Source organism: Cryobacterium cheniae, assembly GCF_004403395.1.
GTDB classification, from domain to species: domain Bacteria; phylum Actinomycetota; class Actinomycetes; order Actinomycetales; family Microbacteriaceae; genus Cryobacterium; species Cryobacterium cheniae.
In genome coordinates this window covers 56,298-113,968 of record NZ_SOGN01000048.1, presented here as the reverse complement: position 1 = coordinate 113,968, position 57,671 = coordinate 56,298, and the positions used below count along the sequence as shown (strand labels likewise).

The following is a 57,671-nucleotide window of genomic DNA, read 5'->3' as shown; positions in this document are numbered from 1 at the left end:
CGGTGGGGAGCCCCGCACTTTCATGTGCGTGTTTGTCGGCACCGGGCAGATTGCCACACGCAATCAGGCATGCCCCGAGGCAGCCACAATAGCGAGCTGAGCGAACTCGCTGAACTTGGCCGGGTCATTGAACCGCCTCGACATCAGCACGTCATGCCGCAGCTTGGCCAATGTGACGCGGCCGAACTAATGTGCGGTCCAGCATGCCAGGATGGCAGTAGCTACCTGGTACGAAAACGCAGTCCGGGTGACGCCATGCGGCCCGACCTTATCCGTCAACTTTCTGGCGTCAACTTGTAATGTCATGTTGTCCTTGAGGAAGACGACCACGCCGTCTGTGGTTTCGTAAGCAGACAATCCGAGATTCGCGAGTCCCTCAATAGGTTGGACGGGGGCAACGCTTCCTTGCACCGTGTCGAAGAAGCTGCGGGCAGACGCTGCGTCCGAGGATTCCTGGACCGAGATCACGAATTCTCCATCAGTCAGATGGTATTTGCAGGTGTATCGGCGATCGATCCAGCTGTCGACGGAGTGTGGCGGGGCGGCGAGAGCCAGCGCACGTGTGATGTTGTCGCGTGTTTCGGTGCCACAAATCATCTGTGATGCTGCGGACGGTCCTGCCTCCGCGCTACCTGCCGAGCTCGACTGCGGAATCGGGGAGGCCGACGTGCCTGGCATGGACATTCCGGGGGCCATTGTGTTCACGGCGCCGGAGGAGGTGGTCGCGCACCCCGCAAGTAAAACTGTGGAAGCCACCGCGATCGGAAGCAGCCAGACGCGCCTGTTGGTGCGCCTCTCAGTCCTACTACGCCGCATGGCTGGACACCAAGCTGGCGTAGACGACAACGTTGTCTGGGTACGTACGAGTGGTTTCGTTGAACTCTCCTCCGCAGGTGATCAGCCGTAGTCCCGCATGATCGGTGTTGCCGTAGACGGCGAACTGCGGAAAGTCATCTTTCGGGTATTCCTCCACTCCGTCGACCACGAATACCGCCACGGTCGCATCGGCTCGGGTAACCAAAATCTCGTCGCCGGGACGCATCTCGCCAAGTCGGTAAAACACCGCGCGCCCCTCCACCCTGGAGTCGACGTGACCCAAGATGACGGAAGGTCCGATCGCGCCGGGGGTGGGCGAACCGGTGTACCAGCCGGCCGGAGAGGCCTCGTCCAACGACGGCGTCTGCACCGTACCGTCAGGATTCTGTCCCAATTGCATCAGGACAGAGTCCACTTCAATCGCGGGGACGTTGATCTGGGTGGGCTCGGAGGCGGTCAAGGTCGGGCCGACAACCTGGTCAACCGGCGGAGTCGGCGGAACTGAGATGGGCTCCGGTGAGGGGGTGGCGGAGACGGACTCCGGTGAGGGGGTAGCGGAGACGGACTCCTGCGATGGGGCTGACACGGCAGCCGAGGCTGGCGGTCGTGGAGGAGGAGGGTTGCCCCACAGGGCGAAACCGGTCGCCGTACAGCCGACGGTGAAGAGCAGAACCGCCGCCGCGGTAGCCAGACGGCTACCGCGGCGACGCTTTTCAGCCGGGATAATCACCGGAGATCAATCCGATCTCAGCCTCGTGCGGTGAGACGTCGACGAATCATCACCGCGCCGCCTGCCGCGGCCAGGGCCCCGGCACCGAGGGCGAGAAGGCCCATGTCAGCACCGCTTGACGTGCTGCCACCGCCGGTTTCCACGCCACCGTCAGGCATGTTCGCCTGCGACGCGCTCAGGGCGCCGCACAGAGCCGGCGACGTTGCTGCCAGGGGCAGACTCGGAACCAAGTCACTCTTTGCGTCCTGTGCTGCTTTCGTCAAAGTGGCCGGGTCCAGCCCGTGGACCACCACAACCGCCGTGCCTGCCTCTAGCGAGGCCGCGGTGGCGGCATCCAGAGTGAAGGTTCGGCTGTAGTCGTAGTTTGCACCCATCCCGGCAAGGGTCAGATCAGTTCCGGCCGCCGGACTCGTGTCGCCACTCGTGGACAACGTTGTGCCAATCGCTCCGTAGGACGGCTGACCTTCGGTCGTGCTGATCACACCATCTCCATTGGTGTCAGCTGCCGTGGTGGGACATTCTCCCTTCGCACCGATGTGGATGTGCTGGACGTGCGGGTACGGCTTACCGTCGAAGGTCTCGGCCAAACCCGTGACGGTCTGGGTGACGGTGGCCTGATCACCGGAAACCTCAATGGAGAAGGTGCCACTGCCGTTGCTGCCGTTGATCGAATCAAGCGTTCCCTGGTAGGTCGCGTCACCAGTGGCTGCAAGGGCAGGGCCACCCGTCAAGACGGCGACACCCAAAGCAAAGGCGGGCACACACAGAAGTACTGTTTTCTTTTTCATCAGAATTCCTTACTAGGAGGTTGTTTTCATAACATGATCGGAAAAAAAACACGCATAAGTACAAGGAATCGATGACGTTTGCTCAACGCAACCCGCGCAATTAGGGGCCAGCAAACAGATACGACGTCTTACCACCAGAGCCTCTGCGTGAACGGCCTTTTTGTCAAGAGCCAATCGGAGGTGACGTGATCTCATCACCTCTAGCGAACCCCGGAATCTTGAGGTGCGGCGATTCGTACAGCAACGTCTCGTAATGCGGTTGTCGATCGTCGATGCTCACTGCCAGTTTCGAGACATCCTTTGCGGGAAACGGAAAGCACTGGAGCTTGGAATGGCCGGAGGGGCTTCTACTTCTTGGCCCAAAGCGTCGACCTCGTGCTCCTGGTAGACGAGTAGGGAATCGAGCTTGGCATTGATGTCGTGAACGATGTTCGGTTCAGATGCCGCCGACAGCTTTGCAAACGGCGGGGGCAAACGGCGGTCGGCCGCCGGGGTTCGACAAGGAGGCATACAAACGTCGCAACGTGATCGAGCGATGCTTCCAGGTCTTCAAACAATGTCGCGGCAGCGCAACCCGGTACGTCAAGCTCGCCGTCAACTACCGGTGCGAAGTCACCCTCCAAGCCATCACTATTTGGCTCAAGACGTTAGGAGAAACGCCCTAGCCGGGCCCGGCTAGGCCGGCTTCAGGACCATCAGGACGACCACGGCCACCAGGAGCAGCGAGGCGATGCCCGAGCCCATGGCAACGCGTGAGTAGCCGGCGACCTTGGCGCCGGCGACCCGGCTGCCGCTGGCGGATTGCTCCGCGAGGAGCTCCGAGGTCGACTTCATGGCCGGAATCACCAGGAACAGGCTGACCGCGAGGGCCGCCGCGTACAGCACGATCGACAGCCAGACCCAAGTGGAGGCGAAGGGAGCGTTGTCCCTGAAGTCCAGTGCGCCGAAGCCGAAAAGCACGACCAGCAGCGACAGAAGCGTGAAGATGTTCGTCGACTTCGCCAGGGCGGCAACCTGGCCGGCTTCCCCCGCGCGGATGGAGCGCATGGCTGACATGGGCAGGATGGCCATGGGCCCGACTATGAAGACGCCGGAGACAACGTGCAGGGTGCTGAGCAGGGGTTCCATTTCTTCAGCGTAGGCCCGGGCAGCGCCCTCGGGTGAACCGACACGTTTGAGGGGTTGGCGGTGGACCGCACCCCTCAAAGCTGTCGTTTCGACGCCCGAACCTCGGGGTGGTCGTCGGGCAGGGCGTTCCGGGAGCCGGTGCGCAGCAGCACGAGGTTCTTCCGCTCCCAGTCGAGCAGGGCCTGTCGCTGCGGATCGATCGCCCGGCTCTCCGCGCAGGCCGCCGCGGTGCGCCCGCAGATGCAGGCCAGCGGCGTGCCCTCCACAGCGTGGTGCAGCTGCCCGATCCGCCAGAGTACCGCCATCGCCCAGTCGAGCTGGCGGTGCGCAAGCTCGGTCTTCCGCTCCGCGCGCCGCACCAGATCGCTCTCGAGGAGCGCGCGCACCCCGGCGCTCTTCGCGGGGTCGGACTCGCCGGCCACGACGCCGCGCAGCTCCGCCACCTGCGCGGCGAGCCCGTCGATCACCGCCCGCTGTTCGGCATCCGCCACCGCCGACTTCTCGGCGAACTGGCGGTGATTCTCCTGCTGGTCGGCGTACTGGCCGACCCACAGCTTGATGTGTTCCGCGTCCCGGCGGGTGGCCTTCTCCGCCCCCAGGTGGTGCAGGCAGGAGGCGCAGACCACCTGGTCGGTCGCCGAGGTGAACGTGAACGGCTGCAGCGACTGGCAGCAGAAACACTGCGCCCGGATGGCCACATACAACGGATACGGGTGGGTCACGGTTGGTCCTTCGCTAGCCTTGGTCAGCCTTACCGCCGAGCGTACCAATCGGCGGGATGCCCCGGGCCGGCCCTTTCTCGCAACATCCCGCCGGGCACGTATCCGGCCACGGGCCGAGCGCGGTGAGCGCGCAGCGTTCCGGTGCCGTGGCCGGCGTGAGCCGCTCGAGCAGCAGGTCGACGAGCCCCGCAACGAACGTCGGGTGCAGGCCAGGGGTCGACACCCGGGCAAACCCCAGGTCGTGCGCCGCGGCCGTGGCCGCCGCCTCGGTGTCGAGGTCCCAGGTAACCTCCATATGGTCGGAGATGAACCCGATCGGCACCACCACGACGGCCCGGATGCCGGCCGCGCCGAGCAGCGCGATGGCATCGTTGACGTCCGGTTCGAGCCAGGGCATGGCGGGCGGACCCGACCTCGACTGGTAGGCCAGGGACCAGGCCGGTGTGACGCCGGCCGCGGCGCCATCGGCCGCCGCAGCGGCAACCGCGGCCATCACCACCTCGGCGACCGCCCGGTGCTGAGCCTCATAGGCGCCGCCGGTGCCGAAGGATCGCTCGCGCGGGCCGCTGCGCACGGCATCCGCCGCCGGAATGGAGTGGGTCGTGAAGAGCACGTGCACGTCGGACGGGGCCAGGCCCTGCCGGGCGAAGTCGGCGAGGGCAGAGCGCACGCCCAGCACAAACGGAGTGACGAAGCCGGGATGGTCGAAATAGGGGCGCACCGCGTCGATCCGCACATCGTCGCCGAGGCCGGTGGCGCCGCGCGCCTCGGCGAGGTCGTCCCGGTATTGCCGGCAGCTCGAGTAGGAGCTGTACGCGCTCGTCGTGAGCGCGAGCAGCCGAGTATGTCCGGCTTCGACGGCCTCGGCCACGGCGTCCCCCAGGTACGGAGCCCAGTTGCGGTTCCCCCAGTACACCGGCACGGCCGTGCCGCGAGCGGCCAGTTCGGCCTGGAGCGCGTCGCGGAGGGCGCGGTTCTGGGCATTCACCGGGCTCACACCGCCGGAGGCGCGGTAGTGGGTGGCCACGGTTTCCAGGCGGGCTTCCGGGATGCCGCGACCACGGGTGACGTTCCGGAGGAACGGAAGGACATCGTCCTGGCCCTCGGGTCCACCGAAGCCGAGGAGGATGACCGCGTCATACCCGGCCGGCTCCGCGCCGGCCGGGGGCACGTCGGGGCTACTCCCGGGCATCGACGAGGGCAGCAGCGGCCGCGCCGGGCTGGAACGGGCAGGCCGGGTCCTCGCCCAGCGGATCACCGCTCGATGCGAACGCGCGGGCTCGGGAGCCACCGCACAGGTCCGCGTACTCGCAGCTGCCGCAGCGACCGGTGAACTCCGTCGCCCTGATCTGTTTGAGCAGCGGGTTGTCCCGGTAGATCTCGGCCAGCGGGGTCGTGCACACATTACCGAGACCGAGCGGCAGGAACCCGGCCGGGTAGACCTCGCCGTCATAGGCCACGAAGACGATGCCCTTGCCATCGCGGGTCGACGCGGTCTGCGCCCTCGGCAGGCCAGCGGGCGGCCCCATCAGGGTTTCCAGCCGCGCGGACAGGGAGGTGTACCCTGCGCTCGTCGGCGCAGGGTCGCCGGCCCGGCGGCGGGCCACGACGCGCCGGAAGAAGGGTGCTTCAACCGTGCGCACGATGAAGCCGTGCTGGGAGGCGTCGAAGAGGAAGTGGCAGATGTCCTCGTGCTCGGCCGGGGTGACGGCCTCGGTCGAGATCCCGCGGCCGACCTGAACCAGGAAGAACACCTCCCAGATCGCGGCGCCGGCGTTCTTGATCAGGGCCGCGACATCCGCGAGTTCTTCGACGTTGGCGCGCATGACGGTCGTGTTGACCTGCACGGTCAGCCCGGCCGCAGCGAGGGCTCGGATCGCCGCCACTGTGTCGTTGAAGTGGCCCGGGATGCCGCGCACGCCCTCATGGGTTGCGGCGACGGCGCCATCGAGGCTGATCGATACCGCCTTGACCCCGCTCGCCACGATCCGTTCGATCATCTGCGGTGTGAGGGTCGGCGTCACCGAGGGGGACAGCGCCGTCGGCAGCCCAAGTCCGGTGGCGTAGTCGACGAGTTCGAACAGGTCCGGGCGCATCAGGCAATCTCCGCCGGTCAGCACCAGAATCGGGTACGGCCGGCCGAATCCGGCTACCTGGTCGATCAGGTCCTTGCCCTGAGTCGTCGTGAGCTCGCCCGGCAGGGCCTGCATCGTGGCGCTGGCCCGGCAGTGCTTGCAGGCGAGTGCGCAGGCCCGGGTGGTCTCCCAGAACACGAGCATCGGGCGCTGCGCGTAGTCCGGGCCCTTGCCCCGTCGAACGGCCGGCAGGGTCGGCAGCACCGCGGTCTCCCCGAGGGGGATGCCGAGGCCGCTCATGCGGACACCTCGCTCGCGGGACGCGCATTGTTCAGGAGGTGCACGAGCTTGTCGGCCGTCCGCTCGGCATCGGCCACACAGCTGGCCAGCCCGACCCCGCGGTAGGCGGAACCGGTCAGGTAGAGCCCCGGCAGCCGCCCCAGTGCTTCCTCCGCGGCCTCCAGCCGGCCCCGATGACCCACGATGTATTGGGGCATCCCCTGCATCCAGCGCTCGATGTGATGCTCGGTCGGGCGCCCGGTCAGGCCCATGGCCTCCACGAGCTCGGCGTGGACCTGGCTGACCAGGGTGTCCTCGTCGAGGTCGACCCAGCGCTGGTCCCGGCGCCGGCCCACCATGCAGCGGATGAGCACGGTGTTGGTGTCGGCGAGGTGCGGCCACTTTGCGCTGGACCAGGTGCAGCCGACGATGAGTTTGCCTTCCTCCGGCGGCACCAGGAACCCCGTTCCGTCCAGGTCGTGGCCGACGGCGGCGCGCGGGTAGGCCAGGCAGATCGTGGCGACATCGACGTACGGGATGCCGGCCAGCGCGGCGGCCAGGTCGGGGGCCTCCGCGCGCACCATGGCCGCCGCACCGAACGCGGGGATGGCGAGCACCACCGCGTCCGCCTCGAGGACCGTGCCATCGCTCAGGGTCACCTCGTAGCCGCCAGTTCCGCGCGCGACGGCGACGACCGCCGAGCCGAGGCGCACATCGTCGCCCTCGACGCGGGTGGCCAGCGCGTCGATCAACCGGGCCAGCCCCCCACGGAGCGTGACGAGGGCCGCACCGCCGGCACCGCCGGGCTTCGCCGCGGCGTTCTTACGCCGACCGCGCAGCCCGAGGTAGAGGCTGCGATTGCCGCGGGCGAGCGCCTCGATGTCGGGGGCCGTGCTGCGGGCGCTGAGCTCGTCCGCCCGACCGGCGTGTACACCTCCGAGCAGCGGGTCGACGAGCCGGTCGAACACCTGCGCACCCATTCGCGGTCGCACGAGTTCCGCGATCGTGGGGTCGTCGGGCAGCCCGACCGGGGCCGGTTTGACCAGGTCCAAAGCAGCGCGGGCCAGGCCGAGCGGCGACAGGAGGCGGGATTTCATCAGGGGAAGCAGGCGATCGGGGATGCCGAAGAGGGTGCCGGCGGGGAGGCGGCGAAGACTGCCGCGCGACCAGATCCGGGCACCGGACCCGGCCGGGGAAACGACGAGGGCGCTGAGGCCGAGGTCTTCGATGAGGGTTGCCGTCACGGGTGCGCGCACCATCAGCGCGTCAGGCCCCACGTCGACGAGGTGACCGCCGATCTGCTCGGTGGAAATCTTGCCTCCGAGCCGCGCCCCGCCCTCGACCAGAGTGAGGTGCACTCGGTCGCCGAGCCGGCGATGCAGGTAGTGTGCTGTCGCCAATCCGCTGATTCCGCCGCCGACGATGACGACCCGTGGTTGTGCGAGCACTGTATATTCCTCCAGTTGCCGGTGAATCCGGCGCAACCGGCAACCTGTGGCAATCCTTGTTGCTTTGATCCTACGACCGTCGGCTCCGGCAGGTTTTCACGGAACATCGGCGGCGGCCGCCGATCAACGACCGAATCGCCGCCCGGACCGGGCCCCGATCATGATGTAAATCTGACCGAATTCGGGTTATATTCTCTAATCTGCATATTCCGTCGGGTGGTCGCGCGAGACGGTGGCGCAGGCGCGTTCGACGGCGGCCACGGAAGCGATGACGTCCGCCGCATCCGTCGACCAGTTGCTCACAGACACCCGCAGCACGTCCCGGTTCCGCCACCGCGAGCCCGACATCCAGGCAGTCCCCCCGGCGAGCAGCGCCTCGGTCACCCGCCGGGTGCGTTCGTCGTCGCCGAAGCTGACGCAGACCTGGGTGAAGACCACCTCGTTCAGCACTTCGGCGCCCGGGATACGTGCGAGCCCGTCGGCGATGGCCCGGGCCTGATCGGCCAGGCGTTCCACCAGCGCCACCGTGCCGGACCGACCCAGGGAGCGCAGCGCCGCCCAGACCGGTACACCGCGCGCCCGGCGTGACAGCTCGGGAACCTTCTCATACGGGTCTCCGGGCCCGGTCTCGTCGGCGACGAGGTAGCTGGTGTGCACCCCGAAGGTGGAGCGCACCTCGGCGGGCCGGGCAACGATGGCGATGCCGCAGTCGTAGGGGACGTTGAGGGTCTTGTGCGCGTCGGTGGCCCAGGAATCGGCCAAATCGAGGCCCGCCAGCCGCTCACGGTAGCGCGGACTGGCGGCCGCCCAGAGGCCGAAGGCGCCGTCGACGTGAACCCACGCGCCGTGCCGGTGGGCGAGTTCGGTGAGTTCGCCCACCGGGTCGAAGGCGCCGGAGTGCAGGTTGCCGGCTTGCAGGCAGACGATCGTGGGACCCTCGCACCCGGCGAGCACCGCCGCACAGTCGTCAGGGAGCATCCGGCCCTGGTCGTCGGCCGCCACGACGATGGGGGCACCGAGACCCAGGTAGCGGAGGGCGAGGTCGATCACCGCGTGTCGTTCCTCGCCCACCAGCACGGAAACGCGCGGCGACCCGGACAGCCCCTTTTCGGCGACATCCCAGCCCACCTGACCGAGAACGTGATCCCGGCCGGCGGCCAGCCCCACGAAGTTGGCCATGGTGGCCCCGGTGGTGAAGCCCACGTCGGCGCCCGCCGGCAAGCCCAGGAGGTCGAGGATCCAGCCGCCGGCAGCCTCCTCGGCGGCCGCGGTCGCCGGCGTGGCGAAGCGCATGCCGGCGTTCTGGTCCCAGGCGCTGACCAGCCAGTCGGCGGCCAGGGCCGCCGGCAGCGTGCCACCGATCACCCAGCCGAAGAAACGACCGGACGGCATGGCCATCAGGCCCGGCTCGGCCAGCCGGGCGAGTTCGTCGATCACGGTTGCCGGGTCCGTCGGCTGCAGAGGCAGGGGCGCTGCGAAGCCCGTGGCGAGTGTGTCGGCGTTGGCCCGCGGCCCCACCGGGCGGGTGGGCAGGGAGGAGAGCCAGTCCAGGGCATGGACCCTGGCTCGCTCCAGCGCCGGGCGATAGTCCTCAGGGTCAGCAGACATGCTGAGATTTTATGCCCGCCCGGAGACCACCGAAAGAGCGCTGCTTTCCGGGCGCAGGTCGAGCCGCCGCAGCAGCTGCGCGTTCAGCGCGACGACCACCGTCGACGCCGACATGAGCAGCGCCCCGACCTCCATCGGCAGCACGAAGCCGATCGGGGCCAGCACGCCCGCAGCGAGCGGCACGGCCAGGAGGTTGTAGCCCGCGGCCCACCACAGGTTCTGGGTCATTTTGCGATAGCTCGCTCGGGACAGCTCGATCACCGAGAGCACTGAGCGCGGGTCGTCGCTGGCGAGGATGACCCCCGCGGAGGCGATCGCGACATCCGTGCCGGCCCCGATGGCGATGCCGACGTCGGCCTGGGCCAGCGCGGGCGCGTCATTGACGCCGTCGCCGACCATGGCGACCTTCCGGCCCTCGGCCTGCAGCTCGGCCACCTTCGCGGCCTTGTGCTCCGGGCGCACGCCGGCGAACACGCGGTCGATGCCGAGTTCACCGGCGACCGACCGGGCCACCGGCTCGGCGTCGCCGGTGATCATGACCACCTGGATACCCCGTGCGTGCAACGCGTCGACGGCCTGCCGGGATTCCGGTCGCACGGCGTCGGCCAGGCCGATCGCGCCGATCACCGTGTCTCCGCTCAGCACGTGCAGCACAATGGCGCCCTCGGCGGCCCACGACTCGGTCACCGGCAGTGGCCGCGCACCGTGTTCCCGGAGCAGTCCGGGGCCGCCGACGCTCACCCGCCGCCCGTCGACCGCGCCCGTGACGCCCACGGCCGCGGACGCCTGGAACCCCGTCGCCCGCGGCACGCTCACCCGGCGTTCGCGCGCCGCCGCCACGATGGCCCTGGCCAGCGGATGCTCGCTGTCGGCTTCCACGGCCGCCGACAGGGCCAGCAGCTCGCCTTCCGCCTCCGCCGCATCCGCGACCGGCTCGCCCGCCGCATCCGTCGCCGCGAGGTGCGTGACGGTGGGCGCGCCCATGGTCAGGGTGCCGGTCTTGTCGAACAGCACCGCGTCGACCGTGCGCATGCTCTCCAGAGCCAGCCGGTCCTTCACCAGCACACCCCCCTTCGCGGCCCGCTCGGTGGCGATCGAGACCACCAGCGGGATCGCGAGTCCGAGCGCGTGCGGGCAGGCGATCACGAGCACGGTCATGGTGCGCACGACGGCGATCTCCGGCACGCCGAGCAGCACCGACCAGACGACCGCGGTGAGCACCGCGGTGCCGAGCGCGAACCAGAACAGCCAGCCGGCGGCCCGGTCGGCGAGGCGCTGCGCGTGGGAGGACGACGCCTGTGCCTCCGCCACGAGCCGCTGGATGCCGGCCAGGGCCGTGTCGTCACCGACCGCGGTGACCCGCACCCGCAGCGCCGTGTCCGTGGCCACGGTGCCCGCCACGACCTGGTCGCCCGGCCCCCGGCGCACCGACCGCGACTCGCCCGTGATCATCGACTCGTCGACCTCGGCGGTGCCCTCGGCGACCTGCCCGTCGGCCGGCACCCGGCCGCCGGGGCGCACGATGACGAGGTCGCCCACCCGCAGCTCGGTCGGGGCCACCACCCGCACCTCGCCGCCCTCGACCCGCTCCGCCTCATCGGGCAGCAGCGCGGCCAGCGACTCGAGCGCCGTCGAGGTCTGGGCGAGCGACCGCATCTCGATCCAGTGGCCCAGCAGCATGATCGTGATCAGCAGCGCCAGCTCCCACCAGAAGTCGAGTTCGGGGGCCAGGATGCCCAGGCTCGCCCCCCACGAGGACACGAACGCGACCGTGATCGCGAGCCCGATCAGGAGCATCATGCCCGGCTTCCGCACCCGGAGCTCCCTGGCCGCCCCGCTGAGGAAGGGCTGCCCACCCCAGACGTACATGACCGTGCCCAGCACGGGTGAGATCCACTGGATTCCGGGCAGATCAGGCAGGTCATAGCCGAGGAGCATGGCGAACAGGGGGCTGAAAGCGACGACCGGCACCGTGAGGGCCAGCATCACCCAGAACAGTCGCCGGAACCGGGCCACGTGGTCGCCGTGGCCCGCGTGACCGGATTGATCCATCGCGCCGTGTGCGTGGTCCATGCGGACACGGTATACCCCCCAGGGGTATGCTAGCAAGGGTCAGAGCAGCACCGCACGACCGCGCAGCACCAAAACGTTAGGAATCCCCATGACGACCCCGACCCCGTCCAGCCTCACCGAGGAGTTCCTCGTCACCGGCATGACCTGCCAGCACTGTGTCGGCAGCGTCGTCACCGCACTCGGCGGACTCGACTCGGTGGAGGCCGTCACGGTAGATCTGACCAGCGGCGGTGCCTCCACCGTGCGAGTCACCAGCGCCGCCGCCCTGGACCGGGCCACCGTCGGATCGGCCGTCACCGCGGCCGGCTACCAGCTGGTCTGAGCCGCCGCTGGGCTTCACCGACGGCGGGACGGGCCGTGGGGCTTCTTCTTCCGGCCGGCCTTCGTCGTCGACAACGCGTTGGTCCTGATCGGCGCCTGACCGCGAGTCAGAGGGCGGCGTTCGCCTCCGGGCGCAACCGGATGAGCCGATGGGGGCCATCCTCCTGTAGTTCGGCGACGTCGCCGCGGGAGGAGAGAAAATCGGTGAAGGAACGGAAGCCGAGCGGCTTCTCATTGAACGAGGGGTCCATCCGGCGCATCTGGTTCTTCACCGATCCGGTGTTCAGCCACTCGTCGTCGTCGCCCTTGGCGTGAGCGATCTTCAGGGCGCGCACGAGGAGTTCCGTCGCGATTGTCTGCGGGTCGATGTCCTCGACCGGTTCCGGTTCATCGAATGACGACTCCACGGTGTGCGAGAACATCGGAACCATCGTCAAATTGCGGGCCGTGATGGGGGGCGTCTCGAGCTCCGCAACCGCGACCGCGACAGCGGATCCGGTGGCCTTCCTGCTCGACTTGGCCTTCTCCGCAGTCTCCGCGGCCGCAGGAGTGCTGGGGGTGACCTTGGCAATTCCGGGGAGGGAGTCGTAGTCCTCGAATTCGTCGCAGGCGGCCGCGAGGGAGGTGCTGGTCGACCCGGCGACTCCGATCCCGACGACGAAGCGACCGAGCCGTTTCGACTTCTGGGCCAGGGCGATGTAGTCGGAGTCGCCGGCGATGATGATGACGTGGGTGAGGTCGGGCAGCCGGAAGAGGTCTTCGACCACGTCGACGGCGAGACGGATGTCCGCTCCGTTCTTCGTGCCTCTCGTGGTCGTGGTGAACAGCTGGGTGAGGTCGACGGCGCGAGACATGAGCTGGCGCTGGTAGCTCGCATTGACGGGCACCGACCAGTCGGCGTAGGCACGGTTGACGACCAACGTGCCGAATGACGCGGCGAAATCGATGATGGCGTTGAAATCGACGGTGGCGGCGTTCAGCCTCGCCGCGACGACGGGGTCGGCGTCCGCGCTGGCCCGGTCGAAGTTGCGGATGCCATCGCGCTGGAAGGCATTGCGACCGTGCAGTTGCTGATAGCGCGAGATGACGATGTTGTCGAAGTCGATGTAGAGGCCGACGCGTGCGTCGTTCGGTTCAGTCATGGTGGGTTCCTTCGCTACCGGGCAGACGAATCGGTCGCAACCCTGAACTCAAGTCTGCTGCGCGCGATGCGACGACGGCAACTCGCCGACCGGGAGGTGCACAATGAATCATGGCCAACGACGAACCATGCCCGGTTTTCTTTCTCTCGGATAGCACCGGTATCACGGCGGAAACGCTCGGGAGCACCCTGTTGTCCCAGTTCCCCACCCTGGAGTTCGACCGCACGACGATTCCGTTCATCCTGAACGTGGACCAGGCCCAATCCGTGGTCGATCAGATCGACGGCCTGGTGGAACGCGGGCAGAAACCGATCGTGTTCTCCACGGCCGTGACCAGCGACATCCGTCACACCCTGGGCACCTGCAAAGCCACCCTGATCGACCTGCTCGGAACCTACCTCGGCGAGCTCGAGGAGACCCTGGGAACCCAGGCCAGCAACGAACCCGGGCGCGCTCACGGCCTCGGCAACGCCGCCCGGTACCAGTCCCGCATGACGGCGGTCGAGTACGCGATGGAGCACGATGACGGTCAGAGCCTGCGCGCGCTCGAGAAGGCACAACTGATCCTGGTGGCCCCGTCCCGCTGCGGCAAGACGCCGACCACGATGTACCTGGCACTGCAGCACGGCATCTTCGCCGCGAACTTCCCGCTGGTCGACGAGGACTTCGAGCGGGAGGGCCTCCCCAAGCCGCTGCGGCCGTTCGTGGACAAGTGTTTCGGGCTCACCACCAATCCCCTGCGGCTGAGCCAGGTGCGCACCCAGCGCCGGGAGGGTTCGCCCTACGCCTCCCTGCGGCAGTGCGGATTCGAGCTGCGCAGCGCGGAACGGCTCTACGCCTCCCACGGAATCCCGTTCCTCAACTCGGCCAGCATGTCCGTGGAGGAGATGTCGGCCATGATTCTGCAGCAGATGCATCTCAAACGCTGAACCGGATAGACCTGACACTATGGAACCGGGCGCTCATCCACGAGACGAGCCGCTCCACCGCCGCGGCCGAACCTCGGGTCGCACACTGCAAGGGAGCAGAACACATGACGACAGACATCCTCTGGTTTTCGGAAATCGGACTCACGGACCTGGACCGGGTCGGCGGCAAGAACGCCTCCCTGGGCGAGATGGTGCAGAACCTGACGTCGGCCGGCGTCAAAGTGCCCGACGGCTTCGCCACGACCGCTGACTCCTACCGCCGCTTCCTCTCCGATTCCGGGTTGGACCAGCGGATCATCGAGCGACTGCGCGGCCTCGACATCGACGACGTCACCGAGCTGGCAGCGGCCGGCAAGGAAATCCGCGGCCTGATGCGCGGCACGCCCTTCCTGCCCGAGTTCGAGTCCCAGATCCGCGCGGCCTACGCGGCCCTGGTCGAGAAACACGGCGGCTCCGACGACATCTCCTGGGCGGTGCGATCCAGCGCCACGGCCGAGGACCTTCCGGATGCGTCCTTCGCCGGCCAGCAGGAGACGTTCCTGAATGTGCGCGGGATCGAGAACATCCTGCCGGCCATCAAGGATGTCTTCGCCTCGCTCTACAACGACCGGGCGATCGCCTACCGGGTGCACCACAACTTCGAGCACGCCGAGGTGGCGCTGTCGGCCGGAATCCAGCGAATGGTGCGCTCGGACATCGGCTCCTCCGGGGTCATGTTCACGATGGACACCGAATCCGGTTTCCGCGACGCGGTCTTCATCACCTCGTCCTACGGCCTGGGCGAGGCCGTAGTTCAGGGCGCCGTCAACCCCGACGAGTTCTACGTCTACAAGCCGGCGCTCGAGGCCGGCCGTCCCGCCATCCTGAAGCGCACCCTCGGCGAGAAGGCGTTGCAGATGACCTTCACGCAGAACCGCGAGATCGGCCGCACGATCGACTTCGTGCCCGTGGACGTCGACCTCCGCAACCTGTTCAGCATCACCGACGACGACGTGGAGGAGCTGGCTCGCCACGCCCTCTCGATCGAGGCGCACTACGGGCGCCCGATGGACATCGAGTGGGGCAAAGACGGCGTCGACGGTGGCATCTACATCCTGCAGGCCCGCCCGGAGACCGTGCAGTCGCGGACGACCGCGGTCTCCCAGAGCCGATTCAGGATGAACGAGACCGGCAAGGTCCTGGTCGAGGGTCGCGCCATCGGCCAGCGGATCGGCGCCGGACGTGTGCGCATCCTCTCCTCCATCGACCAGATGGCGAGCTTCGCCACCGGCGACGTGCTCGTCGCGGACATGACCGACCCCGACTGGGAACCGATCATGAAGCGCGCCAGCGCCATCGTGACCAACCGCGGCGGCCGCACCTGCCACGCCGCGATCATCGCCCGCGAACTCGGCATTCCCGCGGTCGTCGGGACCGGGACCGCCACCGACATCCTCTCCGACGGCCTCGAGGTCACGGTGTCCTGCGCCGAGGGTGAGGCGGGCCTGATCTACGAGGGCCTCCTCGACTTCGGAGTCGAAGAGACCGCGCTCACCACCCTGCCGCCGGCGCCGGTGAAGGTCATGATGAATGTCGGGACCCCGGAGCAGGCGTTCACGTTCGCCCAACTGCCCAACCACGGCGTCGGCCTCGCCCGGCTCGAATTCATCATCAACCGGCAGATCGGCATCCACCCCAAGGCCCTGCTGAATCTGGCCGACCAGCCGGCCGACGTGGCCCGGGAGATCAACACCCGCATCGCCGCCTACGGCTCCCCGCGGGAGTACTACATCAAGCGCCTGGCCGAGGGCGTGTCGACGATCGCGGCCGCGTTCGCGCCGGAGACCGTGATCGTGCGGATGAGCGACTTCAAGTCCAACGAGTACGCCAACCTGATCGGCGGACCGGCCTACGAGCCGCACGAGGAGAACCCGATGCTCGGGTTCCGCGGGGCGTCCCGCTACCTCGAGCCCTCATTCCGGGACTGCTTCGACCTCGAATGCGAGGCGCTGTCGTTCGTACGCAACGAGATGGGGCTGACCAACGTCAAGCTGATGATCCCCTTCGTGCGCACCCTGGACGAAGCCGCGGGCGTCATCGAACTTCTCGCCGAGAACGGGCTGCGCCGCGGGGAGAACGGCCTCGAGATCGTGATGATGTGCGAGCTGCCGGCCAACGCGCTGCTTGCCGACGAATTCCTGGACTACTTCGACGGCTTCTCCATCGGTTCCAACGATATGACACAGCTGACGCTCGGCCTCGACCGTGACTCGGCGATCGTGGCCGGCGGCTTCGACGAGCGCAACCCGGCCGTGAAGAAGCTGCTCAGCATGGCGATCGCGGCCTGCAAGGCCCGCGGCAAGTACGTGGGCATCTGCGGCCAGGGCCCCAGCGACCACCCGGACTTCGCCGAGTGGCTCGTCGCCGAGGGCATCGACTCCGTGTCGCTGAACCCCGACACCGTGGTCGACACCTGGCTACGCCTCGCAGGCGTCACCGCAGGCAGCAATCACTTCGGCACGGATGACACCGGCACCGATCCCGAGGAGGCCTCGGCCGCCTGATCGGTCGGTCGGCGGGCCCGTGGTCGAGCCCGTCCGGTGCCCCGGCGCACGTGGTGGAACCGGGCGCATCCGCCTTCTAACCGCACCAATGCGGAAGGAAACCGGACACGCTGCGATTGCTGGTGCCGCGGTCGAGATCGATCAGGGTGGTCGTCATGCCCGAGAACGCGGGCAGGGTCGGGTAGCCGTCACCGAGGGCGGCTGCCGGGATCGTCTCCACCGCCAGGTATTGGCCGTTCGGGGAGACGCAGAAATCCCGCACCCGCGACGACTCCGACGCGGGTGTGAACGCGACGCCCGAGTCGTCGGCGTCGGTGACGGCGATCAGGGAGGCCGGCTGGTCGATGTCGACGGTGCCCTGCAGGAACAGGCGGGCATAGCGCCCCTGTTCGGAGAGGAGCACGAGCTTGCCGGGATCGGCGCTCCCGTCGAGCAGGCTGGGCGCGAGGTCGAGGGTGGTCCCGGCCCCGTCGACGAGGTCGATCGTCGAGAGCTGGTCGGGGTCGGCGACGACGAGCGCGCGAGTGCCGGGCACGAATCCGCGCATCGCTGCATGCTCGCCCAGCGGGGTCAGCTCGGCGTCCCCGCGCGGATCGACCAGAAACAGTGACTGCCCGTCGTTCTGCACGACCAGGGTGGCGCTGTCCGGCACGAACGCCAGGTCCATCACCGTCATCGGCAGGCCACCCACCCCGGTGACCTCGGCCGGGAGGCCCGAATGCTCCGTCAGGTCGTAGACGAAGGGCGTGCGGTCGTAACGTCGACCCTCCGCCCCCGGAGCACTGGTGAAGGCGTAAGCGATCAGGTATTTCGACGGGGAGGACACCAGGTTCTCGATGGCGCCCGCGCCCGGCACGGGCACCTGCACGTTCGCTCCGCCCGCGAACGAGACCACCTCGAGGCCGGCCGTGTCGTCATCGGCGAGCGTGACGGCGGCGAGGTGGTTCTCCAGGACGGCATACTGCTGGATTCGCGGGGCGCCGAACACAATGTCGCCGTCACCCCGGCCCTGCAGGGTCGTGCGGCGCACGGTGTCGGGCCGCTTCGCGCCGGCATCGTCCACCCGGCTATCTCGCTGCAGCGCATAGATGTCACTGTCCGGGGTCGTGAACTCGTGCTCCAGGGTCGAGGTGGCGTCCCGGGTGGTGCTCGCGACATCCGTCACCGTCACCGTATACCGGGTGTTGTAGCGCAGGATGCCGACGAACCGAACCGTGAGCTCACGGTCGGTGACGGTCGTGGAGACCTCTATTGCCGGGGACACAGTGACCTGGGAGGCCGCGACCTCGGCCAGGGCCTGGTTCGCAGTGAGCAGCAGACGGGGGTTTCCGCGGAGGACGGAGGCGCCGAGGTTGATCTCGGCGGAGGCCAGGCGGGGACCCTGGCTGAAGTTCGCCGCAGCGAGGCCCGCCACCAGCAGAACGAGCACCGCGATCGCGACCAGGAAGCGGCGGCCGGGCCACCGAGCGGGGCGCGCGGCCGCCTCCGGCGCGGGGGCAACCGGGTACGCGCTCGGTTCGCGGTTCATCCGGTCAATCGTACCGGGCGGGATCCGGGCAACAGGAGTCCGGGGCTCCCCGGTGGCGCAACCGGGGGAATCGGCGCACCGGCCTCGGGGGCATAGGATCGTTTGTGTACTCAGGCGCATGCAGTCCTTGACCTGTCCGCATCGTCGTCAATCGCGTTCTCGCCGCGTTGGCGCACCTCACGTCGATCCACCCTGATCGAGATCGTGACCCCATGACCGATTTGATCAGACCCCTGTCTGAGGACCTACCGAGCAAGGCACCAGTTATGACTTCTACGCGATCCCCCCTGTCGCGCGCAGAAACGCGCGACCGGCTCCTGACCCTGCGCGGCGTGCTCTTCGACCTCGACGGGGTGCTCACGCCCACCGCCGATGTCCACATGGCCGCCTGGTCGCGCCTGTTCACCCCGTTCCTCGAGGAACAGGGAGCGAGCCCCGCCTACAGCGACGCCGACTACTTCCAGTACATCGACGGCAAGCCCCGCTATGACGGCGTGCGGTCGCTGCTCGCTTCCCGCGGCCTCCAGCTGCCCGATGGCGACCCGACGGATGCCCCCGAGCTGAACACCGTCTGCGGCCTCGGCAACCGCAAGAATGAGGCCTTCAGCGAGACCCTCGCCGAAGACGGCGTGACCCCGTACCCGGGTTCCATCGAGTTCCTCGACTATGTCGTGTCCGCCGGCCTGGCCGTGGCCGTCGTCACCAGCTCACGCAACGGGGAGAAGACCCTCGCGGCCGCCGGCATCCGTGGCCGCTTTGAAATCGTCGTCGACGGCCTGCTCTCCGCCGAGCGCGGCCTGGCCGGCAAGCCGGCCCCCGACACCTATGAGCTCGGCGCCCAGCTGCTCGGACTCACGGCCGCCCAGTGCGTCGTCGTCGAAGACGCGCACTCGGGCATCCAGGCCGGGCGCGCCGGCAACTTCGGCCTCGTGCTCGGAGTGGACCGCGGCGTGGGTGCGCAGACCCTCCTCGGAGCCGGCGCCGACGTCGTCGTCCCCGACCTCCACGACCTGCTCCCCCACGCCGAAACGGAGGCCGGCGTATGAACCGGAACACCGACACAACCGACCCCCTCGACCGCAACCGGTTCCCGATCGACGAGTGGGCCCTGGTCGAGAAGGATTTCTCCGGCGACGACATGGGTCGCACCGAGACGCTGTTCGCCGTCGGCAATGGCTACCTCGGCCTGCGCGGCAACGTGGACGAGGGCCGGGACGGCCACGCCCACGGCACCTTCATCAATGGGTTCCACGAGACCTGGCCGATCCGGCACGCGGAAGAGGCCTTCGGCTTCGCGCGCGTCGGGCAGACGATCGTCAACGCGCCGGACGCCAAGATCATCCGCATCTACGTGGACGACGAGCCGCTCGTCCTGACCCTCGCGGACCTGCTCAGCTACGAGCGCCGCCTCGACTTCGCCGGCGGCATCCTCTCCCGGTCCCTCGAATGGCGCACGCCCTCGGGCAAGCGCGTGTTGATCCAGTCGCGCCGCCTGGTGTCGTTCACCGAACGCCACCTCGCGATCATCGAGTACGAGGTGACCATGCTCGACGCCGACGCGTCGGTCGTCATCTCCAGCCAGATCCTCAACCGCCAGGACGGCATCGGCGAGTACGACGCCCCCAAGCCCACCAACGGCAAGGATTTCGACCCGCGCAAAGCGGAGTCGTTCACCGACCGGGTGCTACGCCCCCGCTTCAAGCGGGCAGCCGACGGCCGCTACATCCTCGGCTTCCGCTGCACGAACTCGGGTATGACCATCGCCTGCGCGGCCGACCACCAGCTCGAGACGATCAACGAGTACGACGAGGCCTCGCACATCGGCGACGACATCGCCAAGCACGTCTACCGCATCAAGGCCAAGCAGGGCCAGTCCATCCGGCTGACCAAGACCCTGAGCTACCACACCTCCACCGGCGTGCCCACGCACGAGCTCGCCGACCGGTGCGACCGCACGCTCGACCGCGCCGTCGAGGCCGGGACCGAGCACTACGTCGCCGAGCAGCGCGACTGGCTCACCGCCTTCTGGGCGCGTACGGATGTCGAAATCGTCGGCCAGCCCGCCCTCCAGCAGGCCACCCGGTGGAACTTCTTCCAGCTCGCGCAGGCCTCCATGCGGGCCGACGGTCAGGGTGTGTCCGCGAAGGGCGTGTCCGGTTCCGGCTACGGCGGCCACTACTTCTGGGACACGGAAGTCTACGTGCTCCCGTTCCTGACCTACACGTCGCCGAACGCGGCACGCAACGCGCTGCGGTTCCGGCATGCAATGCTCGATCACGCCCGGGCCCGGGCCACCGAGCTGAACCAGCTCGGTGCACTGTTCCCGTGGCGCACAATCAACGGCCTGGAGTCGTCGGCGTACTACGCCGCCGGCACCGCGCAGTACCACATCGACGCTGACATCTCTTATGCGCTCAGCCAGTACGTGTCGGCCACCGGCGACGAGGACTTCCTCTCCCGCGAGGCCATCGACATCCTGGTGGAGACGGCTCGCATGTGGGCGGACCTCGGCTTCTGGCGCGGCAACGGCAACGACGTCTTCCACATCCACGGCGTCACCGGGCCCGACGAGTACACGACGGTCGTCAACGACAACCTGTACACGAACATCATGGCCCGCTCGAACCTGCGGGCCGCGGTCAAGGGAGTGCGGCGGCTGCGCGAGGTCGACATCGCGTCCTACGACTTCATGGTCGCCCGCCTCGGACTCGACGAGGCCGAGATCATCGAGTGGTCGTTCGCCGCGGAAGCGATGCACATCCCCTTCGACGAGACCCTGGGCATCCACCCGCAGGACGCGCAGTTCCTCGAAAAGGAACGCTGGGACCTCTCGCAGACCCCGCCGGCCAACCGCCCGCTGCTGTTGCACTACCACCCCCTCGTGATCTACCGCTTCCAGGTGCTCAAGCAGGCGGATGTCGTGCTCGCCCTCCTGCTGCAGGGCGACGAGTTCACGGCGGAGCAGAAACGCGCCGACTTCGACTACTACGACCCGATCACCACGGGTGACTCGACGCTGTCCGACGTCGTGCAGTCGATCATCGCGGCCGAGGTGGGCTACCACGAGCTCGCGCTCAAGTACTTCACGTCGGGTCTGTTCGTCGACCTCGCCGATCTGCACCACAACGCAGCGGACGGCGTGCACGTGGCATCCGCCGGCGGTGTCTGGAGCGCGCTCGTCTACGGCTTCGGCGGTATGCGCGACCACGGCGGAAAAATCACCCTCGACCCGCGCCTGCCCGAGACCTGGGAGGCGCTGACCTTCCGCATCACGCTTCGGGGAACCCGGCTGCGCGTGGACGTGCGCCAGACCGAGGTCAACCTCACGGTCGAAGAGGGCGTCGACGTCATGCTGGCCGTGCGCGGCGTCTCCGTCATCGTGCGGATGGGCCTGCCCGTCACGGTTCCGCTGGCCCACCAGGGCCCGCGCGACTCCGGCTCACCCTCGCGGACGCTGGTCGAGGGCGGGCGACGGGCCGACGGCACCGTCATCACGTCGTCGATCCCGACGATCGCCCACAGCGCCGAGTTCCTGGAGCCGAACGACTAGTCCCAGGAACCTCGGCGGGGTGAGCGGTTGCGCGGGTTGCTGAGGAGCTAGAGCGCGGCCTGGATGGCCGTCGCGTAAGCCTCGTAGCCGGCGGGGGTGGGGTGGAAGGCATCCGGCACGGGGGGCATGTAGATCCAGGGGTCCAGGCTGCCGATCCCGTGGCCGGAGAAGGCCCCGGAAACGTCGACGTACTCGATGCTCGCGCCCGCGAGCTGAGCCTGGACCACGGCGCCCTGAATAGCCTGGTTCAGCAGTGTTGTCGCCATGTTGAGCTGTGTGATCCGCGGGTCTATCGCCGACGGTTCAAACAGGTACGGGTAGCCGGTGACGATCGTGTGGGCCCGAGGAGCCGCCGCGTCGATCTTCGTGTAGGTGTCGACCAGTGAAGCGCTCAGCTGGCCTGAGAACACGAAGAAGGTGGCATCACTGATGGCCTGCTGACAGGCGGCCAGGTCGGGTGAAAGGCAGACGGCCGCGATCCCGGCAACGTTCAGGTCGTTGCCGCCCACGGTCAGTGTCACCAGGGTTGTTCCACGGTTCAGGGCGGACAGTTGTGTGTCGGTGACGTCATCGGTCGTGGCCAGACTGCAACTGGCGTTCCGAAGCAGGTTCGTGCCCTTCACGGCATCGAGGAGGGCTGGGTAGCCGCTCGGGCTCTGCAGGCAGTCGTTCAGGTAGTCTCCGCCGCCCTGGCCGGCGGCGTAGGAATCGCCCAGGGCGACGTACTTGTTCGTCGGGGAGGCGGGCAGGGCGCCGGCGGGCAGGGCGCCGACGGCAACCCCCGAGGCGGAAAGGACTACGGCGACGACGCAGGACATGAAGCGGATGCGTGGTTTCATGGCCCGACCCTACTCCCGCCCGATGGTGCTTGAGAAGAGCGGGGCGGAGCGGATTTGCCCCGGTCAACGCCGCGCCTCGTCCAGGGCGCGAACGGGCGACCGGGTCCGCGTGTACCCCGTTTTAGGGCCTCATGTGCCCACATCTGGGGTAAGCGGCATCGGGCGATCCGTGGTTTCCGTGTCCGCATAATGGGGGACAGGCATTAATCGAATACCCCTCCTCGGCTCTGCGAGGAGTTCGATTCGATGCCTACACGAAACGGTCATGCGAACCCACACGCGGACCGTTCACCAGCCCCGGTGACTTACCCCACCGGCGTGTACAGCCCGAAATGTTAGACGACTGGAGAAAAAAAATTGAATAAGGTACTCATAGGCCTGCTCGCCGCGGGCGCGCTGACCCTGACCGGGGTGACTCCCGCTTTTGCGACCCAGGGGCATACGCCCGTCACCATCTGCCACGCCACCGGCAGCGCAACAAACCCGTTCGTCACGATCATTGTGGACGCTGACTCGGTGAAGTACGCCGGGCACCTGGGCCACGAAGACGACCTGATCCCCGCGCCCGCCGGCGGCTGCCCGGACGCGACCGTGGTTACGCCGCCGGTCGAACCGCCCGTCGTCGTCGAGCCCCCCGTCGTCGTTCCCCCCGTCGTCGTTCCCCCCGTTGAACCGCCCGTCGTGGTCGTCCCGGTCGAACCGCCCGTCATCGTTCCCCCAGTCAAACCGCCCGTCGTGGTCGTCCCGGTCGAACCGCCCGTCATCGTTCCCCCAGTCAAACCGCCCGTCATCGTTCCCCCAGTCGAACCGCCCGTCATCGTTCCCCCAGTCGAACCGCCCGTCATCGTTCCCCCAGTCGAACCGCCCGTCATCGTTCCCCCAGTCGAACCGGTCGTCGTACCGCCTGTCGCAGTTCCCGTCGCAGCAGTTCCCGTCGCAGCGGTGCCGGCGGCAGCCGCACCCGTCGCAACGGCACCCGTCGCAACGGCACCCGTCGCAACGGAACAGGTCAAAGCGGCACCCGTCGCCAAGAGCCAGGTGCTTGCCCGCACCGGAGTGGCCTCGTGGACCACTCTCGCATCGGTCATGGCCGCGGCCATGATGCTCGCAGGCGCGGCCCTGACCATCCGTCGCCGACGCGCCTGACCCAGTGAGCAAAACGGCCCGGACTTCACAGTCCGGGCCGTTTCTCGTTGCCTCAGGCCTCCGTGACCGGCGGGACGTAGCGGTAGTACTCGATGCCCTGGTCGTAGAACTCCGGCCCGTTCGACGTTCCGAGATGGTCGACGACGAACTGGTCGTCGGCCGGGGCCGGCACGAGGTCGCCCGGGCGTCCCTCGTGCAGCGCGATGTACTGCGCCTCGGTCAGGTCGACGGGTTCCTGTAGCGCGGTCTCGAAGTTGATCAGGGCGGCGGCGGTCTGCCAGCCCGCGGTGACCCGCATCGGAAGGGCCTCGGCGGCGTCGCCGCTGCCGTAACCGAGCGCCAGCCATTCCTGCCCGGCGAGCTCGAGGCCCGCCGCCAGCGCGTGCTTCAGACCGGATGCGAGCCACGCCGGCAGGGCCGCCGTGTAGAGGTTGCCCAGGTCGCGCATGGCGTCGGAGCCGAGGCCGAGCTTCTCGCTGACCAGGGTGTTCCACAGCTCGGTGCTGCGCAGGTGCTGGCGAAGGCGGCGGGACAACGGGAAGACGTCGCCGGTGATCTCGCCGATGTCGGCCCCGTTGCCGTGGAACGGCGATGGTGCGATCAGCTCGGCGAGCAGGAGGTCGGCGTCGATTCCGGCATCCGCGCAGTGAGCACGCAGCTGGTCCCGTCCCGATTCCTCGTCGGCCGCGAGGGTGAACAGGTAGGCCATCACCCAGCCGGTCGCCGGCATCTGGTGGTACGGGCGGTGCATGAACACCCGGTCGACCTCGTCGAAGTAGTCGAGGGCATTGCCGGGGCGCTTGCCCAGCATGGCCGTCATCGCGTGGTGGGTGGCGTCGATGTAGCAGCTGGTCGAGTACCGGCCGTTGAACACGGGCAGGTCCTGCATCTGCCCGTCGTCGCGAGGCGGCTGCCCGCGGAAGCGCGCGAACGGCTTGCGGAAATCCGCCACCCGGTAGTCGGAGTCGCTGCCGGAGCCGGCCAGATTGACCTCCAGCAACCGGGCCTCGCTCTCCAGGAGAACGGCGACGGCGCCGGCACCCTGGGTGGGCTCGCCGCTCCCGCCGCGGGCGTACTCGGCGATGTCGGCGGAGACGACGATCGCCTGGCGGCCCACGCCATCCGTCGCCAGGTAGCGCAGGGCGGACTTGATGCCGTAGACGCCGGCGAGGCAGGCCTGTTTGAATTCGGGCACCTCGCAGTCGCGCGCGAGCAGCGGCATGTTGTGGGCGCTGAGGGCGTCGTTGACCATTCCCTTGACGATGACCGCGCCGGCCGAGTTGTCGCTGCTGGACTCGGTGCCGAGAGCCAGGAGGCCGACCTGACCGGGGTCGATGTCATAGTCGCGGATCAAGCGCCACACCGCGTTCGCCGCAAGCGTGTACACGCTCTGGCCCGGACCGCGCATGCGGAAGCTGCGACCGACGACGTTTTTGACCTTGCCCCACGGCTGGTCGTTCCAGGCGCACCAGTCCTCGAGCTGCACCCGGTAGGGCGGCACGAACAGGGAGAATCCACTAATTCCAGGCGTCAACAGTTCCCACTTCAGGTTCGGCGTGGTTGTTCACCCACATCGGGTCTCAAACGCACCACTCCATTATCATCGGATCGGTTTGGGAAAGTGGTGACCAGGAGCAAATCGGAAGGCGGGACCCAGGCGAGCCGAGAGGTGCGGCGCCCCGCGGAACGACTAAAATCGAGGGAACCGATCGGAGCACCACTGTGGACCAGACCATCGATGGTGGCGCCACCGCCATGGCCCGCGCGCACAGCAACATCGCCCTCGTCAAATACTGGGGCAAACGAGACGCCGCACTGAACACGCCCGCGGTCGGCTCCATCTCGGTGACGCTCGACGCTCTCTACACCGACACACGCGTCACGTTCCTGTCCGGCCTGGTCGCCGACGAATTCTGGCTGGCCGGATGCCGCAATCCGGTCACCCGTATCAGCCACGTTCTCGACCTGGTACGTGGGCATGCCGCCAGCATGGGTCTTCCGGCTGCCGGGCTGAACGCCATCGTGACGTCGACGAACAACTTTCCGACGGGTGCCGGACTCGCCTCGTCGGCCTCCGGCTTCGCCGCCCTCGCGGTGGCCGCGGCCGGCGCCGCCGGCCTCGCCCTGAACGGCCGGGAGCTGTCGATCCTGGCTCGGCACGGCTCCGGCTCAGCCGCCCGTTCGATCTTCGGCGGTTTCGCCGAGATGCACGCCGGCACAGCCGTCGACGGATCGGACGCCTATGCGGAGGAGTTGCTCGATCGCGGCGCCTGGCCCCTGGCGGTCGTCGTGGCGATCACCGAGCACGGCGAGAAATCGATAAATTCCACCGTCGGCATGAACGAAAGCAAGGCCACCTCTCCGTTCTATGGGGCCTGGCTCGACTCGGCCGACGACGACCTCGCGGACATGCGCGCCGCCATCCGTGACCGGGATTTCGCGCGGCTCGGGGAGCTCTCCGAGTACAACTGCCTCAAACTGCACTCTTTGATGCTCACGACCCGGCCGGCCCTGATCTACTGGAACGCCGCCACCGTCGCCGCGATGCACGCCGTGCAGGCCTTGCGCGCCCGGGGCGTGCCGGCCTACTTCACCATCGACGCCGGTCCGCAGGTCAAGGTGCTCTGCCTGCCGGGCGACGCCGCTACGGTGCAGCGGGCGATGGCGCTCGTGCCCGGGGTGCACGAGGCGCGAATCAGCGGGCTCGGCCCGGCCGCCCACCGGCTGGAATGAGCATGGCGATGCCGACGATCCGGGCGTCCGCGCCCGGCAAGCTTTTCCTGCTGGGCGAGTATGCCGTGCTCGAGGGCGCACCGGCGCTGCTGGCCGCCGTCGACCGGCGGGTGGAGGTGACAATCGACGAGTCCCCCACGGGATTCTGGCAAGTCAGCGCGCCCAATCTGGGCATCCGGAACCTGGCGCTCGGCACGGATGGCGCCCTCCCGGCCGGCCTGACCGACCAGCAGCGCGCCCACCTCCGCGTCTTCGACGAGGTGCGTGCCGCCGTGCAGGCCGCGGCGCTGCGGGCACAGTCCCCGCCACTGACCCGGTCCCCCCGCACTTCCACCCCGCTCGCGATCTCCATCGACAGCAGCGCGCTGTCCCGGGGCGGCCACAAGCTGGGCCTCGGCTCCAGCGCCGCGACCGCTGCCGCCCTGACCGCCGCCCTCGCCCAGTCACTGCACCTGCCCCTCGATCAGGGCCGGCTGTTCCGCCTGGCCCACGCCGCCCACCGGAGCGCGCAGAACGGCGCCGGCAGCGGAGGCGACGTGGCCGCCAGCGTGCACGGCGGGCTTATCCGGTATACCCCGGGCATCGATCCCGTGCCGCTCCACTGGCCCGAGGAACTCCGCATCTCGGCCGTCGTCACGGGTGAGGGCTCGCTGACCACCCGCCTGGTGGGCCGCGTGGCCGACTACGCCGCCGAGAACCCCGCCCAGCACCGGCTCGACCTCGACCGGCTGAAGCGCCTCGCCGAACAGGCCGAGTCTGCCCTGACCAGCCCGGCCGACTTCCTGCACCTGGCCTCCGACTACTTCACGGCCCTGACCGAACTGGATGACCATGCCCAGGCCGGCATCGTGAGCGAGCGGCACCGCGAACTGCACGACCTCGCCCGGAGCGAGGGCGGAGTCTTCAAGACCAGCGGGGCCGGCGGCGGAGACGTCGGCCTGGCCTTTAGCTACAGTGGAGAACCCACCGAGCGACTTGCCGGGGCACTCGCCCGGGCCGGGGCCGCCATCGTCCCGCTCGGCTTCTTCGCCGCCGGCCTACAGGGAGGCACCGCGTCATGAGCCGGTCCCGCATCCCCCGCTTCTACCAGCTGTCGGTCGGTGAGCGCATCGCTCTCCTGCAGCAACGCGGCGTTCTGACACCGGATGCCGCGGCCGCCCTGTCCGCCGGAACCTCCGCCCTCGACGTGGTGGCCGCCGACCGGTTGATCGAGAACGTGATCGGCGTGTTCTCGATGCCGATGGGGCTCGGCCTGAACTTCCAGATCAACGACCGGGACTATCTGGTGCCGATGGTGGTCGAAGAGCCCTCCATCGTCGCCGCGGTCAGTTCCACAGCCCGGCTGGTGCGCCAGGCCGGCGGGTTCACGAGCGTCGCCGACGACCCCCTGCTGATCGGCCAGATCCAGGTCGTCGACCTTATCGACCCAGTGCGGGCCCGGGCCGACCTGCTCGCGCGCGGCGAGGAACTCGTGCAACTGGCCAACAGCGGGCATCCGAACATGGTGGCGCGCGGCGGCGGAGCCCGTGGTGTCGAGGTGTTCCTGCGCGGCGCGACGGCCGAGAACGGCGAGCTTCTCGTCGTGCACCTGCTCGTCGATACCCGCGACGCGATGGGCGCCAACCTCGTCAACTCGATGTGCGAACGGCTCGCCCCGCTGGTCGAGGAGATCAGCGGCGGCCGCGTGTTCCTGCGCATCCTCTCCAACCTCACCGACCGGGCCCTGGTGCGCGCCAGTGCCGTGATCCCGCACGCGCTGCTCGAGACCGCCGATTTCCCAGGCGTTCGGGTGCGCGACGGCATCGTGCTCGCGAACGAGTTCGCGGCGATGGACCCCTACCGGGCCACCACGCACAACAAGGGCATCATGAACGGCATCGACGCCGTCGCCCTCGCCACCGGCAACGACTGGCGGGCGATCGAGGCGGCGGCCCACGCCTACGCCGGGCGCGGGGACGGCTACGGCCCGCTCACCACCTGGAGCGTGAACAACACCGGCGATCTCGTCGGCGAACTGACCATCCCGCTGAAGGTCGGCACGGTCGGCGGCCAGGTCGAGTCGAACCCCGCCGTGCGCCTCGCCCACACCATCCTCGGGGTGTCCTCGGCCGCCGAGCTGGCCGAGGTGATGGCCGCCGTGGGGCTGGCCCAGAACCTGGCCGCCCTCAAGGCGCTGTCGACCAACGGCATCCAGCACGGCCACATGCGCCTGCACGCGCGGGCCGTGGCCGCCGCCGCCGGCGCCGGCGGAACCCGGTTCGAGGAGGTCGTGGAGAAGCTCATCGCCGACGGCGAAATCAAGGTGTGGAAGGCGCGCCAGATCATGCAGGCCCTCGACGAGGGCAGCGACGGCGACCGGGCCACCGGTCCGGGCGCCACGGATGCCGGGTCCGGCGCCGCGGCATCCGTCACCTCGTCTGTACCTCTCTCCGAACCCGCGGCTGCGGCCACCCCCACGCACAGTGCTGCCCCTGCCCCCGCACCCAGCGCCCCCGGTCCGGATGCCCACCTCGGCTACGGCAAGATCATCCTGATGGGCGAGCATTCCGTCGTCTACGGCTACCACGCGATCGCCGCCCCGATCGGGCTGTCGGTGCGGGCGCAGGTCACCCGGCAGGCGTCGCTCCGCGAACCGGTCATCGCCGACTGGGACGTCGACGGCTCGGTGCGCGAACCGATCCGCGCGGACCTGTCGCACCGGGTGGCGGCGCTGATCGCCGCCCGCCTCGGAGTATCCGCCGCCGGCCTCCGGGTCGACGTCTTCTCGCACCTGCCGCGCGCCAGCGGCCTGGGTGCCTCCGCCGCGTTCGCCGTGGCCCTGATCCGCGCAGTCGCCGACAGCTTTCAGATCACGATCAGCGACGCCGAGGTCTCCAGCCTCGCCTTCGAATGCGAACAGATCGTGCACGGCACCCCGTCGGGCATCGACAACACCGTCGCCACCTTCGGCCGGTCGGTTCTGTTCCAGAAGACGGATGCCCCCGGCGGCCACACGATCCGCGACATCTTCACTCCCCATCCGATCCCCATCGTGATCGGCCTGTCCGGGGTGCAGTCCCTCACCGCGCAGACCGTGGGCCTGGTGCGCAGCGCCTGGCAGCGCAACCCCGCCCGCTACGACGCCATCTTCAGCCAGATCGACGGGCTGGTGCTGGCCGGCGTCGACGCGCTCCGCCGCGGCGATATCGCCGAGCTCGGCGAACTGATGAACATCAACCAGGGACTGCTCAACGCCCTGCAGGTGTCGAGCCCGGAGATCGAGGCGCTGGTGGCGATCGCCCGGCGGGCCGGCGCCCTCGGGGCTAAGCTGACCGGCGGTGGGGGCGGCGGCGCCATGATCGCCATCGCCGAACCCGGCGGAACCGACCCGATCATCAGCGCGATGCGCAGCGCCGGCTACACCACGTACCTCACCGAGATCCGCTGACCACCGGCATTTTGAACGTGCATTCGAGGTATGCGCAGCCGGGCATCCTATTGATGGCCGGGGTGGAAAGCGCCGGATTCGGGCACCGTGCACCGGAATGGTCGGAAGTTATCCACAGCTTACTTGCCAGCAATTGAGCGGGTAACAGAGAGTTATCACCCTTCTGTCCACAGACTTGTCCACAGGCCTGTGGATAGACGTATCTTCGACGGACGTTCGGTGGCGCGTGTCAATGGGCGCTACGAACCATGCCGGTCGACCGCCGTTCCTATTCCTGGGTGGAGGCGCCCGGGCCACAGGTCGACGCCCAGGCCGTTCTCGAGCCGGGCCACGGTCGCGAGGTCGGGCCAGGACCGCCCGCGCAGTACCGAGAGCAGCGTCGTGTGCGGCCGAGTCGATTCGTTCCGGGCTCGGCCAGATCGATGCCGCCGTCACCTCCGACAAGCTGGCTGAGGCGCTCGAATCCCTCCTCGCCGAGGCGCGGTCATTGAACGCAGACCAGGTCTTCAAACGCGCGAGGCGCCAGCGCGACAGGCTCGACGAGGCCGGCATCGCCGCCCGGGAGAAGCAGGCCCACGGCGACCGCTACCTGAAGGCCTTCCGGCTCAGCAACGGCATCGTGCGCCTGAACGGGCTGTTCGCCCCGGAAGACGGCGAGTTCGTGCTCTCCGTCCTCGACTCCATCACCGCACCCCGCCGCGGAGGCGTCCGTTTCGTCGACAAGGAGGAGGCTGCCTGGGCGAAGCGCATCCAGGACGACCCGCGCACCACGGATCAGATCGCCGCCGACGGAGTACTCCTCTGCCATCCACACCACCTGCTACTACATAACCAACACTGGGCGATCATCCGGACCGGGACGGAGTACTGGCTTCGGCCACCGGTGGAGGTCGACCCGGAACAGAAGTTGATCGCACTCCCGAGCAAGAGCGCGGAGCTCTAGATCCTGCGCTCATTAACGACGAGAGGCCCCCGATTGCTCGGGGGCCTCTCCGTCCGACTGGGTCGTAGGCAATCAACCCATCTTGTCCACTGTGCGCGAGGGGGGACTTGAACCCCCACGTCCTTTCGAACACTGGCACCTGAAGCCAGCGCGTCTGCCAATTCCGCCACTCGCGCGAACTTAGGAAGATTAGCACTTTCCGAGGGCACTCCGCCATTCGAGCCGGGCAGGCCCCGCAAACACGGGCCCGCGCGGCGTGGCGAACATCCTGAACACCCACAGGATTATCGCCCGAAATCGCGACACGGGCTCCCTCCCGTAGGATGACAACCCTTGCCGGGTATCGCCCGGCGGGTGAGTTAACACTTGAGACAAGTAACATGCTCATAGCCGAAAGGATCGGATCGGGAGACCTGTGGGCATTCTGGATAGTTTTGAAAAGGGTCTCGAGCGCGCCGTCAACGGTGCGTTCGCCAAGACCTTCAAGTCGGGACTGCAGCCGGTGGAGATCACCTCAGCGCTGCGTCGCGAGCTCGACACAAAAGCAGCGGTCGTGTCCCGCGATCGCATCCTCGCGCCCAATCGCTTTACGGTGCGGATGAGCCACGCCGACTTCCAGCGCATGTCGGCGCTCGGCCAGACCCTCCTCGACGAACTCACCGAACTCGTGCAGCAGCACGGCCGCGAACAGCGCTACCAGTTCGCCGGCGGCGTCTCGATCACCCTGTCCGCGGACCGCGGCCTGAGCGAGGGCATGGTCCAGATTGACTCCAGCACCATCAAGGGCAGCGTCTCCTGGATCCCTGTGGTCGAGGTCAACGGCAAGCGTTACCCCCTCACGCAATCGCACACCGTCATCGGCCGCGGCAGCGATGCCGACATCACCATCGACGACTCCGGAACCTCCCGCCGTCACGTCGAGATCCTCTGGGACGGCTCCCGCGCCCAGGTGCGCGACCTCGGCTCGACCAACGGTTCACAGCTCAACGGCTCGCCGGTGAAGCAGGCCATCCTCGAGCCCGACTCCGTCGTCACCATCGGCCGAACCCGCATCGTCTTCCGGGTCATCGCGCAGGCCTCCTCGTCGTCCGAGCCCGTGACCGAGCGTCGCCGCGACGGCGGCCGCGAGCGACGCGACATGGACGGATTCTGGGGGCCCACCGCATGAGCGTCAGCGAGCTCACCCTCCTGGTGCTCCGCCTCGGATTCCTTCTCGTTCTGTGGCTCTTCATCTTCGGCATCGTCTACGCCCTGCGCAGCGACCTCTTCGGCCAACGCGCGCGCAAGATGCAGGCGGATGCCGCGGCCCCCGTCGGCGCGCCCGCCGCGTTCCCGAGCGCCGTCACCCTGCCGCCCGCATCATCGGCCTCCGCGCCGACGGAGCAGTTCACGGCCCGGCCGAGCCCGGCGAACGCCGCCGCGGACGACAAGGCCACCAGCCAGAACGCGACCCGCCTCGTGATCACCTCCGGCTCGAAGGCCGGCACCGAGTTCCCGCTCACCGGCGACTCGGTCACGATCGGTCGATCGGGCGACTCGAGCCTGGTCATCCGTGACGACTACACATCCACCCACCACGCACGTCTGATGCTCTGGCATGACAAGTGGATGATCCAGGATCTCGATTCCACCAACGGCACCTTCCTCGCGGGCAACCGCCTGACCGTGCCGACCCCGGTCCCCCTGAACACCACCGTCAAAATCGGCGCGACCAGCTTCGAGCTCCGGCGGTAGCTGCATGGCGACAGTCAGTCACAGCGCGGCCACGTCCCACGTTGGAAAGATTCGGTCCAACAACCAGGACTCCGGCTACTCCGGGCGCCATCTCTTCCTGGTAGCCGACGGCATGGGCGGCCACGCCGGCGGCGACGTCGCCTCGGCGATCGCCACCAAGCGCATCATGGAGGCTGACCGGGACTTCCCGTCCCCGCAGGACGCCGAATTCGCCCTGCAGGCGGCTCTGATCGCCGCGAATTCGCAGCTCGCCGAGACCGTGTACGAGCACGCCGAACTCACCGGCATGGGCACCACCGTCAGCGCGCTCATCGTGCTGGAAGACGAGGTGGCAATCGCGCACATCGGCGACTCGCGCATCTACCTGCTCCGCGAGGGCGAGTTGTCTCAGATCACCATCGACCACACCTTCGTGCAGCGACTCGTCGACAGCGGCCGCATCACAGAGGCGGAAGCCATGGTGCATCCGCGCCGTTCCGTGCTCATGCGCGTGCTCGGCGACGTCGAATCGGCGCCGGAGATCGACACCTCCATCCTCGCGACCTTTCCCGGTGACCGCTGGCTGATCTGCTCCGACGGCCTCAGCGGCGTGGTCTCCAATACGGGCATCGCCGCGGCCCTCCTCAGCCCCCTCGACGCGCAGGGAGTCGCCGACCGCCTGGTCAAGGAAAGCCTCGACGGCGGGGCCCCCGACAATGTCACCATCGTCGTCGTCGATATCGGCTCGCCCGCCGAACGCACCGACATGCCGACCGTGGTCGGGTCCGCATCCGCTCCCCTCGCCTTCGGTGAAGAACCCAACCGCGGCCGGGCGCTGCGCATGTCCAGCCTGCGCCTACACCCCGTGCGGGAAACGCATTTCGAGCCCGACTCCCAGGACTACCTCTCCGAGCTGATCGAGGAAGACAACCGCCGCGCCCGCCGCCGTAAGATCACCTGGCTGGTCGGCATCATCCTGCTGGTCCTGGCCATCGTCGGCGCCGGCTTCCTCGGCTACCGGTGGACCCAGTCCCGCTACTACGTGGGGGTGGAGGGCAGCACCGTCGCCATCTTCCAGGGCGTGCAGCAGGACCTCGGCCCCATCTCCCTGTCCTCCGTTTTCGAGGACACCAACCTGGAAGTATCCGAATTGCGCGTCTACGACCGGCAACAAGTGGAACAAACCATCAGCGCAACCTCCCTCGCGGACGCGTTGCTCATCGTCGAACGGCTCCACGATGCCCGCATCCAGTAACCGGTCCACAACGACGGATGCGCCCGAGCGCCCGCTCGGCACAGGTCGCGTTCGCCGCCTGCACCTGCCCCAGAAGCTGCGCAACCTCGAGTTGTTCCTGCTGCTCCTCGCCTGCGGCATCAACGCAGCCACCGTCGTGCTCGTTCAGCTCGGTGCGCTCGGCCGGATCGACACCACGCTGGTTCTGCTCGGCGCCGGACTGTCGGTGCTGGTCCTGGCACTGCATGTGGTGTTGCGGGTCGTCGCCCGCGAGGCCGACCCGTTCATCCTGCCCATCGCCACCCTGCTCAATGGCCTCGGCATCGCCATGATCTACCGCATCGACCTGGCCAACGAAGAGTACGGCTGGGCCAGCGCATCGGTGCGCCAGACCGCCTGGAGCGCCCTGGCCATCGGCTGCGCGATCGCGGTCATCCTGATCATCCGCAACCACCGGGTGCTGTTCCGCTATACCTACGTCGCCGGTTTCGTCGGTGTGGCCCTGCTGTTGCTGCCGCTCGTGCCCGGCCTCGGCCGCGAGGTCAGCGGGGCGCGCGTGTGGATCGGCGTCGGCTCGTTCGCCACCTTCCAGCCCGGCGAGATCGCGAAGATCGCCCTCGCCGTCTTCTTCGCCGGCTACCTGGTGCGCAACCGGGACAGCCTCTCCATGGTGGGCAAGAAAATCCTCTGGATGCGTTTTCCGCGCCTCCGCGACCTCGGCCCGATCCTCGTGGTCTGGGCGCTGTCCATGTCCGTGATCATCTTCCAGCGCGACCTCGGCACCGCCCTGCTCTACTTCGGCCTGTTCCTGGTCATGCTCTACCTGGCCACCGGCCGCCTCAGCTGGGTACTGCTGGGCATGTCCCTCTTCCTCGGCGGCGCCCTCATCGCCAGCCAGACCCTGGACTACGTCAACGGCCGGTTCCAGAACTGGCTCGACGCGCTCAACCCGGATGTCTACGGGGCCGACGGCGGCAGCTACCAGCTGGTGCAGGGCCTCTTCGGCCTCGCCAAGGGCGGGCTCATCGGCACAGGCCTGGGCCAAGGCCGTCCGGAGATCACCCCGGTTCCACAGAGCGACTACATCATCGCCAGCCTCGGCGAGGAACTCGGTCTGGCTGGCATCTTCGCGATCCTCGCGCTCTACCTCCTCCTCGTCGCGCGCGGCTTTCGCATCGGCTTCGCCGGCAATGACGACTTCGGCAAGCTTCTCGGCGTGGGGCTCTCCTTCGTCATCGCCCTGCAGTGCTTCATCGTGATCGGCGGTGTCACCCGGGTGATTCCCCTCACCGGGCTGACCACACCCTTCCTCGCCGCCGGCGGGTCTTCCCTGATTGCGAACTGGATTATCGTGGCCGTACTCCTCCGCCTTTCCGACACGGTGCGCAACCAACCCAGGCTGGTGGTCTGATGAATCGTGAACTCAAACGAGTCAGCATCGTGGTGCTGCTCATGTTCGTGGCCCTGCTCGCCTCGACGACAATCGTGCAGGTCTTCCAGGCGGACAGCCTGTCCGCGGATGCCCGCAACACCCGCACCCTCTACGACAGCTACTCCGTCGAACGCGGCCCGATCCTCGTCGCGGGCGAGCCGATCGCCCTGTCGGTGCCCGCCGACGATGAATACAAGTTCCAGCGCACCTACAGCAATGGGCCGCTCTACGCACCGATCACCGGCTTCATCCCGCTCAACGGCGCGCCGACCGGACTCGAGCATGCCCTCAACCGTGAGCTCAGCGGAACCTCCGACGCCCAGTTTTTCGATAAGATGAATGCCCTGATCACAGGCCAGAACCCCACTGGAGCCACCGTGGAGGTCACCATCGATCCGGCCGCTCAGCAGGCCGCATGGGATGCCCTCGGAGACCTCACCGGTTCCGTTGTCGTCTCCGAGCCGGCGACCGGTCGCATCCTCGCCATGGTCTCCAAGCCCAGCTACGACCCGAATCTGCTCACCGTGCACGACAACCAGCAGGTCACCGACAGCTATCAGTCACTGCTGAACGACGAGGGTGACCCGCTGATCAACCGCGGCATCGGCGCCCTCAACCCGCCCGGATCGGTGTTCAAGCTGGTCGTGGTGACGGCCGCCCTGGAATCGGGCAAGTTCACCCCGGAAAGCACCTTCCCCAACCCGGCCACATTCCAGCTGCCCGGGTCGTCGGCGGTCGTCATCAACTCGGGCGGCGGCACCTGCGGCGGTGGCGACACCGTGACCATCGCCACCGCTTTGAAGCAGTCCTGCAATATTCCGCTGGCCGAACTCGGCCTGCAGTTGGGCGACGACGCCATCCGCGAAACGGCCGAGAAGTTCGGTTTCAACAGCGACTACTCGACTCCGCTCGACGTGTCCCAGAGCGTGTATCCCACGGTTCTCGACGACGCGCAGACCGCATTGTCGGCCTTCGGCCAGACGGATGTCCGCGCGACGACCCTGCAGATGGCGATGGTTTCGGCCGCCATCGCCAACGGCGGCCAGCTGATGACGCCCAACCTCGTCGACAAGGTGACCGCCCCCAATCTGAGTCCGATTCAAGTCTTCGAGCCAGAGACGATGGAACGGGTGATGAGTCCCGAAACGGCGGCGACTCTGACCCAAATGATGGTCAATGGAGTCCAGGATGGCGCCGCCAGCAATGCAAGAATAGACGGGGTCAACGTGGCAGGTAAAACGGGCACGGCGGAGAACGCCGAGGACGAGCCGTACACGTTGTGGTTCACGGGATTCGCTCCTGCGGAGGATCCGAAATATGCGATCACCGTTCTCGTTGAAGATGGCGGGGGACTCGGCCAGACGGGGTACGGCAATTTGCTTGCCGCACCGATTGCAAAGCAAGTATTAGAGGCGGTGCTGAACAAATGAGACCCACATCAGGGCTCACCTTCGGGGGACGATACGAACTGCAGTCGCGGATCGCCATTGGCGGAATGGGCGAGGTTTGGAAGTCCGTCGACCTCGTAATCGGCCGCACGGTCGCCATCAAGATCCTCAAGGACGAGTACCTCGGTGACCCCGGGTTCCTCGAGCGCTTCCGCGCCGAGGCCCGTCACGCCGCACTCGTCAACCACGAAGGCATCGCCAACGTGTTCGACTACGGCGAAGAAGACGGCAGCGCCTTCCTCGTGATGGAACTCGTACCCGGGGAGGCGCTCTCCACCATCCTCGAACGCGACCATGTCCTCCCCGCCGACAAGGTGCTGGACATCGTCTCGCAGACGGCCGCCGCGCTGCACGCCGCGCACGCCGCCGGACTCGTGCACCGCGACATCAAGCCGGGCAACCTTCTGATCACGCCCGAAGGCCGCGTCAAAATCACCGACTTCGGCATTGCCCGAATCGCCGATCAGGTGCCGCTCACCGCGACCGGCCAGGTCATGGGCACCGTGCAGTACCTCTCCCCCGAGCAGGCCAGCGGACGCCCCGCCTCGCCGACCACGGACATCTACTCCCTCGGCATCGTCGCCTATGAAAGCCTCGCCGGCCGCCGCCCGTTCACGGGTGAGTCCCAGGTCGCGATCGCCATGGCGCAGATCAACGAGACAGCCCCCGACCTGCCCGCAACGGTGTCGGAGCCGGTGCGCAACCTGGTGATCTCCTGCCTGGCCAAAAACCCCGCGGACCGTCCGGCCTCGGCCGCCCACCTCTCCCGGGCCGCCGCCGCCCTCCGCCGCGGCGACATCGAAGCGGCTGCGGCATCCGTCCCCGCCATCCTGAACGGCGTCACGCCCACCTCCGCGACCATGCTGATGCCCGGCGCCGGCGGAATGCAGGCCACGACCGTGCTGCCCACCGGCGCGCCCGCGACAGGTACCTCCACGGTGGCGGAACCCGAACAGAAGAAGCGCAGCCCGTGGACCTGGCCTCTGATCGGCCTGATCGCCCTGCTCGCGCTCGTGCTCACCGGCACCCTGATCGCCCTGTTCACCCAGGACAACACCACGCCGACCCCGTCGCCGACCACATCGGCGTCGGCACCGGCATCGGTGAAGCCGACCCCGAGCACGGCACCCACCCCATCGGAGACCACCGCACCGACACCGGCCCCGGCTCCGACGAGTGAAACCGTCGAAATCTCCCTGGCCAATTTCCAGGGAAAGACCAGCACGGAGGCCCGCGATATGCTGGCCGCCCAGGGCTTCGTAGCTGATGTCCAGACCGGCAACGCAGTCACCACTCCGGACCAGATCGCCGACACCGTCTACGACGTGAACCCCACCGGCCCGGTGACGAAAGGCTCCACGATCACGGTCACGGTATACGCCCCCGCCGTCACCCCCGACGACCCGACCGCCGCGCCCACCGTCGCTCCGGCAACCATTCCCGCCGGCGGTACGGTGACGGCCACCTGGGCAAAGCAATCCTGTCCCAGCGGCCAGACCCTCTCCGGCTACGAGGTCGTGGCGGACGGCGCTGCCGCGTCACCCGGCCCGGTCGGCCCGGACGCCACTTCGGCGGACATCACCGCGGGTCCCGACGTTGGCACCTTCACGGTCAAGTTCCGCTACTTCTGCGGCCAGGCCGAATCCGCGTACTCGATTTCCTCAACCCCGGTCACCGTCACCCCGGCGCCGTAACGGCACCTCCAGGAGTAACGGCTAAAATACGGATAACTGTATGCGCGAACTGGGAGTAATGCTTTGACTGATGAAGGCCGTCTGCTCGCTGGTCGTTACCGGGTGGGCGCTCTGATCGGGCGGGGCGGTATGTCCGACGTGCACATCGGCACCGATTCCCGGCTGGGACGCACGGTCGCGATCAAGCTGCTCAAGTCCTCGCTCGCCGCCGACCCGGCATTCCGCACCCGCTTTCGCCAGGAGGCGCAGGCTGCCGCCCGGATGGCACACCCCACCATCGTGCGCGTCTTCGATGCGGGCGAGGAGTCCGTCGCCGAAGACGGCGGCCGCGAATCGCAGATCCCGTTCATCGTGATGGAACACGTCGACGGGCGCCTACTCAAGGACATCATCCGCGAGGGCCCGGTGCAGGCCGACGAGGCCGTGCGCATCATCGACGGCGTTCTCACAGCCCTCGAATACTCGCACCGGGCCGGTGTCGTGCACCGCGATATCAAGCCGGGCAACATCATGATCACCAGGACCGGTCAGGTCAAGGTGATGGACTTCGGCATCGCCCGAGCCATCTCCGACTCCTCGACGACCGTGGCGCAAACCACGGCCATCCTGGGCACGGCCTCCTACTTCTCCCCCGAGCAGGCCAAGGGCGAATCGGTGGATGCCCGCACCGACCTCTACTCCACGGGTGTGGTCCTGTTCGAGATGCTTGCCGGACGCCCACCGTTCCGCGGTGACTCCGCCGTGGCCGTGGCTTACCAGCACGTCAGTGAGTCCCCGGTCAAACCGAGCTCGATCAACGCCACGGTGTCCCCCGCACTCGACGCCGTCGTGCTGCACTCCCTGGCAAAGGACCGCTTCGAGCGGTACCAGAGCGCCGTCGAGTTCCGCACCGACGTCGAGCTGGCCGGGTCAGGACAGATCCCGGACTACCACGCGGCCGACGATTCCAGCGCCGGGCTGTTCGCCGCGCCCCAGCCGGCGGCATCCGGGTCCGAGCTCGCCCTCAAGCAGCTTTCCGAAGACGAAACCATGGTGCGCACGCAGCGCCGCCCACCCGTGATCTGGATCTGGGCCGGCATCCTCAGCGTCGTCGTCATCGTGCTCTCGGTCATGATCTGGGCTTTCAGCCTCACCCCGAGCAGTGACCTGCCCGACAACTCGCGCCGGGTGCCCTCGCTCACCGGATTCACCTACGAGAAGGCCCAGGAGTCACTCCTGGACCAGGATCTCGCAGCGATCCGGGCCGAGGAGGCCAGCGCAACGATCCCCAAGGACCGGGTAATCCGCACAGACCCCCCATCGGGAACGATCGCCCAGCCGACCGACCTGATCGAGGTCTATGTCTCAACGGGCGCCCAACCGGTCGACGTGCCAGATGTCACGAACCAGCCCCTCGCCGACGCCCAGACCGCGGTTGCGGACCTTGGGCTCATCCCCGGCTCGGTCACTCGAGAGAACTCTCCGAGCATCGCCGCCGGCCTGGTGCTGCGCACCGACCCCGCTGCCGCTACGACCGAGAAGACCGGCGTCACGGTCAATTTCATCGTCTCCAGCGGCCTCGTCGCTCTTCCCGACCTGGAGGGTCAGCTTCTGAGCGCGGCGATCGACATGCTCGCCGCTTCCGAAGTGCAGCTGATTCCGATCCCCACACCAGACGACACCTGTCCGCTGCAGCCGGGCTCACCGGTGACCCAGCAGTCCCTGGCTCCGGGCGACGTGCCCCAGAGGTCCGAGGTCACGCTCGTCTACTGCACCGGCTGAGACCCGGCTTCCGGAACGGACCCGACTCGGGTGAGCTTCAGCATGGGCGTGAGGCCCTTGGCCGTCTCCCGTGCTTCGGGCAGGCCGGCCAGCGCCAGCCAGTTGGCCACCATCAGGTAGCCGCCCTCGGTCAGCACCGATTCGGGGTGGAACTGCACGCCGAGAATGGGCGCGCTCGCGTGACGGAGCCCCATAATCACGCCGCCCTGCGTGCGCGAGGTGACGATCAGGTCGCTGGGTACCGTGCCGTCGACGACGGCGAGCGAGTGGTACCGCGTGGCCGTGAACGGCTGCGGCACTCCGGCGTAGAAGTCGCTGCCATCGTGCGTGATCAGACTGGTCTTACCGTGCATGAGTTCCTCGGCGTTGGTGACCGTGGCACCGAAGGACTCCGCGATCGCCTGGTGCCCCAGGCAGACACCGAACAAGGGGAGACCGGACTCGAGTGCGGCCCGCACGATCGCAATGGAGACGCCGGCGTCGGACGGCTTGCCGGGGCCGGGCGAGATGAGCACACCGTCGAATTCCGCGATGCGGGCGGCGGCGTCCTCCGGCTCGAAGGCGTCGTTGCGCAGCACGACCGTTTCAGCGCCGAGCTCCATCAGATAGCCGTTGAGCGTATAGACGAAACTGTCGTAGTTATCGATGACGAGGATCCGGGTCAAGGGCTTCCCACCGTGACTTCCTGGTTGTTGACAATGGAATCCACCCAGGGGAACACCCAGGTGGCAAGTGCGAACAGCACGGCGGCCAGCAACACGAACACCAGAAGGATCCGGAGCCAGACCGGACCGGGCAGAACCCGCCAGAGCGCAGCGTACATTGGAGTCTCCTAGCCCTGGGCCTGGGCGTTGATAACGGTCGCGACTTCGGCCGGGGGGCCGGCGGATGTCGGCTGCCACGCCTCGAGGACACCGTACGCGATGATGCGCTCGGCAGTGGACAGCAGTGGATTGCAGCTGGTGAGCGTGATGAAGCGGTCCGCGGGGACGGCATCCGGGTTGTGCGGTACCGGGGCGATCACGTCTACCGCGGTCGGGGCGACGTACTCGAGGTCACGGAACCGATAGGTGTAGTAGCCGTCGGCGGTCTGCACGTAGATCGCGTCACCGAGCTGTAGTTCGTTGATCAGGTGCATGCCGCCGCCGTTGGCACTGCGGTGCGCAGCCACGGCGAAGTTGCCGACCTCACCGGGCATCTGGGTGTCAGGATAGTGGCCGATCCCCGACCGCGAGCTGTTGAGTACCTCGCTGCCGATCCCTTCAGCGATGGACCGGTGATAGTCCTCCCCGAATCGCGGCACGTAGAGCACGGCAAAAGTTTCAGCGTTGGAGGGTGCCTCACGGACGACCGGTTCACCGAAGTCCACCGGGGCCGGCTCCACCGTCGCGCTGGCCTCCGGGGCGGCGGGGGCCGGCTCGTTGCTGGACAGGTCGTCATCGATCCAGGTCTGGCTGATCTCGGCCGCAGCCCTGGACTGCTGGCCGGCCATGATCATGTCGTTCCACCAGAGCTGCCAGCCCAGAAAGGCGAGCACGAGGATGCCGGCGGTGATCAGCAGCTCGCCGAAGATCCCCACGACGTTGAGCCGCGGCCGACGCTTGCGGCGATGCGCGCAGCGGGTCTCCTCGCTGAGAGGCTGATCGGCTCGCACGGACATGGTTTCAATTCTAACCGGGGCGGTACGTCCCCTACCGAGCGCCTGCGGGTGGTTCCAGCCAATGACGCTAGAATCGCAGGCATGTCACGCACGAATCCCCGCAGCAAGCCCGCCCGCACCGAGGTCGCCCGCTCCGGAGAGGCCGGGCCGAACGCCGTCTGGTTCAAGCCGGTGATGTTCGGTTTCATGCTCATCGGGCTGGCCTGGATCATCGTTTTCTACGTGAGCCAGGGAACGTTGCCCGTCGCCGGCTTCGGTTCGTGGAACATTCTGGTCGGTTTCGGGATCGCCTTCGTGGGGTTCCTGATGACCACCCGCTGGCGCTGATCCGGCCCCTGACCGGCCCGATGATCGAGCCTGCCTGGACCTGTTCTGCTCCCCACCGCCGGGATAATGACAGCCGTGTAATTATCCCCATGTGGACAAGCCTGTGGATAACTTTCCCGTCGTCAGCCCCGGCAACTCACTGAACCCCGGCCCGACGACCGCGGATTCGCACCTGCTAGGGTGCTGTGTGAATCCAAGCGGGGGCACCGGCCGAGACGCGGCCGAGACGCGTTTCCGCCGGGCGAGAAGAGGCGCAACACAATGAAGGCATCAGCAGAACTGGGCTCCAACCTGCAGTCCGTCCTCGTCGACCTGATCGAGCTGCACGTCCAGGGCAAGCAGGCGCACTGGAGCGTCGTTGGCAAGAACTTCCGAGACCTGCACCTGCAGCTCGACGAGATCATCGACGACGCCCGGCTGTTCTCCGACGAGCTGGCGGAGCGGATGCGTGCCCTCGACGCCTTGCCGGACGGCCGAAGCGAGACCGTGACCGCGACCACCCACCTGCCCAAGTTCCCGGACGGGGAGGTCGACACCACAGAGACCGTCGACCTGGTCACCACCCGCCTCAACGCGACCGTCGACAACATCCGTGCCGTTCACGACGCGGTCGACGAGGAAGACCCGACGAGCGCCGACCTCCTGCACGGCTTCATCGAGAAGCTGGAACAGTACGCCTGGATGGTCAGCGCCGAGAACCGCACCCCCCGCAAGCCCACGTCCAAGTCCCCGACCAAGCCGGCCGGTAAGGCTTGAGCCGGGAGCTTCGGCTCCTGTCCGACGGGCCGGCAAGCGGGCCCTGGCGCGCTCGGCACCAAACCAGGACGTCGGTTTGACGCGAATCGAGAGTTCGGAGCCGGTCTGGCTGACCGTACCGGAGAAACGCACGGCGAAATCCAGCCTGCGCCAGGCGGCGACGGCCGCCTTCGCCGTGAACGGAGACGCCGGGCGGGCGCTGGCCCTTTCCCGCGCCCTCGGCGGTTCCGTTCCCCGGCCGGGGTCGGGGCAGACGCTCCGGCTGTTTGAAACCCTGGCTTCCCTGGCCGCCGCCGACCTCACGGCGGCTCGGGTGGCCGAGGCGCACCTGGACGCGCTCTCGATCCTTGACCAGGCCGCCCTGGATCCGACCGGGCTCGTCCCGGGCGGCAGTCCGGACGCGAGCTGGGGCGTCTTCGCCGCCGAAGGCGCGGAGACCCGTCTCGACGCGAGACCGGCCGGCGCCGAACTCTGGCGGCTCGACGGCACAAAACCCTGGTGTTCGCTCGCAGGTTCGCTCAGCCACGCCCTCGTCACGGCGCACACCTCGGCCACCACACGGCGGTTGTTCGTGGTCGATTTGGCCGACCCCGGGATCACCGCACGCACGGACACCTGGGTGAGCCGTGGGCTCACCTCCGTACCGAGCGGACCGGTCGAGTTCCGCAGCATTACGGCCCGGCCGGTCGGGGACGACGGCTGGTACCTCCGCAGACCCGGCTTCGCCTGGGGTGGGATCGGCGTCGCCGCCTGTTGGTGGGGCGGGGCCGTCGGACTGGCCAGGCGGGTCTGGGAAGCAGTGCTCGAGCGGGAGCCGGATCAGATCGCGCTCGCGCACCTGGGCGCCCTCGACCTTGCGCTGACCGCGACCGGGACCTCCCTGGCTGCCGCCGCCGCGGCGATCGATGACGGCACCGCCGTCGGTGATCAGGGAGCACTCCTCGCGGCTCGGGTGCGAGGTCAGGTCGCGCGCACGGTCGACGAGGTGCTCACCCGCACGGGCCACGCGCTCGGCCCCGCGCCGCTCGCCTTCGACGCGCGGCATGCCGGGCGAGTTTCCGACCTGCAGCTGTACGTTCGCCAACACCACGCCGAGCGGGACGACGCGGCGCTCGGCCGTCGACTCCGCGACGCCGGCGTCTCCCCATGGTGAGTTTCAGCCACACAGCTACCGGTACGGCCGAGACCGTGTGGGCCGCGCAGCGTAAGCCCGTTCAGGCTCTCCGCATCGACGAGTTGCGCCGGCTCGTCGTGGTCGCCGCCCATCCCGACGACGAGACCCTCGGTGCCGGCGGGCTGATCGCCCGGGCCGGGCGGGCCGGCGTTCCAGTGACGGTTGTGGTTCTCACCAATGGTGAGGCCTCCCACCCCGGGTCCACCACGCACGACCCTGCCCGGCTCGCGGCTCTGCGCCGGGTCGAGGTGACGGCCGCCGTAGCTGCCCTGGCGCCTGCGGGGCAGGTGCGCCTGCTCGACCTCCCTGACGGAACCCTCACCGAACGTCTGGCGGAGGCCTCCCGCGCGATTTCCGACGAGATCGGCCCCGGTGGTCCGGGAACCTGGCTGGTCTCCCCCTGGAGCCTCGATAGCCATCCGGACCATGCGGCCGCGGCCGCGGCCGCCCGCGACGCTGCCCGCGACCGAAGTGTCACCCTCTTCGAATTCCCGATCTGGGCCTGGCACTGGTCCACCCCTGAGGACTCGGTCTGGCCCGACGGCATGTTGCGGAACCTGGATCTGGCCCCCGACGACCGTCGGCGCAAAGCCCAGGCCATGGCCCTGCACCGCAGCCAGATTCAGCCGCTCTCCGGACTGCCCGGCGACGAACCGATCATCCAGGCGAGCTTCAGTGCGCACTTCGAACGCGACTACGAGACCTACATCGAAATCGACACGGAGACGGACACGGCGCTGACACCGAGCCTGGCCGGTGACTTCTTTGAGGAGTTCTACGCCGGAACCCGGGACCCCTGGGGTTTCGAGACCCGATGGTACGAGGAGCGCAAACGGATCCTGACCCTGGCGGCACTGCCGCGCCAACGTTTCCGGGCGGCGCTGGAGTTGGGCTGCTCGATCGGTGTGCTGACGTCCGACCTGGCCGACACCTGCGATACGGTCCACGCTGTTGACATCGCGGAGCAACCGCTCCTGGTGGCTCGTGCCCGTCTGGCCGAACGCCCCGGCGTCACTTTCGAACGAAGCACCCTGCCGGCCGAATGGCCGGAGGGCTCCTTCGACCTGATCGTGTTGTCCGAGGTCGGTTACTACTTCTCGGCGGAGGAATTGCGGGAGGTACTCGGCCGATGCCGCGACAGTCTCACTGCCGACGGCGTTATCGTTGCCTGCCACTGGAGGCATCCGGTGCCGGAATATCCGTTGACCGGCGACCGGGTGCACGCAGAGCTCGGCCGGCTGGCCGGGTTCGAGCGCACGGTGGAGCATCGGGAACGTGACTTCCTGCTCGAGGTGTTCGAAGCAACGCCGGCTCGTTCTGTCGCGCAACGCGAAGGACTGGTGCCGTGACCGGGCGCAGCGGGGTTGACAGGGTCATCGTCGTCATCCCGGCCCGCAACGAGGAGGAGCTGCTGCCCCGATGCCTGTCTGCGTTGGCCGTGGCCATCGGGGAGGTCGGCGGCGTGGCCGGCCGGGTGTCGCCTGTCATCGACGTCGTGGTCGTGCTCGACCGGTGCAGCGATGGCACGGCCGGCGTCGCCTCGCACTGGCCGATGTTCTCGAGCATCAGCACGAACGGTGGCGCCGTGGGTGCTGCCCGCCGCGCCGGGGTGCGTCACCTGCTGCCGACGCCTGACCGGTTCACCGCGGCGACGTGGATCGCTTCCACGGATGCCGATTCCGCCGTGCCGCCGAACTGGTTATCCGTGCAGCTCGGGTTCGCCCGCAACGCTGTCGATCTCGTGCTGGGAACCGTGGTTCCCGACGACGGGTTGTCCGACGGAGTCCGGGAACGGTGGGATGCCCAGCACCGGCTGGTCGAGGGGCACACGCATGTTCACGGCGCGAACCTCGGAGTTCGTGCGGACCGATACCTTCACGCGGGAGAATTCGCTCCCGTCGACGGGCAGGAGGACGTTCGGCTGGTCTCGGCCTTGCGCGGTCTCAGGGTGAGCGAGGTTCGCACCGCACTGATCCCCGTGCTCACTTCCGGCCGGCTGGCCGGGCGGACTCCGGCGGGATTCGCCGGCTATCTGCGCGATCAGGTGGTTCTCGCTCCCTAGATCAGGAGCTTCGCCGCACTGAGAACCACTAGAACGGCTCCGAAGGCCGCGATCAGCACTGTTTGCAGCCGCTGCTGCTTGATGCTGCGGGTTTGCACGAAGATCAGCCCGATCACCGCGCCGGCGATCAGACCGCCCACGTGCGCCTGCCAGGCCACGTTCAGACCGGGCAGGAATCCAATCACCAGGTTGATGCCGACCAGGATCAGCAATTGGGTCGCGTTGCCTCCCAGACGTCGCTGAATGACCAGGAAAGCGCCCATCAGGCCGAAGATGGCACCGGACGCGCCGACGACGGGGACCTGCGGATCGGACAGGAACAAGACGCCCAGGGAGCCGGCGAGACCGCTCAGCAGGTAGAGGGTGAGGAAACGGCCGCGGCCCAGCATGCCCTCCAGGATCTGCCCGAAGATCCAGAGCGTGTACATGTTCAGCAGCACGTGGAAGATGGAGCCGTGCACGAGCACGCTCGTCAGCATGCGCCACGGCTCGAAGCTCCCGGGATAGGAGTAGACGCCCGCGTACCAGAGAAGGCTGGTGAGACCGTCGCCCAGGATGAACTGCAGCAGGTACACCGCCATCGTGAGAACGACGATCGACGTCGTCACCGGGTGAGAGCTGCGCGTCAGCCGGGTCAGGACGGCCGGCTTGGTGCGCGGGGCATTCTTGCGCTGCTCCGCCATGCACTCGGGGCAGATCACGCCAACGGCGCCCTGTGTCTGGCAGTCCGGGCAGATCGTGCGGCCGCAGCGCTGGCAGAGGATGAAGCTCTGCCTGCCCGGATGCCGGTAGCAGTAATTCGCGGCGGTTCCGGGCAGGTCTGTCATCGGGAACGGAGCCTAGACCTGCTCGACGGTGACGCTCTCGATGACAACTTCGGTCAGAGGACGGTCGCGGCCATCGGTGGGCACGGTCGCGAGCTTCGCGACGATGGCGCGGGAGTCTTCGTCTTCGACGGCGCCGAAGATGGTGTGCTTGCCCTGCAGCCACGTGGTCGGCACGACGGTGATAAAGAACTGCGAACCGTTCGTTCCGCGTCCGCCCTGGATGCCGGCGTTCGCCATGGCCAGCACGTACGGCTGCGTGAAGTCGAGGTCGGGGTTGATTTCATCGTCGAACTGGTAGCCCGGTCCGCCGGTGCCCTGGCCGAGCGGGTCGCCGGCCTGGATCATGAAGTCCTTGATGATGCGGTGGAAGACCGTACCGTCGTAAAGAGGAGCGTTGGAGGTCTGACCGGTGGCCGGGTGCTTCCACTCGATCTCGCCGGTTGCGAGACCGACGAAGTTCTTGACGGTCTTCGGGGCGTGATTGCCGAAGAGGTTGACCTTGATCGGTCCCAGGGTGGTATTGAGCGTTGCGACAGCAGTGTGCTTAGACATGGACACAATTCTTGCACAGCCGGATTGCTCGATTCAGATCGACACTGGCTCTACCCAGAGTCCTCCCAGACGATTGCGTGGCAAGATGGACAGTGTTCGCACATGACATCGATGGAGGGTCCAGATGAGCCTGTCACGCAAGCGCCGCAAGGAACTTACTCGGCTGCGTAAGAGCGCAGACGAATTATGGAACAACCAGCAGGAAGTGCTTGAGCGCGCAAACGCCATTGCACGCGAGGCCAGCCGTCAAGCCGGCATCCTTACCCGCGAAGAAGTAGCGCCCCGTGTGCGTGAAAGCTACGAGCACCTCGTGCGTCCCGGAGTACGGGCCACTCAGGACCTCGCCGAAGGTGTCCGCCATCAGGTCGTCGACAGGGTTCTGCCCGGTATCGGCGGCGGCATCGGCACGGCAATCGGCTCCGTGATGAGCGTCGGTGACATCGCCCGCGATGCCCGCGTCCGCGCGGCGTTGGCCCGCGTGCGGTTCCAGAAGCCCGTCGTAATCGAGAAGAAGGGTCCCGGCGCCGGAACATACATCGCCGTCGGTGTTGCCCTGGCCGCCGTTGCAGGCGTCGCTTACGCCGTCTGGCAGACTTTCCGCGCCGACGACGAGCTGTGGGTTGCTGAAGATGAGCCCGCCGAGGCCACGTCGGTCGAGAACTAGAGTTCAGCACTAAAAAGGGGAGGGCCCGCATCCAGTGGATGCGGGCCCTCCCCTTTTTTCGTGCTGGGCCGAGGTTTGGGGACGCTGTAGGGAGGCTGTGGGCCGATGAGAGCGCCTGTGCCCGCTCAGGGGCCGTGGGGGGCTGGGGGCGATAAGTTGTGGCTGGGTTGCCGGGAACGGCTTGTGGAGGCGCTCCGCGCCTCCGAACCACGGGGAGCCCCTCCGTTCGCTCCTTGGTCGCTCACTGCGCGTGCGATTCGCGGTGTTCTATTAAATGAAGAACGCCCGGCCCCAAAAAGCGAGGCCGGGCGTTCTTCATTTGTGGAGCCACGGGGAATCGAACCCCGGACCTCCTGCTTGCAAAGCAGGCGCTCTACCAATTGAGCTATGGCCCCGCATAATCACGGGGAGTGTGTGCTGAAGTGGTGAAACTAGGTGTTGAAACATTTCGTGCGTGGGGATACCGGGATTTGAACCTGGGACCTCTTCGTTATCAGCGAAGCGCTCTAACCAACTGAGCTATATCCCCCGAATGGGCAGGTTTGAGACTACCCGATGCGGCGGGATTCTCCCAATCGAGCCACAAAGCGACCCGATCGGAAGAATCCGTCGACTAGTTGTTGGTGAATCCGACGAGCAAACCGCCGGTGATTTTCACGCTCAGATTGTACAGAACCGCGTAGACGGCTCCCAGTGCGGTGATGACGACGGTGTTCAAGATGGCCACCACGAAGGCGAAGCCCATGACGTTCCCGATCGACAGGATGCTGGCCAGGTCCGACGAGGCGCCGGCGATATCGGTGTACAGGTCGTCGACCTTGCCGAAGATGCCGGTTCCGTTCAGGATCGTGAAGATCAGGAAGGTGGCCACGATCGTGACGATTCCCAGGCACAGGGCGATCAGGAACGACAGCTTGACGGCCGACCAGAAATCAACGTAGACGAGCTTGAGCCGCACCTGCTTGGTCGCGGCCGGCTTACGGCTGGATTTCTTGGCGAGCTTTTCGGCGACACTACTCATTTACAGGCTCTTCCTCTCCAAGGGCGCTTTCGGGTTCGGCCGCGAGGATCTCGGCCACCAGATTGCGTTCGGTGTTTTTCGCAATGGCGATGATTCTGTCTTGTTCCGCGAACTTGGCGAAAACAACGCCCATGGTGTCTCGGCCCTTGGCCGGGACTTCGGAGACGTCAGAGCGTACCACCTTGCCGCTGGCAAGGACCACGAGCACTTCGTCTTCCTCCTCGACGATCAGTGAACCCACCAGGTCGCCGCGGTCGTCGTTGAGTTTGGCGACCTTGATGCCCAGGCCGCCGCGGTTCTGCAGGCGATACTGGTCGGCGGCGGTGCGTTTGGCGTAGCCCCCCTCGGTCACGACGAACACGTAACCGTCGTCCGCGACCACGGATGCGTCCAGCAGGCTGTCCTCGCCGCGGAAGTGCATGCCGATCACGCCAGAGGTGCTGCGTCCCATCGGGCGCAACGCCTCATCCGACGCCGTGAACCGGATCGACATTCCCTTTTTGGAGACGAGCAGAAGGTCGGAGTCGTTTTCGACCAGCAGTGCCGAGACGAGTTCGTCGCCTTCGCGCAGCTTGATCGCGATGATGCCGCCGGTGCGGTTCGTGTCGTATTCCCGGAGTGCGGTCTTCTTGATCAGGCCGTCGCGGGTGGCGAGCGTCAAGTACTGGGCGACGCCGTAGTCGCGGATGTCCAGGATCTGGGCGATCTCCTCGCCCGGCTGCAGTGCGAGCAGATTGGCGACGTGCTGGCCCTTCGCGTCGCGGCCGGATTCCTGCGCCTCGTAGGCCTTGGCCCGGTAGACGCGCCCCGTGTTCGTGAAGAACAGCAGCCAGTGGTGAGTGGTCGTGACGAAGAAGTGCTCGACCACGTCGTCCGCCCGCAACTGGGCTCCCTTGACGCCCTTTCCGCCGCGGTGCTGGTTGCGGTAGTTGTCGCTGCGGGTGCGCTTGATGTAGCCGCCGCGGGTGACCGTGACCACCATCTCCTCTTCGGGGATGAGGTCTTCGATCGACATGTCGCCGTCAAAGCCGAACATGATCTCGGTGCGCCGGTCGTCGCCGAACTTGTCGGTGATTTCGGTGAGCTCATCGCTGATGATGGTGCGCTGGCGCTCCGGGCTGGCCAGGATCGACTGGAACTCGACGATCAGCAGTTCCAACTCGGCAGCCTGGTCGATGATCTTCTGCCGTTCCAGAGCGGCCAGGCGGCGCAGCTGCATGGTCAGGATCGCATCCGCCTGGAGCTTGTCGACATCGAGCAGGTCCATCAGGCCAGTGCGGGCGTCGTCGACGGTGGGGGAGCGACGGATGAGGGCGATCACCTCATCGAGGGCGTCGAGGGCCTTCAGGTACCCGCGCAGGATGTGCGCATCCGCTTCGGCCTTCCTCAGGCGGAACTGGGTGCGCCGCACGATGACCTCGATCTGGTGCGCCACCCAGGCGGAGATGAAACCGTCGAGGGACAGGGTGCGCGGCACCCCGTCGACGATCGCCAGCATGTTCGCGCCGAAGTTCTCCTGCAGCTGGGTGTGCTTGTAGAGGTTGTTCAGCACGACCTTCGCCACAGCGTCACGCTTGAGCACGATTACGAGGCGCTGGCCCGTGCGGCCGGACGTTTCGTCCCTGATGTCGGCGATGCCGCCGATCTTGGCGTCCTTGACCAGATCGGCGATTTTGATCGCGAGGTTGTCGGGGTTGACCTGGTACGGAAGTTCGGTGATCACCAGGCAGGTGCGGCCCTGGAGCTCCTCGATGCTGACCACGGCACGCATGGTGATGGATCCACGCCCCGTGCGGTAGGCGTCCTGGATGCCCTTGACGCCGAGGATCTGCGCACCGGTGGGGAAGTCGGGGCCTTTGATGCGCTGGATCAGTGCTTCGAGCAGCTCATCACGAGTCGCGTCGGGGTTCTGCAGGTACCACAGGGCGCCGGCGGAGACCTCACGCAGGTTGTGCGGCGGGATGTTCGTGGCCATACCCACGGCGATTCCGACCGAACCGTTGACCAGCAGGTTCGGGAAACGGGAGGGCAGCACGGTGGGCTCGAGCGTGCGGCCGTCATAGTTGTCCTGGAAGTCGACGGTGTCCTCATCGATGTCGCGCACCATCTCGAGGGCGAGCGGGGCCATCTTCGTCTCGGTGTACCGCGGGGCGGCGGCGCCGTCGTTGCCGGGGGAGCCGAAGTTGCCCTGGCCGAGGGCCAACGGGTATCGCAGGCTCCAGGGCTGGACCAGGCGCACGAGCGCGTCGTAGATCGAAGAGTCGCCGTGGGGGTGGAACTGGCCCATCACGTCGCCGACGACGCGGGCGCACTTGGAGAACGCCTTGTCCGGTCGGTAGCCGCCGTCGAACATGGCATAGATGACGCGGCGGTGCACGGGCTTCATGCCGTCGCGCACATCGGGCAGCGCGCGCCCGACGATGACGCTCATCGCATAGTCGAGGTACGAGCGCTGCATTTCCAGCTGCAGGTCGACCTGGTCGATCTTGCCGTGCTGCACGAGGTGCGCGGCCTTGGCCGCGGTGTCGGCGGCCAGGGAAGCGGCGTCGACCTCGGTCCCGTCGGTGCCCTCGCCCGTGGTTCCGCCGGTGTTGGTGTCGTCAGATGTCAAGGAAACGCACGTCCTTCGCGTTTTTCTGGATGAAGTTACGGCGGGACTCGACGTCCTCGCCCATCAGGGTGGAGAAGATTTCGTCGGCGGCGGCAGCGTCGTCGAGGGTGACCTGCAGCAGGGTGCGGGATTCGGGAGCCATCGTGGTTTCCCACAGTTCCTTGTAGTCCATCTCGCCCAGACCCTTGTAGCGCTGGATCCCGTTGTCCTTCGGGATGCGCTTGCCGGCCGCGGCACCGTCTTCCAGGAGCGCGTCGCGTTCCCGGTCGGAGTAGACGTACTCGTGTGCGGAGTTCGCCCACTTGAGGCGGTAGAGCGGCGGTTGGGCCAGGTAGACGTACCCCAGATCGATCAGGGGACGCATATACCGGAAGAGCAATGTGAGCAGCAGGGTCGTGATGTGCTGGCCGTCGACATCGGCGTCGGCCATCAAGACGATCTTGTGGTACCGCACCTTGTCGGGGTTGAACTCTTCGCCCATACCGGCGCCGAACGCCGTGATCATGGCCTGAACCTCGGCGTTGCCGAGGGCGCGGTCGAGCCGGGCCTTTTCCACGTTCAGGATCTTTCCGCGCAGCGGCAGAATCGCCTGGAACTCGGGGTTGCGGCCCTGCACGGCGGAGCCGCCGGCCGAGTCGCCCTCCACGATGAAGATCTCGGAGAGGGACGGGTCCTTGCTCTGGCAGTCCTTGAGCTTGCCGGGCATGCCGCCACCCTCGAGGAGTCCCTTGCGCCGGGCGGTCTCGCGCGCCTTCCGGGCGGCCATCCGGGCGTTCGATGCCTGGAGCGCCTTGCGGATGATCTCCCGCGCCGGGTTGGGGTTGCGGTTGAACCAGTCGGAGAGCTGGTCGTTGGCGACCTTCTGCACGAAGGACTTCGCCTCGGTATTGCCCAACTTGGTCTTCGTCTGGCCCTCGAACTGCGGTTCGGCGAGCTTGATCGAGACCACGGCGGTCAGACCCTCGCGAACGTCGTCACCGGTGAGGTTGTCATCCTTTTCCTTGAGGATGCCCTTTTCCCGGGCGTATTTGTTGACGAGCGTGGTGAGCGCGGCGCGGAAACCCTCCTCGTGCGTGCCACCCTCGTGTGTGTTGATGGTGTTCGCGTAGGTGTGCACACTCTCGGTGTACGCGGTGGTCCACTGCATGGCCACTTCGAGCGCCATTTTGCGTTCGTGGTCTTCCCACTCGAACGAGATGATCTCATCGTTGACCAGGTCGGCCTTTTTGGCCTTGTTGAGGTATTCGACGTAGTCGACGAGGCCGTTCTCGTAGAGGAAGTTCTTCGTGACCGGCTTACCCTCGTCGTCGAGGTTCTCCGGTCGCTCGTCGGTGAGCGTGAGGCTGAGTCCCTTGTTCAGGAAGCCCATCTGCTGGAAGCGGGCCCGGAGGGTCTCGAAATCGAAGACCGTGGTCTCGAAGGTCTCCGCGCTCGGCCAGAAGGTGATGGTGGTGCCGGTTTCGTCGGACACCTCGTCCATGGTGAGGGGAGCGGTGGGCACGCCGTCGTGGAAGCTCTGGCGCCACACGTGGCCCTGGCGGCGCACCTCGACGTCGAGGCGGCTCGACAACGCGTTGACGACCGAGCTGCCCACCCCGTGCAGTCCGCCGGACACGGAGTAACCGCCGCCGCCGAACTTGCCGCCGGCGTGCAGCACGGTGAGCACGACCTCGACGGTCGAGCGGCCCTCCGCCTTGTGAATGTCGACCGGAATTCCGCGGCCGTTGTCGGTGACGCGAACCGCGCCATCCGCCAGGATCCTAATGTCGATGGTGTCGCAATGACCGGCGAGGGCCTCGTCGACGGAGTTGTCGACGATCTCGTAGACGAGGTGGTGAAGGCCGCGAGGGCCGGTGGACCCGATATACATTCCGGGTCGCTTGCGTACGGCTTCAAGTCCCTCGAGAACCTGGATATCATCGGCACCGTATCCGTGCTCCGGCTCGATCTGTGGGTCAACTGACATCTGTAATGGGGCTCCTGACCGTCGCGCGGGCGACCCTTTAGCCTACCAAATGCTCCAAGCACTGAGGGCCAAATCGGTCATCTGCGGCGTTTAAGGCACCGGGTTGACCTGTTTTGGCCAGTTACCCGTAGGTATCGCGTGGACCGCGCCCTGGAATTGATCTGGGACCCTTTTTCCAGGAGGGAGCGTTGGGCCCCTGAAAACGGATCGACTCAATGCCGGCATCCGGATATTTCACGGCGATGTGCGTCATGATCTCCACCCTCATCATGCGCAGCTGCGTCGCCCAGGCCGTCGACTCGCACTGCACCGTCAGGACACCCTCGTCGATTCCCGCCGGAGTCGAGTGTTTCGACGTCTCCTCACCGGCCAGCTCGATCCAGGAGGCCAGCAATTCTGATTGGGCCAACGGAGAGTTCCAGCCCAGCTGCAGGGTGAGCGAGTCGATCGTGTCGCCCAGTCCCCGCGGGTCCCGCCCCGCGCCAAAAGGCACGCTCGAACCGATTTCCGTGCCCGGACGCCGCCTGGCGCGGATGCGCTTCGCATTCGGGTCACCGAACACGTCTTTGAAGCGCAGGTAAACGCGAGAGGCCTCGCTCGGTTCAGCCATCGACGACCGCCCCGGCGTGGATGCGGATGGTGTGCGCGGCGAGTCCGTCGGGCACGTCTTCGAGCACCGCGGCGGTGATCAGAACCTGTTCGAAACCGGAGACGGCCGCAGCCAGGCGACGCCGACGGCTGAGGTCCAGCTCGGCGAAGACGTCGTCCAGAATCAGGACCGGATCGCCCGTCGTGGAATCCCGGCGCAATAGCTCGGCCGAGGCGAGTTTCAGGGCGAGGGCGAACGACCACGATTCACCGTGACTGGCGTATCCCTTGGCCGGCAAAGAATTGAGCACGAAAACCAGGTCGTCCCGGTGAGGCCCGACCAGGGTCATTCCCCGGTCGAGTTCCTTCCGCCGCAGACCGGCCAGCGCAGCGCGGAAAGAGTCCCCGGTGGTTGGTCCGATAGAAACCGAGCCGGTCGTCCCCGATCTCAAGGGTTCCGACTCGAGCGCGGCGTCCTCGTCGGCACCCAGGATACTGAGCGACGAAACCAGCATCGGCCCGTGGTCTTCTCCGGCGACCGCCTCGTACGCGGCGCCCAGCGGGTCCCCGAGCAGGCGAACGAGATCGGCCCGCTCATCGATGATCTCGGATCCGAGCGCCACGAGCCGGTCGTCCCAGATCTCGAGGGTTCCGAGCGCGGTGGTGCGCAGGCCCGACGCCCGCGCCGACTTCAGCAGCGTATTGCGCTGACGCAGCACCCGGTCGTAATCGGCCAGAACGCCGGCAAGGCGCGGAACACGCAGCACGAGCAGCTGGTCGAGGAAGCGACGGCGCCCGGACGGGTCGCCGCGAACCAGGGCCAGGTCTTCCGGGGCGAAAAGAACACTGGAGAAGAATCGCGTCAGCTCTCGGGTCTTGATCACAGACCGGTTGACTTGGGCCCGGTTCAGACCCGAGCGGTTGATCTGCACCTCGGTCAGGATCTCCCGCCCGTTGTACTCGAGTCTGGCTCGGATGATACCGGCGTCCCGGCCGGCCCTGATCATGGCCGAGGTGTTGGAGACCCGGTGCGAGCTGAGGGTGCTCAGAAATCCCAGGGCCTCGACGAGATTGGTCTTGCCCTGGCCGTTGCGGCCCACGATCAGATTGGGTCCCGGCGCGAACGACACCTCGACCTGCGCATAATTGCGAAAGTCGGTCAGGGAGAGGTGTGTGACCCGCACCCGGGGTCAGTCGGCCGTTTTGACGGCGTGGCCGCCGAACTGATTGCGCAGGGCAGCGACCGCCTTCATCGCGGGAGAGTCGTCCTGACGGGAGACGAAACGCGCGAAGATGGCGGCGCTGATGGCGGGGACGGGAACAGCGTTGTCGATGGCCTCTTCGATGGTCCAGCGCCCCTCGCCGGAATCCTCGACGAAGCCATCGATATTCTGGAGTTCGGGGTCCTCAGCCAGGGCACGCACGAGCAATTCCAGCAGCCAGGACCGCACCACGGTGCCGCGCTGCCAGGCCTTGAATACGCCGGGAACGTTGGTGATCAGGTCGCTGCGTTTCTCCAGCAGTTCATAGCCTTCGGCGTATGACTGCATGAGCGCATATTCGATTCCGTTATGTACCATCTTCGCGTAGTGCCCGGCGCCGACCGCTCCGGCATGTACGAAACTCTCCTCACGCGGGCCTTCGGGTCGCAGGCCGTCGAAGACGGGCATCGCCCGTTCGACCTGGTCGGCTGAACCGCCGACCATCAGACCGAACCCATTGGTCAGGCCCCACACGCCACCGGAAACACCGGCGTCGATGTAGTGCACGCCCGTTGTCGCCAGCAACGCGGAGTGGGAGAAATCGTCGGTGTACCTCGAGTTTCCGCCGTCAATCACGAGGTCGCCGGCGGACAGCACGGTGGCCAGTTCGGCGATCACGGCATCCGTCACGGCGCCGGCGGGCACCATGACCCAGACGAGCCGGGGGGCAGGCAGGGCTGCTATCAGCTCACCGATGCCGGCAACATCCGAAATCTCGAGGTTCCGGTCGTAACCCGTGACCCCGATGCCGTTGGCCCGAAGACGATCGCGCATGTTCGCGCCCATCTTTCCCAAGCCGATGAGGCCGATATGCATTGCTGTCCTTCCGAGACTGTTCTAGCGCAACAGCAGGTTGGGCTGGAGCAGGTACTTGAAGCTGTCGGCACCCGGCTGGTCCCGCGAGGTCTGACTCGTGATCAGAACCGGGCCCGGCTTGTTGGGATTCTCGGTCTTCGTGAACGAGATCCGCACGAATTCCGAGTGCACCGCACCGAGGCCATCGAGCAAGAACTGTGGTTTCAACGAAACGACCGTGTCCGTTCCGGAGAGGATCGCGTCGATCGTCTCGGAGGCCTGGGCCTGCTCCGACCCCACCGCTTCGAGAGTGAGACCGTCGGCGGTGAAGGTGAAGCGCAGGGCTGCCTCGCGCTCGAGGACCAGCTGCACGCGGCGAGTGGCCTCGATCAGGTCGGCGGTGTTCATGACCGCGTAGTTGTCCACGTTCTCGGGGAAGAGACGTCGTACGGGCGGATAGTTGCCCTTGATCAGTAGAGAAGTAACGGTTTTCTTATCGGCGGTGAACGCGATGAGCTCACGGTCGTCGGTGTTGGTGATGGCGATCGAAATCGTGCCGCTGTGGCCGAACGTCTTGCCGACTTCCTGGAGGGTGCGAGCCGGGACGAGAGCGGTGATGGTGTCAGTGGTTGTCGTGCTGCCCTTGTCCCAGTCGATCTCGCGGACGGCGACGCGGTAGCGGTCCGTGGCCACAAGGCTGAGGCTGTTCTCGGTGATCTGGAGCTGAACACCGGTGATCACGGGGGTGACGTCGTCACGAGAAGCGGCGACGGCGACCTGCGCGACGGCGGCCGAGAAGTCCTCGGCCGGCACGAGACCGGACTGTGCGCTGACCTGCGGGATGCTCGGGTATTCCTCGACAGGCATGGACAGGAGTGTAAAACTCGCACTGCCACAGCTGACCGTGATCCGGGATTCGTTGGTCGAGAATCGCACCGGTGCATTGGGCATCCTGCTCGCAATGTCGGCGAGAAGTCGACCGGATACGAGAACTTTGCCGATTTCTTCGACGTCGGCGGCGATCTCGGTCTGCGCGGAGACCTCGTAGTCGAACGAGGAGAGGATCAAGCCGGTTGCCGTCGCCTCGATCAGTACACCGCTCAGAATGGGCAGCGTCGTGCGCTGGGGGAGGAGCTTGACAGCGAAAGAGACGGCTTCGCTGAAAACGTCCCGGTTGGCCTGAAATCTCACGAAGTCACTCCTGTTCGGTTAGAGACCTGATACGGCCTCAATGCTAGTCGTGTTTCACGGAGCAACTTTTTGCAACCGCCGTGCACTGAAGGTTGTCGGATGGAGAGAGATAGAAGTTAATTGTTAATCTTCTTAACCGGTGTGGAAACTGTGGATAACTATTTG

49 protein-coding genes and 3 tRNA genes are annotated in these 57,671 nt (G+C 67.2%); 23 read left to right on the top strand and 29 right to left on the bottom strand.

What is annotated here, in order from left to right:
* Positions 1-186: 186 nt before the first annotated feature.
* The 10 genes from E3T23_RS12015 to E3T23_RS11965 all read right to left on the bottom strand — a co-directional run bounded on the left by E3T23_RS12015 (position 187) and on the right by E3T23_RS11965 (position 11,667).
* On the bottom strand, positions 187-597 hold the full coding sequence (locus E3T23_RS12015; RefSeq protein ID WP_134370653.1) for a hypothetical protein: 411 nt from the start codon (positions 595-597) through the stop codon (positions 187-189).
* 208 nt (positions 598-805) lie between these two features.
* Positions 806-1,276 carry a class F sortase gene (locus E3T23_RS15460; RefSeq protein WP_198416215.1) on the bottom strand — a complete coding sequence of 157 codons (471 nt, stop codon included), beginning with the start codon at positions 1,274-1,276 and terminating at the stop codon, positions 806-808.
* 287 nt (positions 1,277-1,563) lie between these two features.
* Complete coding sequence (locus E3T23_RS12005) at positions 1,564-2,334, bottom strand: hypothetical protein (RefSeq protein WP_134370649.1); 771 nt, start codon at positions 2,332-2,334, stop codon at positions 1,564-1,566.
* Positions 2,335-3,009: 675 nt separating this feature from the next.
* Positions 3,010-3,462, bottom strand: a complete 453-nt coding sequence (locus E3T23_RS11995; RefSeq protein ID WP_134370646.1) for a DUF2269 family protein — start codon at positions 3,460-3,462, stop codon at positions 3,010-3,012.
* A 74-nt stretch (positions 3,463-3,536) separates the two neighbouring features.
* On the bottom strand, positions 3,537-4,184 hold the full coding sequence (locus E3T23_RS11990; protein WP_134370644.1) for a hypothetical protein: 648 nt from the start codon (positions 4,182-4,184) through the stop codon (positions 3,537-3,539).
* 13 nt (positions 4,185-4,197) lie between these two features.
* Positions 4,198-5,376, bottom strand: a complete 1,179-nt coding sequence (locus E3T23_RS11985; protein ID WP_134370642.1) for a ferrochelatase — start codon at positions 5,374-5,376, stop codon at positions 4,198-4,200.
* A complete protein-coding gene (locus tag E3T23_RS11980) occupies positions 5,363-6,559 on the bottom strand; it encodes a TIGR04053 family radical SAM/SPASM domain-containing protein (RefSeq protein ID WP_134370641.1) in 1,197 nt (398 codons plus the stop codon). The genes E3T23_RS11985 and E3T23_RS11980 overlap by 14 nt, the downstream gene beginning before the upstream one ends.
* The gene (gene hemG, locus E3T23_RS11975) at positions 6,556-7,986 is read right to left on the bottom strand and encodes a protoporphyrinogen oxidase (protein WP_166806280.1); all 1,431 of its coding nucleotides are present in this window, start codon (positions 7,984-7,986) and stop codon (positions 6,556-6,558) included. Before hemG ends, E3T23_RS11980 begins: the two co-directional genes overlap by 4 nt.
* 195 nt (positions 7,987-8,181) lie before the next feature.
* Complete coding sequence (locus E3T23_RS11970) at positions 8,182-9,594, bottom strand: pyridoxal phosphate-dependent decarboxylase family protein (protein ID WP_134370637.1); 1,413 nt, start codon at positions 9,592-9,594, stop codon at positions 8,182-8,184.
* A 9-nt stretch (positions 9,595-9,603) separates the two neighbouring features.
* On the bottom strand, positions 9,604-11,667 hold the full coding sequence (locus E3T23_RS11965) for a heavy metal translocating P-type ATPase (RefSeq protein WP_134370636.1): 2,064 nt from the start codon (positions 11,665-11,667) through the stop codon (positions 9,604-9,606).
* Between the two features lie 88 nt (positions 11,668-11,755).
* On the opposite strand from E3T23_RS11965, the gene E3T23_RS11960 reads away from it, so the two are divergent.
* The gene (locus E3T23_RS11960) at positions 11,756-11,989 is read left to right on the top strand and encodes a heavy-metal-associated domain-containing protein (protein ID WP_134370634.1); all 234 of its coding nucleotides are present in this window, start codon (positions 11,756-11,758) and stop codon (positions 11,987-11,989) included.
* Between the two features lie 106 nt (positions 11,990-12,095).
* On the opposite strand, the gene E3T23_RS11955 is transcribed toward E3T23_RS11960, so the two are convergent.
* Positions 12,096-13,130 (bottom strand): NYN domain-containing protein, encoded by a 1,035-nt coding sequence (locus E3T23_RS11955; RefSeq protein ID WP_134370632.1) that lies wholly within the window; start codon positions 13,128-13,130, stop codon positions 12,096-12,098.
* A 110-nt stretch (positions 13,131-13,240) separates the two neighbouring features.
* On the opposite strand from E3T23_RS11955, the gene E3T23_RS11950 reads away from it, so the two are divergent.
* Both E3T23_RS11950 and ppsA read left to right on the top strand, forming a co-directional pair.
* The gene (locus E3T23_RS11950) at positions 13,241-14,059 is read left to right on the top strand and encodes a pyruvate, water dikinase regulatory protein (protein WP_134370630.1); all 819 of its coding nucleotides are present in this window, start codon (positions 13,241-13,243) and stop codon (positions 14,057-14,059) included.
* Between the two features lie 104 nt (positions 14,060-14,163).
* Positions 14,164-16,602: a phosphoenolpyruvate synthase gene (gene ppsA / locus E3T23_RS11945; RefSeq protein WP_134370628.1), complete on the top strand. Its 2,439-nt coding sequence runs from the start codon at positions 14,164-14,166 to the stop codon at positions 16,600-16,602.
* Between the two features lie 76 nt (positions 16,603-16,678).
* Here ppsA and E3T23_RS11940 read toward each other — a convergent pair whose 3' ends face one another.
* The gene (locus E3T23_RS11940) at positions 16,679-18,130 is read right to left on the bottom strand and encodes a hypothetical protein (protein ID WP_134370627.1); all 1,452 of its coding nucleotides are present in this window, start codon (positions 18,128-18,130) and stop codon (positions 16,679-16,681) included.
* Positions 18,131-18,396: 266 nt separating this feature from the next.
* On the opposite strand from E3T23_RS11940, the gene E3T23_RS11935 reads away from it, so the two are divergent.
* Together E3T23_RS11935 and E3T23_RS11930 are read left to right on the top strand one after the other, a co-directional pair.
* Positions 18,397-19,176, top strand: coding sequence for an HAD family hydrolase (locus tag E3T23_RS11935; RefSeq protein ID WP_134370625.1), 780 nt, complete (start codon positions 18,397-18,399; stop codon positions 19,174-19,176).
* The gene (locus E3T23_RS11930) at positions 19,173-21,680 is read left to right on the top strand and encodes a glycoside hydrolase family 65 protein (protein WP_134370623.1); all 2,508 of its coding nucleotides are present in this window, start codon (positions 19,173-19,175) and stop codon (positions 21,678-21,680) included. Before E3T23_RS11935 ends, E3T23_RS11930 begins: the two co-directional genes overlap by 4 nt.
* A 47-nt stretch (positions 21,681-21,727) precedes the next feature.
* On the opposite strand, the gene E3T23_RS11925 is transcribed toward E3T23_RS11930, so the two are convergent.
* A complete protein-coding gene (locus E3T23_RS11925; protein WP_134370621.1) occupies positions 21,728-22,519 on the bottom strand; it encodes an SGNH/GDSL hydrolase family protein in 792 nt (263 codons plus the stop codon).
* A gap of 357 nt (positions 22,520-22,876) precedes the next feature.
* On the opposite strand from E3T23_RS11925, the gene E3T23_RS15430 reads away from it, so the two are divergent.
* Positions 22,877-23,665, top strand: a complete 789-nt coding sequence (locus E3T23_RS15430) for a hypothetical protein (RefSeq protein ID WP_194085930.1) — start codon at positions 22,877-22,879, stop codon at positions 23,663-23,665.
* 52 nt (positions 23,666-23,717) lie between these two features.
* On the opposite strand, the gene E3T23_RS11915 is transcribed toward E3T23_RS15430, so the two are convergent.
* On the bottom strand, positions 23,718-25,199 hold the full coding sequence (locus E3T23_RS11915) for a hydroxymethylglutaryl-CoA synthase family protein (RefSeq protein ID WP_134370619.1): 1,482 nt from the start codon (positions 25,197-25,199) through the stop codon (positions 23,718-23,720).
* A gap of 188 nt (positions 25,200-25,387) precedes the next feature.
* Here E3T23_RS11915 and mvaD point away from each other — a divergent pair, with 188 nt between their 5' ends.
* The 4 genes from mvaD to E3T23_RS11895 all read left to right on the top strand — a co-directional run bounded on the left by mvaD (position 25,388) and on the right by E3T23_RS11895 (position 30,768).
* Positions 25,388-26,398 carry a diphosphomevalonate decarboxylase gene (mvaD, locus tag E3T23_RS11910; protein ID WP_241977879.1) on the top strand — a complete coding sequence of 337 codons (1,011 nt, stop codon included), beginning with the start codon at positions 25,388-25,390 and terminating at the stop codon, positions 26,396-26,398.
* Positions 26,399-26,400: 2 nt separating this feature from the next.
* Complete coding sequence (locus tag E3T23_RS11905; RefSeq protein ID WP_198416214.1) at positions 26,401-27,459, top strand: mevalonate kinase family protein; 1,059 nt, start codon at positions 26,401-26,403, stop codon at positions 27,457-27,459.
* Positions 27,456-29,825, top strand: a complete 2,370-nt coding sequence (locus tag E3T23_RS11900) for a hydroxymethylglutaryl-CoA reductase, degradative (RefSeq protein ID WP_134370616.1) — start codon at positions 27,456-27,458, stop codon at positions 29,823-29,825. Before E3T23_RS11905 ends, E3T23_RS11900 begins: the two co-directional genes overlap by 4 nt.
* 232 nt (positions 29,826-30,057) lie before the next feature.
* Positions 30,058-30,768 (top strand): DUF222 domain-containing protein, encoded by a 711-nt coding sequence (locus tag E3T23_RS11895; RefSeq protein WP_134370614.1) that lies wholly within the window; start codon positions 30,058-30,060, stop codon positions 30,766-30,768.
* Positions 30,769-30,860: 92 nt separating this feature from the next.
* On the opposite strand, the gene E3T23_RS11890 is transcribed toward E3T23_RS11895, so the two are convergent.
* A tRNA-Leu gene (locus tag E3T23_RS11890) sits at positions 30,861-30,944 on the bottom strand.
* Positions 30,945-31,183: 239 nt separating this feature from the next.
* Between E3T23_RS11890 and E3T23_RS11885 the strand changes: the two genes are divergently transcribed.
* The 7 genes from E3T23_RS11885 to pknB all read left to right on the top strand — a co-directional run bounded on the left by E3T23_RS11885 (position 31,184) and on the right by pknB (position 40,050).
* Positions 31,184-31,936, top strand: a complete 753-nt coding sequence (locus E3T23_RS11885) for an FhaA domain-containing protein (protein ID WP_134370612.1) — start codon at positions 31,184-31,186, stop codon at positions 31,934-31,936.
* A complete protein-coding gene (locus E3T23_RS11880; RefSeq protein ID WP_134370610.1) occupies positions 31,933-32,502 on the top strand; it encodes an FHA domain-containing protein FhaB/FipA in 570 nt (189 codons plus the stop codon). The genes E3T23_RS11885 and E3T23_RS11880 overlap by 4 nt, the downstream gene beginning before the upstream one ends.
* 4 nt (positions 32,503-32,506) lie before the next feature.
* On the top strand, positions 32,507-33,736 hold the full coding sequence (locus E3T23_RS11875; protein ID WP_134370609.1) for a PP2C family protein-serine/threonine phosphatase: 1,230 nt from the start codon (positions 32,507-32,509) through the stop codon (positions 33,734-33,736).
* A complete protein-coding gene (locus E3T23_RS11870) occupies positions 33,720-35,126 on the top strand; it encodes an FtsW/RodA/SpoVE family cell cycle protein (protein WP_134370607.1) in 1,407 nt (468 codons plus the stop codon). The genes E3T23_RS11875 and E3T23_RS11870 overlap by 17 nt, the downstream gene beginning before the upstream one ends.
* Entirely contained in the window at positions 35,126-36,577 is a 1,452-nt protein-coding gene (locus E3T23_RS11865; RefSeq protein ID WP_134370606.1) for a peptidoglycan D,D-transpeptidase FtsI family protein, read from the top strand. The genes E3T23_RS11870 and E3T23_RS11865 overlap by 1 nt, the downstream gene beginning before the upstream one ends.
* Complete coding sequence (locus E3T23_RS11860) at positions 36,574-38,289, top strand: serine/threonine-protein kinase (protein ID WP_134370604.1); 1,716 nt, start codon at positions 36,574-36,576, stop codon at positions 38,287-38,289. The genes E3T23_RS11865 and E3T23_RS11860 overlap by 4 nt, the downstream gene beginning before the upstream one ends.
* A 63-nt stretch (positions 38,290-38,352) precedes the next feature.
* A complete protein-coding gene (pknB, locus tag E3T23_RS11855) occupies positions 38,353-40,050 on the top strand; it encodes a Stk1 family PASTA domain-containing Ser/Thr kinase (RefSeq protein WP_134370602.1) in 1,698 nt (565 codons plus the stop codon).
* Here the strand turns inward: pknB and E3T23_RS11850 are convergent.
* Genes E3T23_RS11850 through E3T23_RS11845 form a run of 3 tightly spaced genes read right to left on the bottom strand, consistent with a single transcriptional unit; the run spans position 40,035 to position 41,710 of the window.
* Entirely contained in the window at positions 40,035-40,715 is a 681-nt protein-coding gene (locus E3T23_RS11850; RefSeq protein ID WP_134370600.1) for an anthranilate synthase component II, read from the bottom strand. The genes pknB and E3T23_RS11850 overlap by 16 nt on opposite strands.
* Entirely contained in the window at positions 40,712-40,873 is a 162-nt protein-coding gene (locus E3T23_RS15275; protein WP_166806279.1) for a hypothetical protein, read from the bottom strand. Before E3T23_RS15275 ends, E3T23_RS11850 begins: the two co-directional genes overlap by 4 nt.
* A gap of 9 nt (positions 40,874-40,882) precedes the next feature.
* Positions 40,883-41,710, bottom strand: coding sequence for a class E sortase (locus tag E3T23_RS11845; protein ID WP_134370598.1), 828 nt, complete (start codon positions 41,708-41,710; stop codon positions 40,883-40,885).
* Positions 41,711-41,791: 81 nt separating this feature from the next.
* Between E3T23_RS11845 and E3T23_RS11840 the strand changes: the two genes are divergently transcribed.
* The 5 genes from E3T23_RS11840 (at position 41,792) to E3T23_RS11820 (ending at position 46,029) form a co-directional block, all read left to right on the top strand.
* Entirely contained in the window at positions 41,792-42,037 is a 246-nt protein-coding gene (locus tag E3T23_RS11840) for a cell division protein CrgA (RefSeq protein ID WP_134370596.1), read from the top strand.
* Positions 42,038-42,298: 261 nt separating this feature from the next.
* A complete protein-coding gene (locus E3T23_RS11835; RefSeq protein ID WP_134370594.1) occupies positions 42,299-42,793 on the top strand; it encodes a Dps family protein in 495 nt (164 codons plus the stop codon).
* Between the two features lie 76 nt (positions 42,794-42,869).
* Positions 42,870-43,946 (top strand): acyl-CoA dehydrogenase middle domain-containing protein, encoded by a 1,077-nt coding sequence (locus E3T23_RS11830; protein WP_134370592.1) that lies wholly within the window; start codon positions 42,870-42,872, stop codon positions 43,944-43,946.
* A complete protein-coding gene (locus E3T23_RS11825) occupies positions 43,940-45,316 on the top strand; it encodes a bifunctional PIG-L family deacetylase/class I SAM-dependent methyltransferase (RefSeq protein ID WP_134370590.1) in 1,377 nt (458 codons plus the stop codon). The genes E3T23_RS11830 and E3T23_RS11825 overlap by 7 nt, the downstream gene beginning before the upstream one ends.
* The gene (locus E3T23_RS11820) at positions 45,313-46,029 is read left to right on the top strand and encodes a glycosyltransferase (protein ID WP_134370588.1); all 717 of its coding nucleotides are present in this window, start codon (positions 45,313-45,315) and stop codon (positions 46,027-46,029) included. The genes E3T23_RS11825 and E3T23_RS11820 overlap by 4 nt, the downstream gene beginning before the upstream one ends.
* Here the strand turns inward: E3T23_RS11820 and E3T23_RS11815 are convergent.
* Positions 46,026-46,856, bottom strand: coding sequence for a rhomboid family intramembrane serine protease (locus tag E3T23_RS11815; RefSeq protein ID WP_134370586.1), 831 nt, complete (start codon positions 46,854-46,856; stop codon positions 46,026-46,028). The two genes, E3T23_RS11820 and E3T23_RS11815, sit on opposite strands and share 4 nt — an antisense overlap.
* A 12-nt stretch (positions 46,857-46,868) precedes the next feature.
* The gene (locus tag E3T23_RS11810) at positions 46,869-47,408 is read right to left on the bottom strand and encodes a peptidylprolyl isomerase (protein ID WP_134370585.1); all 540 of its coding nucleotides are present in this window, start codon (positions 47,406-47,408) and stop codon (positions 46,869-46,871) included.
* Between the two features lie 124 nt (positions 47,409-47,532).
* Between E3T23_RS11810 and E3T23_RS11805 the strand changes: the two genes are divergently transcribed.
* Positions 47,533-48,072, top strand: coding sequence for a hypothetical protein (locus E3T23_RS11805; RefSeq protein ID WP_134370583.1), 540 nt, complete (start codon positions 47,533-47,535; stop codon positions 48,070-48,072).
* Between the two features lie 322 nt (positions 48,073-48,394).
* Here E3T23_RS11805 and E3T23_RS11800 read toward each other — a convergent pair.
* The 9 genes from E3T23_RS11800 to dnaN form a co-directional block, all read right to left on the bottom strand.
* Positions 48,395-48,467: transfer RNA gene (locus E3T23_RS11800), tRNA-Ala, on the bottom strand.
* A gap of 60 nt (positions 48,468-48,527) precedes the next feature.
* Positions 48,528-48,601: transfer RNA gene (locus tag E3T23_RS11795), tRNA-Ile, on the bottom strand.
* A gap of 84 nt (positions 48,602-48,685) precedes the next feature.
* The gene (locus E3T23_RS11790; protein ID WP_104100639.1) at positions 48,686-49,093 is read right to left on the bottom strand and encodes a DUF3566 domain-containing protein; all 408 of its coding nucleotides are present in this window, start codon (positions 49,091-49,093) and stop codon (positions 48,686-48,688) included.
* A complete protein-coding gene (gene gyrA / locus E3T23_RS11785) occupies positions 49,086-51,629 on the bottom strand; it encodes a DNA gyrase subunit A (protein WP_241977883.1) in 2,544 nt (847 codons plus the stop codon). Before gyrA ends, E3T23_RS11790 begins: the two co-directional genes overlap by 8 nt.
* A 64-nt stretch (positions 51,630-51,693) precedes the next feature.
* Positions 51,694-53,670 carry a DNA topoisomerase (ATP-hydrolyzing) subunit B gene (gene gyrB, locus E3T23_RS11780; protein WP_134370579.1) on the bottom strand — a complete coding sequence of 659 codons (1,977 nt, stop codon included), beginning with the start codon at positions 53,668-53,670 and terminating at the stop codon, positions 51,694-51,696.
* A 121-nt stretch (positions 53,671-53,791) separates the two neighbouring features.
* On the bottom strand, positions 53,792-54,280 hold the full coding sequence (locus E3T23_RS11775) for a DciA family protein (protein WP_134370577.1): 489 nt from the start codon (positions 54,278-54,280) through the stop codon (positions 53,792-53,794).
* Positions 54,273-55,442, bottom strand: a complete 1,170-nt coding sequence (recF, locus tag E3T23_RS11770; protein ID WP_134370575.1) for a DNA replication/repair protein RecF — start codon at positions 55,440-55,442, stop codon at positions 54,273-54,275. Before recF ends, E3T23_RS11775 begins: the two co-directional genes overlap by 8 nt.
* 6 nt (positions 55,443-55,448) lie before the next feature.
* Complete coding sequence (gene gnd, locus E3T23_RS11765; RefSeq protein ID WP_134370573.1) at positions 55,449-56,336, bottom strand: phosphogluconate dehydrogenase (NAD(+)-dependent, decarboxylating); 888 nt, start codon at positions 56,334-56,336, stop codon at positions 55,449-55,451.
* A gap of 21 nt (positions 56,337-56,357) precedes the next feature.
* Positions 56,358-57,506 carry a DNA polymerase III subunit beta gene (gene dnaN / locus E3T23_RS11760; protein ID WP_134370572.1) on the bottom strand — a complete coding sequence of 383 codons (1,149 nt, stop codon included), beginning with the start codon at positions 57,504-57,506 and terminating at the stop codon, positions 56,358-56,360.
* Between the last annotated feature and the right edge of the window lie 165 nt (positions 57,507-57,671).

Bases quoted from the DNA above. Each gene is read 5' to 3' on its own strand.
- E3T23_RS11845 (WP_134370598.1), bottom strand. From the start codon at position 41,710: ATGTCCGTGCGAGCCGATCAGCCTCTCAGCGAGGAGACCCGCTGCGCG.
- E3T23_RS11935 (WP_134370625.1), top strand. From the start codon at position 18,397: ATGACTTCTACGCGATCCCCCCTGTCGCGCGCAGAAACGCGCGACCGG.
- E3T23_RS11925 (WP_134370621.1), bottom strand. From the start codon at position 22,519: ATGAAACCACGCATCCGCTTCATGTCCTGCGTCGTCGCCGTAGTCCTT.
- E3T23_RS11790 (WP_104100639.1), bottom strand. From the start codon at position 49,093: ATGAGTAGTGTCGCCGAAAAGCTCGCCAAGAAATCCAGCCGTAAGCCG.
- E3T23_RS11865 (WP_134370606.1), top strand. From the start codon at position 35,126: ATGAATCGTGAACTCAAACGAGTCAGCATCGTGGTGCTGCTCATGTTC.
- E3T23_RS11835 (WP_134370594.1), top strand. From the start codon at position 42,299: ATGAAGGCATCAGCAGAACTGGGCTCCAACCTGCAGTCCGTCCTCGTC.
- E3T23_RS11960 (WP_134370634.1), top strand. From the start codon at position 11,756: ATGACGACCCCGACCCCGTCCAGCCTCACCGAGGAGTTCCTCGTCACC.
- E3T23_RS11860 (WP_134370604.1), top strand. From the start codon at position 36,574: ATGAGACCCACATCAGGGCTCACCTTCGGGGGACGATACGAACTGCAG.
- E3T23_RS11955 (WP_134370632.1), bottom strand. From the start codon at position 13,130: ATGACTGAACCGAACGACGCACGCGTCGGCCTCTACATCGACTTCGAC.
- E3T23_RS15275 (WP_166806279.1), bottom strand. From the start codon at position 40,873: ATGTACGCTGCGCTCTGGCGGGTTCTGCCCGGTCCGGTCTGGCTCCGG.
- E3T23_RS11810 (WP_134370585.1), bottom strand. From the start codon at position 47,408: ATGTCTAAGCACACTGCTGTCGCAACGCTCAATACCACCCTGGGACCG.
- E3T23_RS11995 (WP_134370646.1), bottom strand. From the start codon at position 3,462: ATGGAACCCCTGCTCAGCACCCTGCACGTTGTCTCCGGCGTCTTCATA.
- E3T23_RS11775 (WP_134370577.1), bottom strand. From the start codon at position 54,280: ATGGCTGAACCGAGCGAGGCCTCTCGCGTTTACCTGCGCTTCAAAGAC.
- E3T23_RS11900 (WP_134370616.1), top strand. From the start codon at position 27,456: ATGAGCCGGTCCCGCATCCCCCGCTTCTACCAGCTGTCGGTCGGTGAG.
- E3T23_RS11905 (WP_198416214.1), top strand. From the start codon at position 26,401: ATGGCGATGCCGACGATCCGGGCGTCCGCGCCCGGCAAGCTTTTCCTG.
- E3T23_RS11880 (WP_134370610.1), top strand. From the start codon at position 31,933: ATGAGCGTCAGCGAGCTCACCCTCCTGGTGCTCCGCCTCGGATTCCTT.
- E3T23_RS11840 (WP_134370596.1), top strand. From the start codon at position 41,792: ATGTCACGCACGAATCCCCGCAGCAAGCCCGCCCGCACCGAGGTCGCC.
- E3T23_RS11980 (WP_134370641.1), bottom strand. From the start codon at position 6,559: ATGAGCGGCCTCGGCATCCCCCTCGGGGAGACCGCGGTGCTGCCGACC.
- E3T23_RS11895 (WP_134370614.1), top strand. From the start codon at position 30,058: ATGGGCGCTACGAACCATGCCGGTCGACCGCCGTTCCTATTCCTGGGT.
- E3T23_RS11940 (WP_134370627.1), bottom strand. From the start codon at position 18,130: ATGAACCGCGAACCGAGCGCGTACCCGGTTGCCCCCGCGCCGGAGGCG.
- E3T23_RS11965 (WP_134370636.1), bottom strand. From the start codon at position 11,667: ATGGACCACGCACACGGCGCGATGGATCAATCCGGTCACGCGGGCCAC.
- ppsA (WP_134370628.1), top strand. From the start codon at position 14,164: ATGACGACAGACATCCTCTGGTTTTCGGAAATCGGACTCACGGACCTG.
- E3T23_RS12015 (WP_134370653.1), bottom strand. From the start codon at position 597: ATGATTTGTGGCACCGAAACACGCGACAACATCACACGTGCGCTGGCT.
- E3T23_RS11950 (WP_134370630.1), top strand. From the start codon at position 13,241: ATGGCCAACGACGAACCATGCCCGGTTTTCTTTCTCTCGGATAGCACC.
- E3T23_RS11815 (WP_134370586.1), bottom strand. From the start codon at position 46,856: ATGACAGACCTGCCCGGAACCGCCGCGAATTACTGCTACCGGCATCCG.
- E3T23_RS11875 (WP_134370609.1), top strand. From the start codon at position 32,507: ATGGCGACAGTCAGTCACAGCGCGGCCACGTCCCACGTTGGAAAGATT.
- gnd (WP_134370573.1), bottom strand. From the start codon at position 56,336: ATGCATATCGGCCTCATCGGCTTGGGAAAGATGGGCGCGAACATGCGC.
- E3T23_RS11870 (WP_134370607.1), top strand. From the start codon at position 33,720: ATGCCCGCATCCAGTAACCGGTCCACAACGACGGATGCGCCCGAGCGC.
- E3T23_RS11930 (WP_134370623.1), top strand. From the start codon at position 19,173: ATGAACCGGAACACCGACACAACCGACCCCCTCGACCGCAACCGGTTC.
- E3T23_RS11985 (WP_134370642.1), bottom strand. From the start codon at position 5,376: ATGCCCGGGAGTAGCCCCGACGTGCCCCCGGCCGGCGCGGAGCCGGCC.
- E3T23_RS11805 (WP_134370583.1), top strand. From the start codon at position 47,533: ATGAGCCTGTCACGCAAGCGCCGCAAGGAACTTACTCGGCTGCGTAAG.
- E3T23_RS11970 (WP_134370637.1), bottom strand. From the start codon at position 9,594: ATGTCTGCTGACCCTGAGGACTATCGCCCGGCGCTGGAGCGAGCCAGG.
- E3T23_RS12005 (WP_134370649.1), bottom strand. From the start codon at position 2,334: ATGAAAAAGAAAACAGTACTTCTGTGTGTGCCCGCCTTTGCTTTGGGT.
- E3T23_RS11825 (WP_134370590.1), top strand. From the start codon at position 43,940: ATGGTGAGTTTCAGCCACACAGCTACCGGTACGGCCGAGACCGTGTGG.
- gyrB (WP_134370579.1), bottom strand. From the start codon at position 53,670: ATGTCAGTTGACCCACAGATCGAGCCGGAGCACGGATACGGTGCCGAT.